55 protein-coding genes and 1 pseudogene (1 of these 56 only partly in view) are annotated in these 54981 nt (G+C 71.0%); 27 read left to right on the top strand and 29 right to left on the bottom strand.

Annotated features, from left to right (window positions below; all coding sequences use genetic code 11):
- Nucleotides 1-292: 292 nt before the first annotated feature.
- Nucleotides 293-1024, top strand: a complete 732-nt coding sequence (locus AC3AGO_RS33790) for a dienelactone hydrolase family protein (RefSeq protein WP_487824102.1) — start codon at nt 293-295, stop codon at nt 1022-1024.
- A gap of 247 nt (nt 1025-1271) precedes the next feature.
- Nucleotides 1272-1916, top strand: coding sequence for a dihydrofolate reductase family protein (locus tag AC3AGO_RS33785; protein WP_487824101.1), 645 nt, complete (start codon nt 1272-1274; stop codon nt 1914-1916).
- A 30-nt stretch (nt 1917-1946) separates the two neighbouring features.
- Here the strand turns inward: AC3AGO_RS33785 and AC3AGO_RS33780 are convergent, their stop codons facing one another.
- The 4 genes from AC3AGO_RS33780 to AC3AGO_RS33765 form a co-directional block, all read right to left on the bottom strand.
- Nucleotides 1947-2084 (bottom strand): hypothetical protein, encoded by a 138-nt coding sequence (locus tag AC3AGO_RS33780; protein WP_487824100.1) that lies wholly within the window; start codon nt 2082-2084, stop codon nt 1947-1949.
- A gap of 205 nt (nt 2085-2289) precedes the next feature.
- Nucleotides 2290-2433, bottom strand: a complete 144-nt coding sequence (locus AC3AGO_RS33775; RefSeq protein ID WP_487824099.1) for a hypothetical protein — start codon at nt 2431-2433, stop codon at nt 2290-2292.
- A gap of 117 nt (nt 2434-2550) precedes the next feature.
- A complete protein-coding gene (locus AC3AGO_RS33770; RefSeq protein ID WP_487824098.1) occupies nt 2551-3741 on the bottom strand; it encodes a Gfo/Idh/MocA family protein in 1191 nt (396 codons plus the stop codon).
- A gap of 317 nt (nt 3742-4058) precedes the next feature.
- Complete coding sequence (locus AC3AGO_RS33765) at nt 4059-5126, bottom strand: LacI family DNA-binding transcriptional regulator (RefSeq protein ID WP_487824097.1); 1068 nt, start codon at nt 5124-5126, stop codon at nt 4059-4061.
- Between the two features lie 618 nt (nt 5127-5744).
- Between AC3AGO_RS33765 and AC3AGO_RS33760 the strand changes: the two genes are divergently transcribed.
- The 4 genes from AC3AGO_RS33760 to AC3AGO_RS33745 are packed head-to-tail and all read left to right on the top strand — an operon-like array spanning nt 5745 to nt 10420.
- The gene (locus tag AC3AGO_RS33760) at nt 5745-6689 is read left to right on the top strand and encodes a carbohydrate ABC transporter permease (RefSeq protein WP_487824096.1); all 945 of its coding nucleotides are present in this window, start codon (nt 5745-5747) and stop codon (nt 6687-6689) included.
- Nucleotides 6679-7596: a carbohydrate ABC transporter permease gene (locus AC3AGO_RS33755; protein ID WP_487824095.1), complete on the top strand. Its 918-nt coding sequence runs from the start codon at nt 6679-6681 to the stop codon at nt 7594-7596. Before AC3AGO_RS33760 ends, AC3AGO_RS33755 begins: the two co-directional genes overlap by 11 nt.
- Nucleotides 7597-7649: 53 nt before the next feature.
- Entirely contained in the window at nt 7650-8975 is a 1326-nt protein-coding gene (locus AC3AGO_RS33750) for an ABC transporter substrate-binding protein (RefSeq protein ID WP_487824094.1), read from the top strand.
- Nucleotides 8976-9019: 44 nt separating this feature from the next.
- Nucleotides 9020-10420 (top strand): Gfo/Idh/MocA family protein, encoded by a 1401-nt coding sequence (locus tag AC3AGO_RS33745; RefSeq protein ID WP_487824093.1) that lies wholly within the window; start codon nt 9020-9022, stop codon nt 10418-10420.
- Between the two features lie 51 nt (nt 10421-10471).
- Here AC3AGO_RS33745 and AC3AGO_RS33740 read toward each other — a convergent pair whose 3' ends face one another.
- Nucleotides 10472-10645, bottom strand: a complete 174-nt coding sequence (locus AC3AGO_RS33740) for a hypothetical protein (protein WP_487824092.1) — start codon at nt 10643-10645, stop codon at nt 10472-10474.
- Between AC3AGO_RS33740 and AC3AGO_RS33735 the strand changes: the two are divergent.
- The 3 genes and pseudogenes from AC3AGO_RS33735 to AC3AGO_RS33725 all read left to right on the top strand — a co-directional run bounded on the left by AC3AGO_RS33735 (nt 10589) and on the right by AC3AGO_RS33725 (nt 12917).
- Nucleotides 10589-10823: pseudogene (locus AC3AGO_RS33735) on the top strand (hypothetical protein). The gene AC3AGO_RS33740 and the pseudogene AC3AGO_RS33735 sit on opposite strands and share 57 nt — an antisense overlap.
- 373 nt (nt 10824-11196) lie before the next feature.
- Entirely contained in the window at nt 11197-12354 is a 1158-nt protein-coding gene (rho, locus tag AC3AGO_RS33730; RefSeq protein ID WP_487824091.1) for a transcription termination factor Rho, read from the top strand.
- 143 nt (nt 12355-12497) lie between these two features.
- On the top strand, nt 12498-12917 hold the full coding sequence (locus AC3AGO_RS33725) for a PLAT/LH2 domain-containing protein (protein ID WP_487824090.1): 420 nt from the start codon (nt 12498-12500) through the stop codon (nt 12915-12917).
- 59 nt (nt 12918-12976) lie between these two features.
- On the opposite strand, the gene AC3AGO_RS33720 is transcribed toward AC3AGO_RS33725, so the two are convergent.
- The gene (locus AC3AGO_RS33720) at nt 12977-14683 is read right to left on the bottom strand and encodes an NAD-dependent malic enzyme (protein ID WP_487824089.1); all 1707 of its coding nucleotides are present in this window, start codon (nt 14681-14683) and stop codon (nt 12977-12979) included.
- A 131-nt stretch (nt 14684-14814) separates the two neighbouring features.
- Here AC3AGO_RS33720 and AC3AGO_RS33715 point away from each other — a divergent pair, with 131 nt between their 5' ends.
- Together AC3AGO_RS33715 and AC3AGO_RS33710 are read left to right on the top strand one after the other, a co-directional pair.
- Nucleotides 14815-15702, top strand: a complete 888-nt coding sequence (locus AC3AGO_RS33715; RefSeq protein ID WP_487824088.1) for a LysR substrate-binding domain-containing protein — start codon at nt 14815-14817, stop codon at nt 15700-15702.
- Between the two features lie 110 nt (nt 15703-15812).
- The gene (locus AC3AGO_RS33710; protein WP_487824087.1) at nt 15813-16001 is read left to right on the top strand and encodes a hypothetical protein; all 189 of its coding nucleotides are present in this window, start codon (nt 15813-15815) and stop codon (nt 15999-16001) included.
- A 68-nt stretch (nt 16002-16069) separates the two neighbouring features.
- Here AC3AGO_RS33710 and AC3AGO_RS33705 read toward each other — a convergent pair whose 3' ends face one another.
- The gene (locus AC3AGO_RS33705; protein WP_487824086.1) at nt 16070-17446 is read right to left on the bottom strand and encodes a sodium/glutamate symporter; all 1377 of its coding nucleotides are present in this window, start codon (nt 17444-17446) and stop codon (nt 16070-16072) included.
- A gap of 257 nt (nt 17447-17703) precedes the next feature.
- Between AC3AGO_RS33705 and AC3AGO_RS33700 the strand changes: the two genes are divergently transcribed.
- Nucleotides 17704-18006, top strand: coding sequence for a hypothetical protein (locus AC3AGO_RS33700; RefSeq protein ID WP_487824085.1), 303 nt, complete (start codon nt 17704-17706; stop codon nt 18004-18006).
- A 37-nt stretch (nt 18007-18043) separates the two neighbouring features.
- On the opposite strand, the gene AC3AGO_RS33695 is transcribed toward AC3AGO_RS33700, so the two are convergent.
- The 4 genes from AC3AGO_RS33695 to AC3AGO_RS33680 form a co-directional block, all read right to left on the bottom strand.
- The gene (locus tag AC3AGO_RS33695) at nt 18044-19315 is read right to left on the bottom strand and encodes an RNA-guided endonuclease InsQ/TnpB family protein (protein WP_487824084.1); all 1272 of its coding nucleotides are present in this window, start codon (nt 19313-19315) and stop codon (nt 18044-18046) included.
- A gap of 221 nt (nt 19316-19536) precedes the next feature.
- The gene (locus tag AC3AGO_RS33690; RefSeq protein ID WP_487824083.1) at nt 19537-20484 is read right to left on the bottom strand and encodes a cytochrome c oxidase assembly protein; all 948 of its coding nucleotides are present in this window, start codon (nt 20482-20484) and stop codon (nt 19537-19539) included.
- A gap of 101 nt (nt 20485-20585) precedes the next feature.
- Nucleotides 20586-21314: a type 1 glutamine amidotransferase gene (locus AC3AGO_RS33685; RefSeq protein ID WP_487824082.1), complete on the bottom strand. Its 729-nt coding sequence runs from the start codon at nt 21312-21314 to the stop codon at nt 20586-20588.
- A gap of 26 nt (nt 21315-21340) precedes the next feature.
- Nucleotides 21341-22579, bottom strand: a complete 1239-nt coding sequence (locus AC3AGO_RS33680) for a DUF1727 domain-containing protein (protein WP_487824081.1) — start codon at nt 22577-22579, stop codon at nt 21341-21343.
- A gap of 109 nt (nt 22580-22688) precedes the next feature.
- Between AC3AGO_RS33680 and def the strand changes: the two genes are divergently transcribed.
- A complete protein-coding gene (gene def / locus AC3AGO_RS33675) occupies nt 22689-23240 on the top strand; it encodes a peptide deformylase (protein ID WP_487824080.1) in 552 nt (183 codons plus the stop codon).
- 53 nt (nt 23241-23293) lie between these two features.
- Here def and AC3AGO_RS33670 read toward each other — a convergent pair whose 3' ends face one another.
- On the bottom strand, nt 23294-23956 hold the full coding sequence (locus tag AC3AGO_RS33670; protein ID WP_487824079.1) for a TetR/AcrR family transcriptional regulator: 663 nt from the start codon (nt 23954-23956) through the stop codon (nt 23294-23296).
- Between the two features lie 185 nt (nt 23957-24141).
- Here AC3AGO_RS33670 and AC3AGO_RS33665 point away from each other — a divergent pair, with 185 nt between their 5' ends.
- Nucleotides 24142-25374: an acyl-CoA dehydrogenase family protein gene (locus AC3AGO_RS33665; RefSeq protein ID WP_487824078.1), complete on the top strand. Its 1233-nt coding sequence runs from the start codon at nt 24142-24144 to the stop codon at nt 25372-25374.
- Nucleotides 25375-25474: 100 nt separating this feature from the next.
- Nucleotides 25475-25636 (top strand): hypothetical protein, encoded by a 162-nt coding sequence (locus tag AC3AGO_RS33660; protein WP_487824077.1) that lies wholly within the window; start codon nt 25475-25477, stop codon nt 25634-25636.
- A 111-nt stretch (nt 25637-25747) separates the two neighbouring features.
- On the opposite strand, the gene AC3AGO_RS33655 is transcribed toward AC3AGO_RS33660, so the two are convergent.
- A complete protein-coding gene (locus AC3AGO_RS33655) occupies nt 25748-28066 on the bottom strand; it encodes an ATP-binding protein (protein ID WP_487824076.1) in 2319 nt (772 codons plus the stop codon).
- A gap of 230 nt (nt 28067-28296) precedes the next feature.
- Between AC3AGO_RS33655 and AC3AGO_RS33650 the strand changes: the two genes are divergently transcribed.
- The 4 genes from AC3AGO_RS33650 to AC3AGO_RS33635 all read left to right on the top strand — a co-directional run bounded on the left by AC3AGO_RS33650 (nt 28297) and on the right by AC3AGO_RS33635 (nt 32778).
- Complete coding sequence (locus AC3AGO_RS33650; protein WP_487824075.1) at nt 28297-28845, top strand: TetR/AcrR family transcriptional regulator; 549 nt, start codon at nt 28297-28299, stop codon at nt 28843-28845.
- A 25-nt stretch (nt 28846-28870) separates the two neighbouring features.
- Complete coding sequence (locus AC3AGO_RS33645) at nt 28871-31027, top strand: MMPL family transporter (RefSeq protein ID WP_487824074.1); 2157 nt, start codon at nt 28871-28873, stop codon at nt 31025-31027.
- Between the two features lie 227 nt (nt 31028-31254).
- The gene (locus tag AC3AGO_RS33640; RefSeq protein WP_487824073.1) at nt 31255-32376 is read left to right on the top strand and encodes an amidinotransferase; all 1122 of its coding nucleotides are present in this window, start codon (nt 31255-31257) and stop codon (nt 32374-32376) included.
- A gap of 96 nt (nt 32377-32472) precedes the next feature.
- Complete coding sequence (locus tag AC3AGO_RS33635; protein ID WP_487824072.1) at nt 32473-32778, top strand: Rv3488 family transcriptional regulator; 306 nt, start codon at nt 32473-32475, stop codon at nt 32776-32778.
- A 70-nt stretch (nt 32779-32848) separates the two neighbouring features.
- Here the strand turns inward: AC3AGO_RS33635 and AC3AGO_RS33630 are convergent, their stop codons facing one another.
- The 3 genes from AC3AGO_RS33630 to AC3AGO_RS33620 all read right to left on the bottom strand — a co-directional run bounded on the left by AC3AGO_RS33630 (nt 32849) and on the right by AC3AGO_RS33620 (nt 35674).
- Nucleotides 32849-33232, bottom strand: coding sequence for a VOC family protein (locus tag AC3AGO_RS33630; protein WP_487824071.1), 384 nt, complete (start codon nt 33230-33232; stop codon nt 32849-32851).
- Nucleotides 33233-33243: 11 nt separating this feature from the next.
- The gene (locus tag AC3AGO_RS33625; protein WP_487824070.1) at nt 33244-34575 is read right to left on the bottom strand and encodes an APC family permease; all 1332 of its coding nucleotides are present in this window, start codon (nt 34573-34575) and stop codon (nt 33244-33246) included.
- A 157-nt stretch (nt 34576-34732) separates the two neighbouring features.
- Nucleotides 34733-35674, bottom strand: coding sequence for an amidohydrolase family protein (locus AC3AGO_RS33620; RefSeq protein WP_487824069.1), 942 nt, complete (start codon nt 35672-35674; stop codon nt 34733-34735).
- 59 nt (nt 35675-35733) lie between these two features.
- On the opposite strand from AC3AGO_RS33620, the gene AC3AGO_RS33615 reads away from it, so the two are divergent.
- Both AC3AGO_RS33615 and AC3AGO_RS33610 read left to right on the top strand, forming a co-directional pair.
- Complete coding sequence (locus AC3AGO_RS33615) at nt 35734-36243, top strand: MarR family winged helix-turn-helix transcriptional regulator (protein ID WP_487824068.1); 510 nt, start codon at nt 35734-35736, stop codon at nt 36241-36243.
- Between the two features lie 173 nt (nt 36244-36416).
- Nucleotides 36417-36767 carry an ANTAR domain-containing protein gene (locus AC3AGO_RS33610; RefSeq protein WP_487824067.1) on the top strand — a complete coding sequence of 117 codons (351 nt, stop codon included), beginning with the start codon at nt 36417-36419 and terminating at the stop codon, nt 36765-36767.
- A 123-nt stretch (nt 36768-36890) separates the two neighbouring features.
- Here the strand turns inward: AC3AGO_RS33610 and AC3AGO_RS33605 are convergent, their stop codons facing one another.
- Nucleotides 36891-37817 carry an alpha/beta fold hydrolase gene (locus AC3AGO_RS33605; protein ID WP_487824066.1) on the bottom strand — a complete coding sequence of 309 codons (927 nt, stop codon included), beginning with the start codon at nt 37815-37817 and terminating at the stop codon, nt 36891-36893.
- 438 nt (nt 37818-38255) lie between these two features.
- Between AC3AGO_RS33605 and AC3AGO_RS33600 the strand changes: the two genes are divergently transcribed.
- On the top strand, nt 38256-39134 hold the full coding sequence (locus tag AC3AGO_RS33600; protein ID WP_487824065.1) for an SAM-dependent methyltransferase: 879 nt from the start codon (nt 38256-38258) through the stop codon (nt 39132-39134).
- 54 nt (nt 39135-39188) lie between these two features.
- On the opposite strand, the gene AC3AGO_RS33595 is transcribed toward AC3AGO_RS33600, so the two are convergent.
- From AC3AGO_RS33595 to AC3AGO_RS33585, 3 genes are all read right to left on the bottom strand, one after another.
- On the bottom strand, nt 39189-39929 hold the full coding sequence (locus tag AC3AGO_RS33595; RefSeq protein WP_487824064.1) for a YoaK family protein: 741 nt from the start codon (nt 39927-39929) through the stop codon (nt 39189-39191).
- Between the two features lie 314 nt (nt 39930-40243).
- The gene (locus AC3AGO_RS33590) at nt 40244-40645 is read right to left on the bottom strand and encodes a hypothetical protein (RefSeq protein ID WP_487824063.1); all 402 of its coding nucleotides are present in this window, start codon (nt 40643-40645) and stop codon (nt 40244-40246) included.
- A 229-nt stretch (nt 40646-40874) separates the two neighbouring features.
- Nucleotides 40875-41594 (bottom strand): methyltransferase domain-containing protein, encoded by a 720-nt coding sequence (locus tag AC3AGO_RS33585; protein WP_487824062.1) that lies wholly within the window; start codon nt 41592-41594, stop codon nt 40875-40877.
- A gap of 126 nt (nt 41595-41720) precedes the next feature.
- Here AC3AGO_RS33585 and AC3AGO_RS33580 point away from each other — a divergent pair, with 126 nt between their 5' ends.
- The 4 genes from AC3AGO_RS33580 (at nt 41721) to AC3AGO_RS33565 (ending at nt 45778) form a co-directional block, all read left to right on the top strand.
- Nucleotides 41721-42635 carry a lysophospholipid acyltransferase family protein gene (locus AC3AGO_RS33580; protein ID WP_487824061.1) on the top strand — a complete coding sequence of 305 codons (915 nt, stop codon included), beginning with the start codon at nt 41721-41723 and terminating at the stop codon, nt 42633-42635.
- Nucleotides 42636-42937: 302 nt separating this feature from the next.
- Nucleotides 42938-43750: a lysophospholipid acyltransferase family protein gene (locus tag AC3AGO_RS33575; RefSeq protein WP_487824060.1), complete on the top strand. Its 813-nt coding sequence runs from the start codon at nt 42938-42940 to the stop codon at nt 43748-43750.
- A 133-nt stretch (nt 43751-43883) separates the two neighbouring features.
- The gene (locus tag AC3AGO_RS33570) at nt 43884-44945 is read left to right on the top strand and encodes an NAD-dependent epimerase/dehydratase family protein (RefSeq protein WP_487824059.1); all 1062 of its coding nucleotides are present in this window, start codon (nt 43884-43886) and stop codon (nt 44943-44945) included.
- Complete coding sequence (locus AC3AGO_RS33565; RefSeq protein ID WP_487824058.1) at nt 44942-45778, top strand: TIGR02452 family protein; 837 nt, start codon at nt 44942-44944, stop codon at nt 45776-45778. Before AC3AGO_RS33570 ends, AC3AGO_RS33565 begins: the two co-directional genes overlap by 4 nt.
- 69 nt (nt 45779-45847) lie before the next feature.
- On the opposite strand, the gene AC3AGO_RS33560 is transcribed toward AC3AGO_RS33565, so the two are convergent.
- The 8 genes from AC3AGO_RS33560 to AC3AGO_RS33525 form a co-directional block, all read right to left on the bottom strand.
- Nucleotides 45848-47503, bottom strand: a complete 1656-nt coding sequence (locus AC3AGO_RS33560) for an alpha/beta hydrolase (protein ID WP_487824907.1) — start codon at nt 47501-47503, stop codon at nt 45848-45850.
- Between the two features lie 194 nt (nt 47504-47697).
- Nucleotides 47698-48525 carry an urease accessory protein UreD gene (locus tag AC3AGO_RS33555; protein ID WP_487824057.1) on the bottom strand — a complete coding sequence of 276 codons (828 nt, stop codon included), beginning with the start codon at nt 48523-48525 and terminating at the stop codon, nt 47698-47700.
- A complete protein-coding gene (gene ureG / locus AC3AGO_RS33550) occupies nt 48522-49223 on the bottom strand; it encodes an urease accessory protein UreG (RefSeq protein WP_487824056.1) in 702 nt (233 codons plus the stop codon). The genes AC3AGO_RS33555 and ureG overlap by 4 nt, the downstream gene beginning before the upstream one ends.
- A gap of 38 nt (nt 49224-49261) precedes the next feature.
- Nucleotides 49262-49930 (bottom strand): urease accessory protein UreF, encoded by a 669-nt coding sequence (locus AC3AGO_RS33545; protein WP_487824055.1) that lies wholly within the window; start codon nt 49928-49930, stop codon nt 49262-49264.
- 94 nt (nt 49931-50024) lie between these two features.
- Nucleotides 50025-51746: an urease subunit alpha gene (locus tag AC3AGO_RS33540; protein ID WP_487824054.1), complete on the bottom strand. Its 1722-nt coding sequence runs from the start codon at nt 51744-51746 to the stop codon at nt 50025-50027.
- Nucleotides 51739-52050, bottom strand: coding sequence for an urease subunit beta (locus AC3AGO_RS33535; protein WP_487824053.1), 312 nt, complete (start codon nt 52048-52050; stop codon nt 51739-51741). The genes AC3AGO_RS33540 and AC3AGO_RS33535 overlap by 8 nt, the downstream gene beginning before the upstream one ends.
- Nucleotides 52051-52078: 28 nt before the next feature.
- Nucleotides 52079-52381, bottom strand: coding sequence for an urease subunit gamma (locus AC3AGO_RS33530; protein WP_487824052.1), 303 nt, complete (start codon nt 52379-52381; stop codon nt 52079-52081).
- A 178-nt stretch (nt 52382-52559) separates the two neighbouring features.
- A complete protein-coding gene (locus AC3AGO_RS33525; protein WP_487824051.1) occupies nt 52560-53180 on the bottom strand; it encodes a TetR/AcrR family transcriptional regulator in 621 nt (206 codons plus the stop codon).
- Nucleotides 53181-53400: 220 nt separating this feature from the next.
- Here AC3AGO_RS33525 and AC3AGO_RS33520 point away from each other — a divergent pair, with 220 nt between their 5' ends.
- Complete coding sequence (locus AC3AGO_RS33520; protein ID WP_487824050.1) at nt 53401-54369, top strand: ABC transporter permease; 969 nt, start codon at nt 53401-53403, stop codon at nt 54367-54369.
- Between the two features lie 94 nt (nt 54370-54463).
- On the opposite strand, the gene AC3AGO_RS33515 is transcribed toward AC3AGO_RS33520, so the two are convergent.
- On the bottom strand, nt 54464-54981 hold the 3' portion of the coding sequence (locus AC3AGO_RS33515; protein WP_487824049.1) for a haloacid dehalogenase type II. The gene runs 169 nt beyond the window's last position; the window shows 518 of its 687 coding nt (coding positions 170-687); its start codon lies off the right edge, out of view; it ends in the stop codon at nt 54464-54466.

Genomic DNA, 54981 nt, shown 5'->3' with positions numbered 1-54981 from the left:
GGTGCGCACCCCGTAACCCCTCCCCCGCGGCCGGGCGCGCCCACACCCCTCACCCCACGAATGGCCGCAAGGACGGCCCCCGCCGGGAAGCCGCGCGTCCCGCAACAGAGCCTCCGCACAAACCTGTTGGCGGACCGCTGCGGCCACTGCTACTTTCCGGGAGGCCGTGCGAGAGAACGAGGAGGTGGGACCCGTGAACGCAGTATCGACATGGGTGCTCCCCTCCGGGGTCACGGTCGGGCGATAGGTCGTCCGGGAGCGCCGTCTCCGGTCTCTCCCGAAAGGCACGACCATGCAATTCACTTCCGAACAGCGCCTCGACGACGGCGTCCTCGAACGCGACTTCGTCCTGGGCGAGATCCCCGGCACCCTGTGGACACCCGAGTCCGCATCCGCGCCTGCGCCACTGATCCTGCTCGGCCATCCCGGCGGACTGCACAAGATGTACCCCCGGCTCGTGGCCCGGGCCCGGCACTCCGCGGCAGAGGGTTTCGCCGCGGCCACCATCGAGCTCCCCGGAAGCGGTGACCGGCCCCGTTCCGCCGCTGCCGAGCAGGCCCGCACCGACCTGCGCCGGGCGCTGGAGGCGGGCGAGGCGGTCGACGGGGAGACCGTGGACCGGCTCGTCCTCCCGCTGGTCGAGAAGGCCGTCCCGGAATGGCAGGCCGTCCTGGACGCCCTCCTCGCGCTGCCCGGGATCAGCGGCCCGGTCGGGTACTCGGGAGGAGTGATCGCCATCGGGGTCCGGCTGGCGGTGGTCGAGCCGCGCATCTCGGCCGCAGTTCTGTTCGCCGGGAGTTTCGTGCCTCGCGCCCTGTTCGAGGAGGCACGGCAGGTGACCATTCCGCTGCACGTCCTGCTGCAGTGGGACGACGAAGGGAACGACCGCCAGTCGGCCCTGGACCTGTTCGACGCCTTCGGCTCCGAGGAGAAGACGCTGCACGCCAATATGGGCGGGCACACCGGCGTCCCGCAGTTCGCGGGGGACGCCGCGCTCCAGTTCTTCACCCGGCATCTGAGCTAGCCCGGTATTCCGCGGGTCGCCGACTCGGCTGGAGAACGGGGCCGGGCACCGGAAGGCCTGCCGCTCCCGCCGGACGCCCGTCCGGTGAGGGGTGCGCAGCCGCGCCGGGCGACGTCCCCCGGTGGTCGTCGCCCGGCGCGCGACTGCGGGAGCCCGATGAGAACCGCACGATGCGGCGATGAGTTTTCCCGGCCCGGCCGGTCTACCGTTCGCCAGTGATCAGAAAGCGCGAAGCAGGGGGAGCCACATGAGCCAGTTGCTGCGGGTCCAGAACTTCACCGTCTCGAGCGACGGGTTCGGCGCCGGCGAAGGCCAGAGCTTCGAGAGGCCGTTCGGGCATGCCGATCCGGGGAACTTGCTCGCCTGGGCCTTCGCCACCGACCACCCGCCCGTCAAGCGCTCCGGATCTGGTAGCCGAGGTCTGGACGACTACTTCACGCGGGACTACGCCCGCAACATCGGCGCCGAGATCATGGGCCGCAACAAGTTCGGGCCGCAGCGCGGGCCCTGGCAGGACCACGAGTGGCAGGGGTGGTGGGGTGACGAGCCCCCGTTCCACACACCGGTGTTCGTCATGACGCACCACAAGCGCCCGTCGTTCACGCTTTCCGACACCACGTTCCACTTCGTCGGCGGGGACCCGGCCACGGTGCTCGACCGGGCGAAGGAAGCGGCTCAGGGCCAGGACGTCCGGCTCGGCGGTGGGGCCACGACCATCCGGCAGTTCCTCGAGGCCGGCCTCGTCGACACCCTGCATGTGGCGGTCGCCCCGACGAAGCTCGGCTCCGGGGCCCGGCTGTGGGAGTCCCCCGAGGAGCTGCTCGACCGATTCCACCAGGACGTCGTGCCCAGCCCGAGCGGCGTGACGCACCACCTGTTCTGGCGGAAGTGAGCCCGTGCCGGCCGGCCGGCACGGGCTCCGTCACCGGCGCCCGCCGCCGCCCGGCTGGTCGTCCTCGACGCCAAAGGCCTCCTCCACCGCCCAACTACGGGCCCAGTCCCCGCCCCTGAACAGCGGCGCCGGAGCGGTCAGCCGGTTGGCCACCAGCACCTCGATCACCTGGCCGTGCGTCAGCTCCGCCCGGGGATCGGGCCCGGAGCAGCGTCGACGGGTCCGTGTGGACACCGCCCGGCCCTGCTCTCCAGCCGAATCAACGACCCGCGAAATACGGGACTGGCCGCCGACAGGTGGGTGAGCACGCTGTCCGCCGGCCACGGCACGGCCGGCGGAACACCGGGACTGCGGAGCGTCGGCTCGGCAGAGGTCACATGGCCACGGTGGTGGTGACGGCTGCGACGGCGACGGTGAGGACGGCGAGGCCCACCATCACCTCACGGGTGGGGAAGTTCTTCATGCTCTCGCCCACAGTGCGTACCGGCTGAGGAAAACGGTCGGAGAAACGGTTCATGTCCGGTTCAACACCGTCGCTCTCCGGGGGTATTGCACAACTCAGCGTTCGCAACCGAATCGTCACCTGACCGGGCAGCGGGCCCCGTAACCCTGATGCGCTCGTCCGGTGCGCTCGTCACTTCCGGGTGGCGCGGGACCCTGGCTCCGCCGGGGCGGACTGCGGCGCGGTGGCCCACCACACGTTCAGGGCGTGGAAGCCGCGCAGCTGCTCGGCGCTGGCCGCGACGAGCGCGTCGATGCCGGTCACCACACGGCGCTCACCGCCCGGCGTCGGCACGGCGGCGTACGCGCCCGGGGGCAGGGCGGCCGGCTCGGGCGCGGTACGTATCGCTTCCACGACGCGCATGAACGCACCGGTCGCGGCGGGCGGCACGAGCAGCTCGGTGCCGTGGTCGAGGTGGTCCAGCAGGTTCTCCAACAGGCCCGTACGGCCGTGAAGTTGCTCCTCGTCGGGGAAGCCGTCGCGACGCAGCGTCACCTTGTCCTGCTTGTAGTGGAACGTGACGCTGCCGGTGCTGCCGTGCACGGTCACGTACGGCTCGCCGGGCTCCTCCGCGCAGAGGGTGGCGGCGGCCGTGACGGGTCCGTTCTCCGTCGCGACGGAGACGAAGGAGGTGTCGTCGGACTCGATGGGATGGGCCCGGTACAACTCGGTCTGTACGCCGCGTACTTGCGGGGCGTACGGAGTGCCGTTCAGGGCGAGGGCGGTGGCGACGGCGTGCGCGAGGGGGTTGGTCAGTACGCCGTCCGTGACGGGCGTACCGTCGTCCAACTGTCGTCGGCCGGCCCACGGTGCGCGGCGGAAGTACGTGTCCTCGCGCGTCCAGGCGCCGGCGGCGCCGACACCGCGTACCGTGCCGATCGCGCCCTCCTCCACCAGACGTCGCACCGCGGGCAGGGCGTGCGAGCCAAGCGACTGGAAGCCGATCTGGCAGGCGACACCGGCCTCTTCGACGGTCCGCGACAGCTGCGCGAACGCGTCCCAGGACGGGGTCGGGGGCTTCTCCAGCAGCAGGTGGACGCCGTGCGCGGCGGCGACGCGGGTCAGTTCGAGATGGGTGGCGATGGGGGTGCACACGATGGCCACGCGGGCACCGGTACGCCGCAGCAGCGCGTCCAGGTCGGCGGACTGCTCGGGGCGGCCCAGACCCGCCAGCTCCTCGTCACTCAGGGGCGTCAGCTCGCATACGCCGGCCAGCCGTACACGTCCGGCCTGCTGCAACTCCCGTACGCGCTCCAGGTGTTGACGGCCGTGGCCACGAGCCCCGACGAGCACCACAGGCCAGGGCGGAGGTGAGGCGGTCACAGGAGCCTCCCGCCGGACACGGCGGCCCGCCTGACAGCACAGCGCGGCATGAGACCCCTCGCTCCGTAGTACGGCGCCCCTCGTCACGGCGACGCGCGGCGATCTTCCCAGCGGAAAGTAGGTCGCCCCCACACAGTACGTCAACCCCGTTCACAAATAGGCCTGGCCGCCAGGCGTCAGCGCCACACTGCTCACGGCGACGGCCCCAGGACGCAGGGAGGGCCGAGCGAAGTCGCCGACGGCCCAACCGCCTTGCACACGCGCCCCGTTCTCGGCGCCGACCCACGACACAGCCCGGGAGGCAACCGCAGCCCGCCTTACGTATGCCGGTTGCCCCCGCGCCCGCGGCGCGCAGGCGGCGCCGTGCTGTCGCGTACGACGAGGCGGGGAGCCACACCCGTGTACGCGGCCGGGGGGCCGCCCTCGATGTCCTGGAGCAGGGCCTGGACGGCGGTCCGGCCGATGACGTCGAAGTCCTGGTGGACCGTGGTCAGGGAGGGGAGGAAGTTGCGTGCTTCCTCCATGTCGTCGAACCCGACGACGCTCACATCCCGCGGCACGCGCCGGCCGGCCTCCGCGAGCGCGCGCAGCGCCCCCAGTGCCATCTGGTCGTTCGCGGTGAACACCGCTGTCACGCCGGGCCGTTGGGCCAGCACCTCCCCCGCCGCGTGGCCGGAGTCGGCGTTCCAGTCACCCCGGAGCGGCTCGGGTACCGGGCGGCCGTGCGCCGTGAGTGTCTCGCGCCAGCCGCGCAGGCGCAGGGCGGCCGAGGAGGAGTCCGCGGGGCCTGCCACATGCCAGACCGTGTCGTGGCCGAGCGCGAGGAGATGTTCCGTGGCCAGGCGGGCCCCCTGGAACTGGTCGGTGTCGACCACGGGCAGCCGGTCGGCGACCCGGGAGTCGACGACCACGAGGGGAATCCCGTGGGGCAGTTTCGCGCCCACGGCGTCCAGCAGATGGGACTCGATGAGGACGATGACGCCGTCCACGGCCTGTTCGCCGAGCCGGTCCAGCGCCGCCAGAACGTCCGAGTGCGTCGGCCGGGTCAGCGGCATGAGCGTGACGGTGTGGCGCTGTTCGGCCGCGGCGACCGTGATCGCCTCCAGGGTGCGCCGGTTGCCGAAGGAGCTCAGCGTGAAGACGATGACGCCGAGACTGCGGAACCGGCCCGATCTCAGCGCGCGTGCCGCGCTGTTCGGCCGGTAGTCCAACTCCCGCATGACGGCGAGCACTTTCTCCCGCGTCGCCGCCCGGACGCTGCTGTGCCCGTTGGCCACGCGGGACACGGTCTGCCCGGACACACCCGCCACCCGTGCGACATCGGCCATCGAGGTCTCGCGCCTGCGGGCGGTCAACTCCCCTGCCCCGTACGGCTGTCCGCTCATGGCCTCCCACCACCCCTTCTCCGGTCGCGTTCAGCCTACGGAACGGATCCAGCGGCAGTGCTGGTACGGGCCCCGGTCCGGCGTACGACACGTGGCGCGCCACCCGGCGCAGCGCAGCACGCGGTACAGCCCGGCGATGAGCGCGGCCCGGGCACCGGAGCGGAATCCGTACCCCCGCTACACGCCCGGCGCGGCCGCGCCAACAATCCGCCACTGCACGGATGTTGACGTGAACATTTTGCCGCTCCTACTGTTCCCGCACCGAGCCCGCCACTCTCCGGGGCACTGAACGCTCCACGAGTAAGCGCTTTCTGTCTTCCGTACGGCGACCGAAGCACGCACGCACCGAAGTACGCACGCACCGCAGCCCGTTGCATCACGACCTGCGGCCGCTCCCGGCCGCGGCCGACTCCGTACGACGCCCGATTGAAACGTTGCAGTCCTGCTCGGCAGGCGCCTGCAGCACAACAGCACACACGCGAAGGAGGTGGTGTCCGTGGATTCCGCAGCCACTGCGGCCTGTCCCAGGGGCACGCCCAGGACGGCAGGCCGACGCCTGCGCCGGACCGGTCCACCGGCCCGGTCCGCCCGGCCGGCCCGCCAACGGAGAGTGCTGCCATGAGCATTGCCGAGCTGCAGCGCATCGCTGCCTCCCGGACGGGGAAGCTCACCAAGGCCGAGAAGAAGTCCGCCAACCGCGACAACAAGGCCGCCGCCGTCTTTCTCCTGCCGTGGCTGATCGGGCTCGTCGGCCTCACCGCGGGCCCGATGCTGATCTCGCTCTATCTCGCTTTCACCGACTACAACCTGCTGCAGGACGCCAACTTCACGGGCCTCGACAACTTCACCAGGATGCTGGACGACGAGCGCCTGCACTCCTCGCTCGGGGTGACCTTCGCGTACGTCGGGATCGGCGTGCCCTGCCAGTTGGCGGTGGCTCTCGCGCTGGCCATCGTGCTGGACCGCGGCATGCGCGGGCTGTCGTTCTACCGCTCGGCGCTCTATCTGCCGTCGCTGCTGGGCGGCAGCGTGGCGATCGCCGTGCTGTGGCGGGTGGTCTTCGGCGAGGATGGTCTCTTCAACGGTCTGCTGAGCAACTTCGGTATCGAGGGCCAGAATTGGATCGCCAGCCCGGACTCCGCGCTCGGCACGATCATCCTGCTGCACGTCTGGACGTTCGGCTCCCCCATGGTGATCTTCCTCGCCGGACTGCGGCAGATCCCGCGGCAGTACTACGAGGCCGCGGCCACCGACGGCGCGGGACCCTGGCGCCGCTTCCGTGCCATCACACTGCCGCTGCTGACACCGATGATCTTCTTCAATCTGGTGCTCGGGATCATCAACGCCTTCCAGTCCTTCACCCAGGCGTTCATCGTCTCCGGCGGCACCGGCGGGCCCGCGGACTCCACCCTCTTCTTCACGCTGTACCTCTACCAGGAGGGCTTCGGATCCTTCCTGATGGGCTACGCCTCCGCGCTCGCCTGGCTCCTGCTCGTCATCATCGGCGCGTTCACCGCCATCAACTTCTGGGCCGCGAAGTACTGGGTGTTCTATGACGACTGAGAATCTGACCACACAGACCCCGGCACGCGCGGTGAACCCGCCGGCCGCTCCCCCGCCGGCTCCGCCCCGCGAACCCCGCAAGATCGTGGCGCGCAGAGTCCTCAAACATGTGCTGATCATCGCCATGGTGGTGGTCGCGCTCTACCCCGTGCTGTGGATGCTCGTCAGCTCGCTGCGGCCGGACGGGCGCATCTTCTCCGACACCGGGCTGTTCCTCGACACCTTCGCCAAGGAGAACTACACCGACGGCTGGAACGCGCTGAGCAAGCCGTTCAGCACCTACCTGATCAACTCGGCGATCGTCGTGCTCGGCGCGATCATCGGCAACCTGATCAGCTGCTCGATGGCGGCGTACGCCTTCGCCCGGCTGTCCTTCCGGTTCCGGAAGACCGCCTTCGCGATCATGCTGATGTCCATCATGCTGCCGATCCACGTGGTGATCGTGCCGCAGTACGTGATCTTCGCCCAACTCGGCTGGATCAACAGCTTCCTGCCGCTGATCGTGCCCAAGTTCCTTGCCACGGACGGCTTCTTCATCTTCCTCATGGTGCAGTTCATCCGCGGACTGCCCCGCGATCTGGACAACGCGGCGCGGCTCGACGGCGCGGGCCACCCCCGGATCTTCCTGCAGATCATCCTGCCGCTGATGAAACCGGCCCTGGCCACCGCCGCGATCTTCACCTTCATCTGGACCTGGGGCGACTTCTTCACCCAACTGGTCTTCGTCACCGACCCCGAGCTGTACACGGTCCCGGTCGCGCTGCGGTCCTTCATCGACGCGCAGACCCAGTCCTCCTACGGCTCGATGTTCGCCATGAGCACGATCTCGATCCTCCCCGTGCTGCTGGCCTTCGCCATCGGCCAGCGCTTCCTGATCCGCGGCATCGCCACCACGGGCGTGAAATGAACGGGCGTCAAGTGACAGGCACACCACGCAATTCGCCACCGAGGGGAAAGCCCATGCTCCGCTACCGCCCGGGCCGCAGGGAGACGTGCCTGGCCATGGCAGGCCTGCTGACCGGCGCACTCACCGGGTGCGCCGTGGGCGGCGAGCCGGGGGCCGACCGGCTCAGCAAGGAACGGGTCACACTCCGGCTGACCTGGTGGGGCGGGGACGCCCGGCACCAGGCAACCATCAAGGCCGTCCGGCAGTTCGAGAAGAAGTACCCGAACATCACGGTGAAGACGGAGTTCGCCGACTGGACCGGCTACTGGGACCGCCTCGCCACCTCCGCCGCCGGCGGCAACGCCCCCGACGTGATCCAGATGGACCAGCTCTACCTCGCCTCGTACGCGGACCGGGGAGGCCTCCTGGACCTGGAGAAGTCCCGCTACTTCCGGGGGGACCTCTACGAGAAGGACGTCCTCGACACCGGCCGGTACAACGGCAGGCTCTACGCGGCGCCGGCCACGGTGACCGCGCTCGGCTTCCTGGTGAACACCACCGTCCTCGAGGAGCTCGGGCTGCGGCTGCCCGACACCGCTTCCTGGGACTGGGACGACATGGAACGCCTCGGCGCGCAGGCCTACAAGGCCTCCGACGGGAAGGTGTCGGGCGCCATCCCGCTCGGCGGCTCCGGCACCCCGCAGCTGTACGCCCGCCAGTACGGCGAGAACCTCTTCACCGCGGACGGCAAGATGGACGTCAGCCCCGACACGCTCGCCGCGTACTGGCAGCAGGCGCGGGACTGGTCGCGGTCCGGAGTGGCACCCAGCGCGGGCACCCTCGTGGAGAGCGAGGTGCTGCCGCTCGACCAGACCCCGCTGCCCAACGGGAAGATCATCACGGCGCCGGGCTGGTGCAACCAGCTCGTCGCCTACACCGCCGCCGCCGGGGGCAAGATGAAGTTCACCCTCGTCGACCCGCCCGTACGCAAGGGCAGTCCGCGCGGCTACCAGTACCTCAAGTCCGGCATGTACTGGTCGGTCTCCTCGCAGTGCCAACACCCCGCCGAGGCGGCCCTGTTGGTCAACTTCCTGGTCGGCGACGGCGGCCAGGGCGCCAAGACGCTGGGAGCCGAACGCGGCATTCCCGCCACGACCCGCTCCCGCGAGGCCATCCGGGACATCCTGACCCCCGAGGACAGCCTGGCCATGAAGTACGTCGAGAAGCTGGAGAAGGGCAAGGCGGGCGAGCCTCCACCGCTGGCCCCCAACGGCGCGAGCAGCGTCGAGGACGTCATCTCCCGGTACGCCGAGGAGGTCCTCTTCGGCCGGCTGCAACCCCGTGCCGCCGCGGACCGGTTCATCGACGAGATGGAAGGGCTCATCAAGTCCGCCCAGTAGTCCGGCCGTTCACCGGCCGCAGCATCTGAACCACGGAGGTATCCATGTCCCGGACGCCCGCCCCCGCAGGCGCCCCGCACGCCCCGGAACGCACCGGACTGCCGCGCCGGTACGCCGTCTACGGCACCGGCCACCGCGCCGCCATGTATGTCAACGCCATGCTCTCGACGTACCAGGAGGAGGCGGCGCCGGTCGCCTGGTGCGACACCAACGAGAACCGCATGCGCCACTACGACGACAAGGTGCGCGCGGCCGGACACCAGCCCCGCCACTACCGGCCCGAGCAGCTGGAGCGGATGCTCGACGAGGAACAGGTCGACGTCCTCGTCGTCTGCTCCCCCGACCACACTCACGCGCACGCCGTGTGCACCGCGCTGCGCGCCGGGGTCGACGTGGTGTGCGAGAAGCCGCTGACCACCGACGCGGAGGGCCTGCGCACCATCCAGGAAGCCACCGAGGCCTCCTCGGCGCGGCTGACCCTCACCTTCAACTACCGTTATTCGCCCCGGAATTCGGCGCTGCGGGAAGTGATCGCGGACGGCACCGTCGGCAAGGTCCTGTCGGTGCACTTCGAATGGCTGCTGGACACCGTGCACGGGGCCGACTACTTCCGCCGCTGGCACCGCGACAAGGCCTCCTCCGGCGGACTGCCCGTACACAAGGCGACCCACCACTTCGACCTGGTCAACTGGTGGCTCGACGACACCCCTTCGGTCGTACACGCCCTGGGCGGACTGCGCTTCTACGGCGACCACGGCGCCGGCCGCCCCGAAGGAGAGCGTCCCCGACTGGGCCGCGAGGCCGCCCCCGACGACCCGTTCGGCTTCGACATGTCCGCCGACGCCGACCTCAACTCCCTCTACCTGCAGGGCGAAGGGGAGGACGGGTATCTGCGGGACCGGGACGTCTTCGACCCGGACATCACCATCGAGGACACCCTCAGCGTCCTTGTCGGGTACCGGGGCGGTGCCTCCATGTCCTACTCGCTGACCGCGCACAGCCCCTGGGAGGGGTACCGGGTCGCCGTCAACGGCAGCCGCGGGCGGGCCGAGTTGGAGGTCGTCGAACGCGCCCACGTACCGTCCGGCGCCGCCTCCAAAGTGCTGCGGTGGAAGAAGGACACGCGCCCGGCGGTCGACCCCAGCGTCACCCGTGACACCGACAGCGCGGACGCCGGTGTCCGTACGAACGGCAGCCGTTTGATCGTCCAGCAGCACTGGGACGAGGCCAGGGAAGTCCCCATCCACGAGGGCGAGGGCGGCCACGGCGGCGGCGACGCGCTGCTCCTTCGGGACATCTTCCAGGGCCCTGGCGAGGACCCGCTGCGCCGTCAGGCCGGCTACGTCGACGGCCTGCACAGCGTGGCGGTCGGCGTCGGCATCAACCAGAGCCTCGCCACAGGGCAGCCCGTCACCATGGACTCCCTCGGCCTGCGCTGGAAGTGACCGCCAGCCCCCGACCCGCCCCGGCCCGCCCCGAAGAGCGGGCCGGGGCTGTCACGTGACCAGGCGTTCCACGAGGAGGAACGCGCCGATGACGATCATCATGGCGCCGCTGCCCCGGGTGACGGCCCGGGCGGCCACCGCCGGCAGCGTGCAGCCCACGTATCCGACATCAGCCCGCCGACCGACCTGGCCGCGCGCGTACAGCTGAGCGTCTCGCCCTGCCACCGGCGCGCGCGTGAGCCGGAGCGGTCCGGCGCCATCCGCGGCTACCGCGCCGTCGTCGACCCTGGAGGCCTCCCAGCAGCTCTACGACCGGGAGTTGGCCACCCTGCCCGGCGTGCAGCGCCTGACGTCGACCCTGGTCATGAAGCATGCCGTCGCCGAGCGCCCGCTGCCCGAGTAGAGCTTTCCCGCCCCGACTCCTGCCGTCCCCGCGAACGACGGTGGTACGGTGTGTGTGGCACGCGTAAGAGCCCCCTTCTTCGAGGCTCCGGTGCCGGATTCCTTTTCACCGCGCGGTCACTGCCGCGTCCGCCTCGCAGCGGCGTCCCAGTGGCCCGTCGCACGGTTCCACTTCATTCCCGGGGCACTTCCGGGCCTCACCGGCGGCTTTCAGCGGCCGGGCCCTCAGGCGGTCAGAGCTTTTCGGCAGCCGGACTCTTCCGACTGCGTGCCGTGCTCACCGCCCGCCCGCGGGGCGTGACAACGCCGCCCTCGCGCAGCCCCTCCCCTTCCGTACTCCTGCGCCTCGGCGCCGCTCAACCGAAAGGTCACCGATGACCATGACCACACTCACTCAACCTCCCTCTCCCGACGCGCCGGAACGGCCGGAAGCCCCGGTCCACGCGGCAGGCGTCCTCGCCCCCGCGCGGAACGGGCAGGGGCTTCTGCGCACCGGCAACGGCCTGCCCACTCCCGAGGATGTCCAGCTCCCGGCGGCGCTGATCCGCCAACACGACCTGCGGCAGGGCGACTTGGTGGTGGGCACCTGCTCACGCCCCGGTACGCTCGCGACAGTCGAACGCGTCAACGGCCGTCCGGTACCTGATCTGCGCGGCCGGCCGCACTTCCGAGACGTCACCCCCGTACACCCCCATGACCGGCTCCACCTGGACGGCCCCGCCGGCGGGCTGACGACACGCGTCCTCGACCTGTTCACCCCGGTCGGCAAGGGACAGCGCGGACTGATCGTGGCACCGCCGAAGACCGGCAAGACGATGCTGCTCCAGCAGGTCGCCGCCGCGGTGGCCCGCAACCACCCCGAGTGCCACCTCATGGTGCTCCTCCTCGACGAACGCCCCGAGGAGGTCACCGACATGCGCCGTACGGTACGGGGCGAGCTGCTGGCCTCCACCTTCGACCGGACGGCGAAGGAGCACACCGCGCTCGCCGAGCTGGCCGTCGAACGCGCCAAACGGCTCGTCGAGCAGGGCCAGGACGTCGTCCTCCTGATGGACTCCCTCACCCGGCTGTGCCGCGCCCACAACAACTCGGCGCCCGCGGGCGGGAAGACGCTCACCGGCGGCGTCGACGTCGGCGCGCTGCAGGGCCCCAAGAAGTTCTTCGGCGCCGCACGGCAGGCCGAGGAGGGCGGTTCGCTGACGATTCTGGCGACCGCTCTGGTCGAGACCGGATCCCGCGCCGACGACTTCTACTTCGAGGAGCTGAAGAGCACCGGCAACATGGAGCTGCGCCTGGACCGCACGCTGGCGGGCAAGCGCGTCTTCCCCGCCGTCGACCTCACCGTCTCCAGCACCCGCCGCGACGAACTCCTCGTCCCCGCCCCCGAATTGAGTGCCGTACGCGCACTGCGCCGGGCCCTCGACAGCCACAGCGGCGAGACGGGCACCGAGGCGCTGCTGGAGAGGATGCGGCACACCCCGGACAACGCGGCCTTCTTGCAGCAGGTACGGCAGACCGTCCCCGGCGCATGACAATCGCCGCTCGCGTGCGTCCCCCAACTGGTCCCACATGCGCCGTATTTGGGGCAATTCGGGAACCGCGTCATGGGTGCGGGGCGTTTCAACCCTGACAGGCGGCACCGCAACCGGCGGGACCGCGACCAAGGGGGAAACACATGAACATCACCACGATCCAGGTGACCGTGCAGACGGCGGACACCGAAGGCGCGGGGACCGACGGGAAAGTCAGCATCGGCATCTGCGGACGCGAGTTCGTCCTCGACACCGGCGTCAACGACTTCGAGCGCGGCATGACACAGACCTTCGTCCTCGGCGCCGGGTCGAACGTCTTCAACCCGCCCGGCAACGACCCGCGCAAGCCCCAGCTCGACACCGAAGAGCTCCAGCACTTCCCGGCCTACGTGCACCTGAGCCCCGTGGACGCCAAGGACAACTGGGCCCTGGAGAACGTGACCGTGACCGTCAACCCCGGCGCGCAGCAGATCACTTACGGCAACAGGCCGGTGCTGGACGGCGACAAGCGCCTGTGGATGGCCCTCGACGGCGGCCGCACCCTGTACCTCAAGCGCCAGTGACCCACCGTACGCGGTGACCCGCGGGCCGGGACCGGTCCCGGCCCGCTTCCCGTACAGCCTCAGACCGCCTTGATCGGCGGGTAGTCGGGCTGCCACATGGCGGCGTGGACCCGTTCGTCGATCGTGTCGTTGTCGACGGGTTCGCGTGCGACCCCCTCATCGGCTGCCGCACGTGCCACCGCGGAGGCCACCGCGGCGGAGGCGCCGCGGAGTTCGCCGGTGAGGGGGAGGATCGCGGCACCCGGCGTGGTCGGGTCGATGTGCCCGGCCACGGCGTGGGCAGCGGCGGAGAGCATGCCGTCGGTGATCCGCGTGGCCCGCGCCAGGGTCGCGCCCAGGCCGAGGCCCGGGAAGATCAGCGCGTTGTTGGCCTGGCCGATCTGGTGGGTGGTGCCCTTGTACGTCACGGGCTCGAAGGGGCTGCCGGTGGCGACGAGGGCCTTGCCGTCGGTCCAGCGCAGCAGGTCCTCGGGTTTCGCCTCGGCCAGCGGCGTGGGGTTGGACATCGGCAGGATGATCGGGCGTTCGGTGTGCGAGGCCATCTCCCGCACCACCTCTTCGGTGAAGGACCCGCCCTGGCCGGAGGTGCCGATCAGGACGGTCGGCCGGACACGGCGTACGACCTCGGCCAGCGGGATGCCGCCCAGCTTCTCGTCCTGCTCCCAGTCGGCCACTTCGGAGGCGGGGCGGGCGTAGCGGGTCTGGGAGTCGGTCAGGCTGGTCTGGTCGTCGGTGAGCAGCCCGTACCGGTCCACGCCCCACAGCCGTCCGACGGCGTCCTCGGCGCTGAGTCCTTCGGCGACGAGGGCGTCGCGGAGCTGGTCGGCGATGCCGACGCCGGCGGTTCCGGCGCCGAAGACGACGATGCGGTGGTCGGACAGCGCGGTCCCGGCGGCCTTGACGCCGGAGAGGACGGCGGCGAGATTCACGGCGCCGGTGCCCTGGATGTCGTCGTTGAACGTGAACTCGTGCTCGCGGTAACGGTCCAGGATCCGGCTCGCGTTGGCGGAGCCGAAGTCCTCCCAGTGCAGCAGGGCCTCGGGGAAGAGGCGCCGGGCCGTGGTCACGTAGGCGTCGATGAAGGCGTCGTACGTCTCGCGGTCGGCGCGGGAGTGCCGGTTGCCCAGGTAGAGCGGATCGTCGCGCAGTTCCTCGCGGTTGGTGCCGACGTCGAGCATGACGCCGAGGGTGCGGGCCGGGTCGACGCCGCCCGCCGCGGTGTAGACGGCGAGCTTGCCCACGGCGATGTCGATGCCGCCGACGCCCCAGTCGCCGATGCCGAGGATGCCCTCGCCGTCGGTGGCCACGATCAGGTCGATGTCGCCCGCGCCGAGGCCCGAGGCGCGCAGTGAGCGCTCGATGTCGTCGGGCGCGTCCACCGACAGGTAGACGCCGCGCGGCCGGCGGTATTCGTAGCTGTAGCGTTCGATGGCGCTGCCGACGGTCGGCGTGTAGACGATCGGCAGCATCTCGGAGAGATGGTCGGCCAGCAGCCGGTAGAACAGCACTTCGTTCCGGTCGTGCAAGGCGGTCAGATAGACGTTCTTCGCCAGGTCGTCGGGCTGCGTCGCGTACTGCTTGTACGCGCGTTCCGCCTGCTGGTCCTGGGTGAGGACCTGCGGCGGCATGAGGCCGACCAGACCGAGGTCGCGGCGTTCCTCGCGGGTGAAGGCGGTGCCGCGGTTGAGCCGGGGGTCGGCGAGTACGGCGCGGCCCCGGGAGCGGGTCTCGTACCGGCCTTCGGCGGCGTTCCAGTGCGTGTTCATGCGGGGTGTTTCCTGCCTTCCGGCGTTCCGCCGGGCCGCTGCCCGGCGTGCGGATTCCAGCCTCGCTGCGCTCGTCGCATGCGTCCAATGCCTTGAACTTCTGGCACCCATGACGTGACAGCATGCATGCCATGGACCTGCAGGTACTGCGATATTTCCAGGCCGTCGCGGACGGCGCGACCGTGACCGACACCGCCGCCGAGGCCCGCCTCACGCAGCCCGCGCTCTCCAGAGCACTGGGCCGCCTCGAACAGGAGGTGGGCGCCGAGCTGTTCCAGCGGGTGGGCCGCGCGCTGCGCCTGACTCCCGCCGGGCGCGCGTTCCGCGGGTACGTGGACGGCGTACTGGACCAGTACGACCAGGGGCGGCGGGTGGCGGCCGAGGTGGTCGACCCCGAGCGGGGGCTGATCCCGTTCGCGTTCCTGCACACACTCGGCACGTGGCTGGTGCCGCCGCTGCTGGGCAGCTACCGGGAGCGGTTCCCCGCGGCCCGGTTCGAACTGCACCAGGACGGCGAGGACGGCCTCGTGAGCGATCTCCTGGACGGCACCGTGGACTTCGCGATCACCGGCCGCGACCCGGGACATCCCCTCATCGCGTGGCAGCGGCTGCTCGCTCAGCCGCTGCTGCTGGCCGTACCGCCCGGTCACCGGCTGGCCCGGCGGCGCCGGGTACGGCTGGCGGACGCGGCGGACGAGTCCTTCGTCCTGCTGCGCCCCGGGTACGGACTGCGCGGCATCACCGAAACGCTGTGCCGGGAGGCCGGATTCACGCCACATGCCGGCTTCGAGGGCGAGGAGGTGGAGACGCTGCGCGGGCTCGTCGCGGCCGGGCTGGGAGTGTCTCTGCTGCCCGCTCCGCTGGCCGCCGCGGAGCCCGCCGTCCCCTATCTTCCGGTGACAGATGTGCTGTGCGCACGGGATCTCGGCGTCGCGCAGGTGTCCGCCCGTACGCTGCCGCCCTCCTCGCAGTGCTTCGTCGCGCACGTACGGGAGCGGGCACCGCTCCTCCTCCCCTGAGTGTGAGCGTGTTCACGCTGCTCAGGCCGCCTTCCGGACAGGCGCCCGGCTGTGCATATCCTGTGCTGCCCGCCCGGCACGTGGCGGGGAGGAGTGCAGAGAGGATCACCATGACGAGCACCGTCGACGCCGAGGCCGAACACCCGCCGATCTACCAGCAGATGCTGGACGAGCAGGGCAACGTGCCGGCGGATGTGGCGGCCACGGCGGACCGCGTCCTGCGCGAGGCCGAGCAGGCGGTAGGGGGCACGGGCATCGGCAGAGGCGCGAGTACGAGCGCCGGCTCGCAGGAGCAGTAGCCGGCGCCACGACGCACGGCCGGGCCGGCCCTCCACCCACGGGTGACGGAGGGCACGGCCCGGACGCGTCAGGCGCTCGTGGTCTCCTCGACTGCCGGTTTCCCGGCGGAGCCGCCGCCGCGGCGGGGCACCCAGCCGCAGATCCAGGGCAGCGCGAGAGCCAGCAGTCCCGCCGTCACCCACAGCCCGCCGACGGCCCACACGGCGCCCGCGGTGATCATCACGGGGACGAACGTCACGGTGACGGTCTCCATGGGGGCGACCGGGATGTAGGCGACGCCGAACTCCTCCAGGGTGCCGCTCTTCAGCTTCGGGTCGACCATGCGCAGCAGGGCGATGGCCGTGGCGGCGGCGCCGGTGGTCCAGCCCCAGGTGACGACGGCCTTCTCGAACCAGTTGCCCTCGAAGGCGCGCGGGGCGACCCAGAGGAACAGTACGAGGCACAGCGCGAGTCCGACGGCGAAGAGCAGCAGCAGCGGCAGCCAGAAGTCGGCGACGAGGCTGGGCACGATCGACGCGATGCCGCAGGTGATGAGGACGTCGGTGGCGGTGCCGGAGATGGACTTCAGCGACTGCCCGTCCACGTAGCGCCAGGCCGGGGTGCGGGCGAAGACGGCACGCAGCAGCAGGCCGACGATGAAGGCCAGCGCGAACACGGGGACCATCAGCGAGGGGAAGGCGCCGGTCACGAGCTCGGAGAGGCCGTAGGCCGCGGCGGCGATCACGGCGACGACGCAGATCTGCAGACCGAGCGGTTCGATGGCGGCCGGCGAGGTGGTGGCGGTGCCGGTGGACTCGCGGTCCTTCTCGTCCCGTACGAGGCCGGAGCGCAGGTCCTCGGGGAGCGTCTCGAAGCGGCCGACGCCCTGGGTGTGGCCGCGGCGGGCGCCCCAGTTGTTGAGGATGATGCCGCCGATGACACCGGTGAGCATGCCGACGGTCGCGGAGGTGAAGCCCAGCGATCCCGCGCCGGCCCAGCCCGCGGACTCGAAGGCCGTACCGAGGGCCGCCGCGGTGCCGAAGCCGCCGGCCCAGCCGGCGAAGAGCAGCGCGCCGAAGCCGTCGGGCACGTTCCACAGGGGCTGCAGGACGAGCAGCGCGAGGATCACGCCGAGGCCGACCTGCAGGGCGTACGCGGCGACGTTGTACGAGCCGAAGGTGCCGGCGGCCTTGCCGAAGCCCTTGAGGCTGAGGCCGTCGGTCAGGGCGAGGCAGGCGAAGACGACCACGATGAGCACGGACGCGTACGTCTCGAGCTGGTCGGAGAAGGGCAGCAGGCCCACACCCTGGGGGCCGAGCAGCAGGCCGAGGAAGCCGGCGATGACGCTGGCGGGCAGCATCAGGCGCTGAACGAAGCCGACGCGGGCGCGGATGACGGTGCCGGTCATCAGCAGGGCGGCTATCAGTCCGGCGTCGCACAGGAGCGACCAGGGCGTGTATGTCATCGTGTCTCCGGGCTGGGTTCTGGTATGGGGTTTCGATACCGGGGTTTTACTGGCGCTTTACGGTCCGGAGATTTTTATCAGCCCGGGAGCGCGAAACGGAAACCCGCCCCCTCACCCCTCGCGCGCGGCCCTGACCTGCGACGACACGCCGGCACTCAGAGTGGGATGACATTGCGGCATTTTGCGGCGAATAGGCACAATGGCCGCGACGAGTGGCACACGCCACATCCCTCTGCTCGGTAAAGGGTGACGTTCCCGTGAGTACCGCAACGCAGCACCGGACCCACTCCGGCCACGACCACACACACGGCGAGGGCTGCGGCCACGTCGCCGTCCCGCACGGCGACCACATCGACTACGCGCACGACGGGCATCTGCACCGCCCGCACGACGGCCACACCGACGAGTGCGAGCCCGACGGGCACGCCGCGCACGACGGCCACGACCACACGCACGGCGAGGGCTGCGGCCATGTCGCCGTCCCGCACGGCGACCACATGGACTACGTCCACGACGGACACCGGCACGCCGCACACGACGGCCACTGGGACGACCACTAGCCCGCCGAGAACAACGGTCACTGGGACGACCAGTCAACTACTCGGCCTTGAAGTACTGAGCTTGTTGGCTCAGTACTTCAAGGCTCCGCTTATGCTCCCGACTGCCCCCTACGACAGGGCGGTCACGGGTCACATCCACCGGTCCCCGCTGTGCGGGGACCGGATCGGGCATGTTGACGAATACCCACGCCGAGCGTGCGCGGTCACGCACGTTGACCCCGGCGACGTGGTCGGCGGGCCCAGCGAGGCCGCACCGACGACAGCAAAAGTGATCCCGAGTCGGCCGGTTGGCCCGCTCGGTGTGACCGCAGCGCGGGCACCGCTGCGAGGTGTAGGCCGCATCCACCACGATGAACGGCACACCGACACGCTGGGCCTTGTAGGCAAGAAACACACCGAGCTGGTGGAAAGGCCAGGAGGACTGTCGTGCTCGCTGGTCGCGTCGAACCGTGACCCGCTCGCGAATACCGCCCAGTTCCTCCAGGGCGATACCGCGCTCGGTGCGTTGGGCGACAGCAATAACAGCCTTCGCAACCTTGTGATTGACGTGCCGGGCGTGCCGCGCCTCGCGGCGAGCACGCTTCTTCAGCAACTGCTTCGCGCTCCTGGTACGCCTGGCCTGCAGCTCGGCCCTCTTACGGGCCTGCCACCTGCGGTAGCGATCCAGGCGGCGCCCGGAGTGGTTGTCACCGTCGGACGTGGTGGCGAGATTGTTGATGCCCCGGTCCACCCCGATGAAGTCCCGCGGCTCGAATACCTCCGGTTCAGCGATGTCGACGGTGGCGACGAGGAGCCATTTGCCGTCCCGGTGGATCAAGTCGGATTCACCCTGGCGGTGTCCGGCCAACTGCTTGAGTGCGCCCGGGGAGCAGACGAAGGACAGGTCCTTCATCCGGCCGTTCACCGTCCAGATGCTCACCGTGCACCTGTCGTAATCCCACGAAAGGCACCGGTCGTCGAACGTGTGGGCCGCGTCAGAGCGGAAAACGATCGGTTTCGACTCAGCCTTGCGGCGCCGCTTGGACTGCCCGCCGCCGAGGTTCCCGGCACGGAGGTTCGCCCGCAGCGTCGCATAGGCGTCCGCCACCCGCTTGATGACATGCTGCGCGGCCTGCGCACCCAGCCCACAGGACTTCAGCTCCCCGTAGGCCAGCGACCGCAGATCCTTCACAGAACCCTTGAGGCCGTACTGCGCAAACGCCCCCTCAGAGACCTGATTCGCACACGCATTGACCCTGTGCAGGGTCGACTCAAGCGCCGTCGCCTGCACCGACGTTGGCATCAGCTTGACCTGCACCACCAGCTTCACAATCACCGAACGTACACACCCGTACGACACCCCACTCTCCGTTCCCCCCTTCCCACCCGAACGAGCGACACGCAACCCAGCCACCTCTGGACCGCGAGCAGCTTGACCGCCCGGGATTCCTCACAGGAACAGGCTGAGGTACCCGGGCAAGCGGAAAGTCCGTACATACGGAAGAGGGGCCGGGATGGCCCGGCCCCTCTTCCGTGTGCTGACGCCTGTGCCTACTGGCCCTTTTGCAGGGACGCCAAGTAGGCGTTGTAGGCGACGAGTTCCTGGTCGCCGTCACGGTCCGCGGCGCGGTCGCGGCGGCGGGCCTGCCGCTGGTCCGAGACGTACCACTGGAAGATCAGCGCGACCAGCACCAGCACCGAGGGGATCTCGCTGAACGCCCAGGCGATCCCGCCCGCGGCGGTCTGGTCGGACAGCGCCGACACGCCCAGCGAGGCCGGCGGGTGCGCGTACGTCTTGATCATCGGCTCGGTGGCCATCATCAGCGCGATGCCGAAGAACGCGTGGAAGGGCATGCCGGCGAACAGCTCCAGCATCCGCATCACGTAGCCCGGCCGGTGCGGGCCCGGGTCGACGCCCATGATCGGCCAGAAGAAGACCAGGCCGACGGCGAGGAAATGCACCATCATCGCGATGTGCCCCGTCTTCGACTCCATCAGGAAGTCGAACAGCGGCGTGAAGTAGAGCGCGTAGAGGCTCGCGATGAACAGCGGGATGGTGAACGCCGGGTGCGAGATGATCCGCATGTACCGGCTGTGCAACAGGGCGACGAGAAGCTCCCGCGGCCCCTTGTGGCCGCGTCCCGCCGTCGGCAGAGCGCGCAGGGTGAGCGTCACCGGCGCACCCAGCAGCAGGAGGATCGGCGACAGCATGCTGATCACCATGTGCTGCACCATGTGGACGCTGAAGAGCAGCATGCCGTACTCGTTCAGCGCGGTGCACATGACCAGCGCGACGGTGAGGACACCGGCCACCCAGAACACGCTGCGGCTGACGGGCCACTTGTCGCCGCGCCGGCGCAGCCTGAGCACGGCGTACCCGTACAGACCCAGGGCCAGCAGGCAGCCGACGAGGAAGAACGGGTCTCCCGTGAACTCCAGGCCCCGCGCCAGCGTGAACGGCGGCAGGTCCATCGTCATGCCGTGCCCGCCGTGATCCATCCCAACACTCCCGATTCGCACCGATCCGCCCGCACCAGACTAGAACCGCCCCCGCGGCGCCGGGCGCGCGGGGGCGGCCGTGGCGCCCGGCGGGCGGTGTGTCAGGCCGGCTGGGTGGCCGCCTCGATCCGCTCCTGGCGAAGCGCCTCGTACCAGCGGTCGTTGACCGGCGGCAGCGCGTTGACGTCCAGCGCCAGCTTGATCAGAAGGTCGGCGATCTGCGGATTGCGGGCGAGGACGGGACCGTGCATGTAGGTGCCGAACACCGTGTCGTTCCAGGCGCCTTCGGTGCCGTCGCCGACGCCGTTGCCCTGGCCCAGCCGCGTGTGGGCGAGCGGGCGGGCGCCCGGTCCCACGCGGGTGACGCCCTGGTGGTTCTCGAATCCGGTCAGCGGGGGCAGGCCCAACTGGCTGTCGATGTCGCCCAGTACGTCGCCCACGCAGCGGTCCGCCTCGCCGCGCATGCTGACCACGTCGAGCAGCCCGAGGCCCTGCTCGCGCTCCCCCAGGTCGTTGATGAACTCGTGGCCGACGATCTGGTAGCCCGCGCAGACGGAGAAGACGATCGCGCCGTTGTCCACGGCGCGGTTCAGCCCGCCGTCACGGCGCAGCCGTTCGGCCGCGAGCCGCTGCGGGCGGTCCTCACCGCCGCCGATCAGATAGATGTCGGCGGAAGTGGGGATGGGCTGGTCGGAACGGACGTCGGTCCGCTCGACGTTGAGGCCGCGCTGCTGTGCGCGGCGCTGGACGACGAGGGCGTTGCCCTGGTCGCCGTAGGTGCTGAGCAGGTCGGGGTAGACCCACACCACACGGAGGCCCGTGTCACTCATGTCTCGAAGCTCCTTCGGCAGGCGGGTCAGTTGCCGACGACGCGGCGCAGGTCCTGGAACGCGGTGTAGTTCGCGATCGCCTCGATGCGTCCGGGCGGGCAGCTGCGGATGGCCTGGTCGGCGGTGTCGCACACCTGGAAGTCGACGCCCGCGACTTCGAGCCGGACGGCCAGGTCGAGCCGCCGGTCGCCGATCACCCGGATCGGGTGCCCGGCCAGCCGGGAGTAGTCGACGTCCCACAGCCAGGAGGTGTCCGTGCCGTCGGCGCCGCGGGCGTTGACGGAAAGGATCACCGGCGCCGGCTGCGGGTCGATGAGGGAGAACGTCTCCAGCCAGCCCGCCGGGTTCTTGGCGAGCAGCAGCCGTACGTCCCGGTCCCCGTAGCTGACGACGTCGTACCGGCCGGCGACGGCCTGCACCGAGTACATCCGCTCCAGCGCCGTCTGCGGCGGCACGCCGAAGGCGGCGGCGACGGCGGCCGAGGTGGTGGCGTTGGCCTTGTTGGCGCGGCCCGGCAGCTGGAGGTGGATAGGCCAGGCGGAGCCGTGCGGGTCCAGCACGTGGTCGCCGGAGAGCGCCCAGCTGGGGGTGGGGCGGCGGAAGCCGCACTCGCCGCAGAACCAGTCGTCGCCGGGGCGCTGCATCACGCCGCCGCACGCCGGGCAGGACCAGGCGTCGTCCTTCCACTCCTGGCCCGCGGCGACCCACACCACGTTCGGGGAGGAGGAGGCGGCCCACACGACGAGCGGGTCGTCGGCGTTGGCGATGATGACGGCCTTCTGCCCCGCCAGGCCCTCGCGCCAGTGCTCGGCGAGCATCCGGGTCTCCGCGGCGCGGTCCAGCTGGTCGCGGGAGAGGTTGAGCAGCGCGATGGCCTTCGGCGTGGTGTCGCGCGCGACGGCGGACAGATACTTCTCGTCCACCTCGATCACGCCGTACTGCGCGGTCGAACCGCCCGCGAGCGCCGAGGTGATGCCGGCCGGCATGTTGGCGCCGAGCGCGTTGGAGACCACCTCGCCGTGCGCGCGCAGCGCCTCGGCGATCAGCCGGGTGGTCGTGGTCTTGCCGTTGGTCGCCGAAACCAGGACGACGTCCAGGTGCTGGGCGACCCGCGCCAGCAGTTCGGGGTCGAGCCTGAGCGCGACCTTCCCGCCGATCACCGATCCGCTGCCGCGGCCGGCGGCGCGTGACACCGCCGCCGCCGCCCTGCCCGCCGTGACGGCCAGCCTCGATCGTGGCGAGAGCGGGTCCGTGTTGCCTGCCATCGTCCTTGCTCCTCCTTGCCCCTCGGTCTTGGAGAAGCCTACCGAGCCGTGGGCAGCCACCCGAACCGCGGCACCGTCGAAGATCCTCCGGCCGCGTATCGTTGCCGCCATGAGACGGCCTTCCATACCCGGCACTTCAGGCAGCGTACGCCCGCTGCGGATGTACGGGGACCCGCTGCTGCACGCTCCCTCGCGGGAGGTGCCGGCGGCGTACGGGCCGCTGGAGCAGCTGGTGGAGGACCTGTTCGCGACGATGTACGCGCACCGCGGTGTGGGCCTGGCGGCCCCTCAGATCGGTGTGCCGCTGCGGGTGTTCGTCTACGACTGCCCCGACGACGAGGACGTGCGGCACCGCGGTCACCTCGTGGACCCCGTGCTGACGGGGACCGACGGCGTGCGGCTGCGCGGCCCCGAGGGCTGCCTGTCGCTGCCCGGCCTGGAGGCCGGGACGGTCCGCTACGACGAGGCGGCCGCCGAGGGGCGGACCGTTGACGGAACTCCGGTACGGGTGACGGGCACCGGGTTCTTCGCCCGGTGCCTCCAGCACGAACTCGACCATCTCGACGGCACCGTCTATCCGGACCGGGTGACGGGGCTGCGCCGCCGCAGGGTGCTGCGCGCGGCGCGGCGCGCCGACTGGTGCGTACGCGTGCCCGGTTAGGACCGTACGCTCCCCGCCGCGCGGTCCCGGCCGGCTTCCGCGTCCGGGCCCGGTCAGAAGCCGGGGGCTCCGGCGCGGTCGCCCGCCGCGGCGAGCCGGCCCCACAGCAGGTCGGCGAGGTGCTGCACCAACTGGGCGCGGGGGCAGGGGCGTTCGCGCAGCCACCAGTCCCCCGCCGCGTGCATCATGCCGACTATGCCGTGACCCCAGACCCGGGCGAGCTCGTCGCCGCCGGGGCCGAGGTCGACACGCGTACCGATCACTTCGGCGAGCTCCTCGCCGAGGCGGCGCAGCAACGGCGCGGAGTGCTGGCCGACGTCGAAGGAGTGCTCGCCGCCGGAGCTGTCCTCGGCCGGGTGCATCAGGAACCGGTAGACCTGCGGCCTGGCCTCGATGGCCGACAGGTAGGTGTCGAGGGTGGCTTCGACACGCTCACGGCGTTCGGTGGGTGCGTCCAGTGCCGCCCGCAGCGAGGCGAGCAGCGCGTCGGTGTGCCGTACGGCGAGTGCGCGGTAGAGGCCGCCCTTGTCGCCGAAGTGCCGGTACAGGATCGGTTTCGTGATGCCGGCCTCGGCCGCGATGGCGTTCATGGACGCACTGGGCCCCTCGCGCAGGACGACGCGGTCGGCCGCCTCCAGCAGCTCTCTTCGCCGCTTGTCGGCGGCGGCGCGCTGATCGTCCTGCTGAGTACCGCTGTGCTGTGTGGTTGTCCCCATGGAAATTTCTCCCCGCCCCTGTCCGTGCGTTGCCCCCGACGCAACGTAACACCCTGCTGACCGGCGACGAGGCGATGGCTGAGGGTTACGCGGGAGTTGACATTGCCTACTCGCGAGTAACAGACTGAGTATTACCGAAGGTAACAATCAGCCAGGGGTACCCAGTTGCCCGGGAGGGAACGGACATGGCCGACTCCGCATTCGCGCTCGACCTCAACGAGGAACAGAAGGAGGTGCGGGACTGGATCCACGGCTTCGCCGCCGACGTGATCCGCCCCGCCGCCGCCGAGTGGGACGAGCGCGAGGAGACTCCCTGGCCGATCATCCAGGAGGCCGCCAAGATCGGCCTGTACTCCCTCGACTTCTACGCGCAGCAGTACTTCGACCCCACCGGTCTCGGCATCGCGATGACCATGGAGGAGCTGTTCTGGGGCGACGCGGGCATCGGGCTGTCCATCGTCGGCACCGGCCTCGCCGCCGTCGGCGTGCTGGCCAACGGCACCGAGGAGCAGATCGGCACCTGGGTGCCGCAGATGTACGGCGACGCCAACGACGTGAAGGTGGCGGCCTTCTGCTCCTCCGAGCCCGACGCCGGCTCGGACGTCTCCGCGATGCGCACCCGTGCCGTCTACGACGAGGCCAAGGACGAGTGGGTGCTCAACGGCACCAAGACCTGGGCGACCAACGGCGGCATCGCCAACGTCCACGTCGTCGTCGCGGTCGTCGACCCGGAGCTGGGCTCCAAGGGCCACGCCTCGTTCATCGTCCCGCCGAACACGCCGGGGCTGTCCCAGGGGCAGAAGTTCAAGAAGCACGGCATCCGCGCCTCGCACACGGCCGAGGTCGTCCTGGAGGACGTCCGCATCCCCGGTCACTGCCTGCTGGGCGGCAAGGAGAAGCTCGACGAGCGCCTCGCGCGGGCGCGCGAGCGGGCCAGGAAGGGCGGCGAGCGTGTGAAGAACGCCGCCATGGCCACCTTCGAGGCCTCCCGCCCGGCCGTGGGCGCGCAGGCCGTGGGCATCGCCCGGGCTGCGTACGAGGTGGCGCTGGAGTACGCGAAGACGCGTATCCAGTTCGGCCGCCCGATCATCGACAACCAGGGGATCGCCTTCCAGCTCGCCGATATGCGTACGCAGATCGACGCGGCGCGTCTGCTCGTGTGGCGTGCCTCGTGGATGGGCGCGGCCGGCAAGAAGTTCGAGTCCGCGGAGGGCTCGATGTCCAAGCTGCACGCGGCCGAGACGGCGAAGTCGGTGACCGCGCAGGCCATGCAGATCCTCGGCGGCAACGGCTACACCCGCGAGTACCCGGTGGAGCGGATGCACCGGGACGCCGCGATCTACTCGATCTTCGAGGGCACCAGCGAGATCCAGCGCCTGGTCATCGCCCGCACGATCTCCGGCACCTCGATTCGCTGACCTCGCGCCCGTGGAGGGCGCAGCACCGTGGCGCGCGGGTCACGGCCGGGTGACGATGGATACCTGGCCGCGGCCCGGTCCGCGGTGGAAGGGGGTCGGGATGAACAGTGGACTGAAGTTCATGACGGTGTGCACCGTGATCGCGCTGATCGTGGCGACCGGTTACACGGTCACGGTGGGGGGCAACGGATGGATGTGGTTCGCATGGGTCGTGCTGGGTCTCGCCACGGGCGCAGCGGCCGTGACGACAAGTGAACGCTGACGGCTGACGGGAGCGGCGGCCGGACCGCCGCTCCCGCGTGACCGTGACAGGCCCCGGGGGCGGGAGAGTCCGCGCCCGGGGCCGCGTACACGCGGAGCCCTGATCCGGGGCTCAGGACCGCTTTCCCGCGAGGGCGGGCGCGATCTGCCCGCGGGATGAGCAGCCGAGCTTGCCCAGGATGTGCTCGACGTGCGCGTCGGCGGTGCGCTTGGAGATCACCAGCTGTTCGGCGATCTCCCGGTTGGACAGGCCGTGTCCGACCAGCTCCGCGACCTCGCGCTCGCGGCGGGTCAGGGCGTCGCACGGCTGCTGCTCGGCGTCGCCGTTCCTGTGGGTGTCGGGGCTGTCGCTGTCGGCCTGGGCGAGCTCGACGGCCGCGTGGACGGACAGCTTGGCTCCGCGGTGGCGCATCCGGTCGAATCGCCCCTCCCCCAGCGCCTCTTGGGCGGCGGCGCGCGCTCTGTCGTAGGTGTCGGCCAGGATCGCCGCGCCGAACAGACGGGCCGGCAGGTCCTCCCACAGTCGTTCGGCCGCGCCCATGAGCCAGGTGGCACGCGCGGGCCGGCCCTCGTCGACGGCCACCCAGGCGAGCATGGCGAGGCAGACAGCGACACCGTCCAGGTCGGCCATCCGGTACTTCTGCCGGACCGCCGCACGGGTGGCGGTTCCGGACGCGGCGAGGTCGCCGTCGTACCAGTGCGCGAGGCCTCTGGCCAGCAGAAGATAGCCGCGGGTCCAGCATTCGCCCGGCTCGTCCGCGAGGCAGGCCAGCGCTTCGTCCGCCGCGGCGAGCGCCTTCGGCCCGTTCCCGGCGACCGCCAGCGCCAGAGTGGCGTTCATCAGCGCCACGGCCAGGAACGACCGTTCGCCGAGGCTCCGGAGCCGGTTGCAGGCCGCCTCGAATCCGGCCATGGCGGCCGGTACGTCGCCGCACGCGAGGGCGCGCAGGGCGATGTACTGGTCGACGAGGGTCGACTTCAGCTCGTCGCCGAGGCGTTCGGCGATGGCGCGGGACTCCTGGAGGGCGGCCAGCGCCGCGGCGTGATCGCCTTGGCGCAGGGTGATCCGGCCCAGCTGACGCAGTGCTTCGGCCCGTTCCGAAACGGGCTCCGGGACCGGGCCCAGGCACCGGGTCAGCCAGTGCCGCCCCTCGGCGAACTGGGCGCCGAAGTACCAGTAGTGCCCGAGCGCGGCGGCGAGCGCCAGTGCTTCGCGCTCGCGCCCCGGTCGCGAGGCGAGGAAGTCGAGGGCGGCCCGTACGTTGGCGCGGTCGTGGTCCACCGCCAGCTGCAGGTCCAGCTGTTCGCTCGTGCACCAGTGGTCCTCGAGGCGTTCGGCGAGCGTCCGGTAGTGCGCCAAGTGCCGCTCCCGGCAGGCGGTTTCCTCGTCTTCCCCGGTGACATCGGCCTTCCCCAGCTCGGTGAGCCACTCGGCGCCGTACTCGCGGATGGTGTCGAGGAGCCGGTAGCGGTCGTCCTCGCCCTCGGGACCGTCGAGGCGGATGACGACGGACTTGTCGACGAGGCCGATGAGCGTCTCGACCACCTCGTACACGGGCAGCGCGCCGCCTCCGCACACTTGCTGCACGGCGGCCAGGTCGAAGGAGCCGGCGAAGACGGACAGCCGTGCCCACAGCAGCCGTTCGGTGTCCGTGCACAGCTCGTGGCTCCAGCCGATGGCCGTACGGAGAGTGTGGTGCCGTGGCAGGGCGGTGCGCCGGCCGCCGGTCAGTACCCGGAAGCGTTCCTCCAGCAGTGCGACCAACTGCTTGAGCCCGACGGCCCGCAGCCGTACGGTCGCCAGCTCGATCGCGAGCGGGATGCCGTCCAGGCGGCGGCACAGGGCCTCGACGTCGGGGCGGTTCCCGTCGTGGACGACGAAGCCGGGGACGACGACCGCGGCACGCTGCGCGAACAGTTCGACGGCGGTGTCCAGGGCCAGCGGCGGCACCGTGAAGACGTTCTCGCCCGGCACGTCGAGCGGCTGCCTGCTGGTGGCGAGCACGGTCACGCCGGGTGCCGCGCCGAGCAGCACATCGGTGAGCATCGCGCAGGCGTCGACGAGGTGCTCGCAGGTGTCCAGGATCAACAGGAGCCGCTTGTCCTGGAGATGGTCGACGAGCGCGTCCAGCGGTTCGTCGGCCGACTGCTGCGGAACGCGGAGCAGCGTGCACAGGACGCTCGGCAGCAGTTCGGGGTCGCGCAGGGAGGTCAGTTCGGCCACGCGGAGTCCGTCGGGGAAGTCCTCCTGGACGGCGGCTGCCGCGCGCAGGGCGATGCGTGTCTTGCCGACGCCGCCCGGACCCATGAGCGTCACCAGGCGTGCGTCGGCCAGCATGGCGCGCACCCGCGCGAGTTCGTCCGTACGGCCGACGAAGCCGGTCAGCTCCGCCGGAAGGCCGCCGCCACGCCGGCTGAACTCCACTGCCATGCCGCCCGCCCCACTCGCCGACTGTCAGGTCCCACACGGTACGCCGATCGCACCGGCCCGCACTGGAGAACGGAGGCCAACCACCCGATGGTGGCTGCCCTGTTGTCCCGCGCCGCTGCCCGCGCCGTGAGCCGTGGCCGGTGCGCGACGCGGGCCGGATGTGGCGCAGGACACGCGGCGAGACTGTCCGATCGGTCAGATCTGACCGATCGGACAGTTACTGTTGAGTCATGGGACGCACTCCTTCCGCGCTGCGCGGGAACATCCTGGAGGCGGCGCTGTCGCTCTTCGTCGTGCACGGCTACCGGGGCACTTCGCTGCACGACATCGCCTCCGAGGTGGGCTGCTCGAAGGCCTCGCTGCTGTACCACTTCGCGAGCAAGGACGCGATACTCACCGAGCTGCTGACGCCCGCGGGCGAGGGGCTGGCCGAACTCGACGCGCAGCTCGCCGGCCTGACGGGGGAACAGGCCGTCGAACCGGCCGTCACCGGCTACGTGGAGCTCGCGCTGCGGTTCCGCCGCGAGGTCAAGCTCCTCTTCGAGGACCTCCCCGAGATGCTCTGCAATCCCGCGCTCTCCAGCATTCCCGGCTTCACCGACCGGCTGCTGGCGTCACTCGCCGGCCACTCCGACGCACCCGAGAACAGGGTGGCCGCATGGATGGTGATCGGCGCCGTGTTCGTCACCAGCGCCGGTGACGTGGAGGTGGACGAGGAGACGCTGCGTACCCAGATGATCCGCAGCGCTCTGCGGACGCTCGACCACGATCCCCGCTGACTCCGACGGAGAGACACCTTCTGCCATGGCGATACTGCTGAACCGGCTCGGCCGGTTCTCCTTCCGCCGCCGCGGGCGCGTCGTCGCGCTCTGGCTCCTGCTGCTCGCCCTGCTGGGCGGTGCGGCAGCCGCCTTCAGCGGCCCGACCACCGACAAGTTCGAGATGCCGGGGACCGAGTCCCAACAGGCCATGGACTCCCTGAAGAAGGAGTTCCCCCAGGCCGGCGGCGCCACCGGCTCCATCGTGATCGCCGCACCGAAGAGTGAGCGGCTCACACCGGCCCAGGTGGCGCCCGTGGTCAAGGAGGCCGCGGGCGTGGACGGCGTCACCGCCGCCATGGACCCGTTCAAGGCCAAGTCCGTCTCCCCCGACGGCCGGTACGCCCTCGTCAACGTCCAGTTCGACAAGGGCGCCCAGGATCTGACGGACGCTCAGCGGAGCGACTTCGAGGACGCCGGCGCCGACGCGAAGGGCATCCAGGTCGAGCACGGCGGTGAGGTCATGACCGCCAAGGTGGAGGTCGGCTCCACTGAGGCCCTCGGCGTACTGGTGGCCGCCGTCGTCCTGGTCATCACCTTCGGCTCGCTCGTGGCCGCCGGCATGACGCTGCTCAACGCCCTGATCGGCGTCGGCGCGGGCATGGCCGGGCTGTACGCGCTGAGCAGTACGGTCGAACTCACCAGCACCGCGCCCATCCTGGCGCTCATGCTGGGCCTGGCCGTCGGCATCGACTACTCGCTCTTCATCACCTCCCGCTACCGGCAGTACATAGCCGACGGCATGGACGCCGACGAGGCCGCGGGACGCGCTGTCGGCACCGCCGGATCGGCCGTCGTCTTCGCCGGTGCCACCGTCGTGATCGCGCTGGCCGGACTCTCCGTCGTCGGCATCCCGTTCCTGACCGTCATGGGTCTGGCCGCGGCCGGCACCGTCGCCCTCGCCGTACTGGTGGCGCTCACCCTGCTGCCCGCGATCCTCGGATTCGCCGGGCGCCGCGTTCTGCCCCGCAAGCAGCGCAACGGCAAGCAGAGCGAGTCCTCCCGCGACGCGTTCGGCTTCCGCTGGGCCCGCGGCGTCCTGCGGATGCGCCTCCCCCTGCTGCTGGTCGGCGTCATCGGTCTGGGCGCGCTCGCCATGCCCGTGCAGGACATGCGGCTCGCGCTGCCCGACGCCGGTACCGCCGCCGCCGATTCACCGGCCCGCAAGGCGTACGACCTCACCAGCGAGGGCTTCGGGGAAGGCTTCAACGGCCGCCTCATGGCCGTGGTGCACGGCGACGACCCGCGGTCGACGGCCGCCGCGGCCAAGCAGACCGCGGCGCACATCAAGTCCACCGACGGCGTACTGGCCGTCGCCGCACCGCAGACCAACAAGCAGGGCACCACCACACTGCTGACGGTCATCCCCAAGGCGGGCCCCACCGCCGCCGCCACCGAGGACGCCGTCCACTCCATCCGCGACCACGTCGCGGACTCCAAGGGCGCGACGGTGTCCCTGACCGGCATGACCGCACTCGGCATCGACGTATCGGAACAGCTGGCCGACGCACTGCCCGTCTATCTGCTGCTGGTCGTCGGACTGTCGATCCTGCTGCTCATGCTGGTGTTCCGCTCCATCCTCGTGCCGCTCAAGGCGGCGCTGGGCTTCCTGCTCACCGTCGGCGCCACGTTCGGCATCACGGTCGCGGTGTTCCAACAGGGCCACCTCGCCGACCTGTTCGGCCTCGATACGTCCGGGCCGCTGGTCAGCTTCCTGCCGATCCTGCTCATCGGCATTCTCTTCGGCCTGGCCATGGACTACGAGGTCTTCCTCGTCTCCCGGATGCGGGAGGACTTCGTGCACGGCGCCGACGCCAAGCAGGCCACCATCAACGGCGTGGGGCACAACGGACGGGTGGTCACGGCCGCAGCCCTGATCATGACGTCCGTGTTCGGCGGCTTCGTGCTGATGGAGGACCCGATCATCAAGTCCATCGGGTTCGCACTCGCCGTGGGCGTGCTCGTAGACGCGTTCATCGTCCGCATGACGCTCGTCCCCGCGGTCATGTCCCTCCTCGGGCGCGCCGCCTGGTGGCTGCCTCGCCCCCTCGACCGGGCTCTCCCCGATCTCGACGTCGAGGGCGAGAAGCTGCGCGAGACCCCCGTTCCCGCGCAGCGCGAGAAGGAGGACGTCCGGGTCTGACGGCCTGACGACGTGACGCCCCGAGGGGCGCGGCACCGGCCCTACGGGGTCACCCCGGTGCCGCGCCCCTCTTCGTGTACGGCGGGGGCATCCTCAAAACCGTCGACGCACAGGCCGGCCCTTTCGCGGCGCTCTCCGTCGTACGCGATGAATCACCGCGCTGTGCCACTCTCCTGGACGGCCACAGCTCCTCGCGTCCGCCCCGGTCCGCTCATAAACTGCGGAAGATGTCGGAACTATCGGTCACGACCGGCAATTCTCCTGAAACACTTGTTTCTCCGGTCAATTCACACAACGAGTGGGATCCGCTGGAGGAGATCATCGTCGGGCGCCTCGACGGGGCGACGATCCCTTCCAGTCATCCTGTCGTGGCCTGCAATATCCCCCCGTGGGCGGCGCGCCTGCAGGGACTCGCTTCCGGATTCAAATATCCGCGGAAGATGATCGACCAGGCGCAGGAGGAACTCGACGCCTTCATCGCTCTCCTGCAGTCCCTCGGCGTCACGGTCCGGCGCCCGGACGCGGTCGAGCACGGGAAACGCTTCGGCACCCCGGACTGGTCCTCTCGCGGATTCTGCAACACCTGCCCGCGCGACAGCCTGCTCGTCATCGGCGACGAGGTCATCGAAACCCCGATGGCGTGGCCGTGCCGCTATTTCGAGACGCACTCCTACCGCGAAGTCCTCAAGGACTACTTCCGCCGCGGAGCCCGCTGGACGGCGGCACCGCGACCGCAGCTCACCGACGAACTCTTCGATCCGGATTTCCGGATCCCCGAGGACGGTGAGCCGATGCGCTACATCCTCACCGAGTTCGAGCCGGTATTCGACGCGGCGGATTTCGTCCGCGCGGGACGCGACCTGTTCGTGACGCGAAGCAACGTCACGAACGGGATGGGCATCGACTGGCTGCGCCGTCATCTCGGACCCGGCTACCGGATTCACGAGATCGAGAGCAGCTGCCGTACGCCGATGCACATCGACACCACGTTCCTCGTCCTCGCACCCGGCAAGGCGCTGGTCAATCCCGAATACGTCGACGTCGACCGGCTGCCCGACGTACTGAGTTCGTGGGACATCCTGGTCGCACCCGAACCCGACCCGATCGACGAGAACCTGCTGAAGCTCACTTCGATGTGCGGGAAATGGCTCAGCATGAACATCCTCATGGTCGACGAAAAGCGCGTCATCGCGGAACGGCACCACACCGGAATGCTGCGCGCTCTGGAGAGATGGGGATTCGAGCCCATCCCCTGCGATCTGCTGCACTACGCGCCGTTCGGCGGCTCGTTCCACTGCGCAACCCTCGACGTCCGCCGCCGCGGCACGCTCGAGTCCTACACGGACTGACGGGCCCTGCGACCGTCGGCCGTCGGCCGTTCCGCCCGCCCCGGCCCGTAGAATCGGGGGCCGATATCGGGTTCGTGACAGGTGGAGGTGTGCCGGATGCGGGAGTTCCAGCGGGGCGCGGTGCGGCTGCACATCCTGCACCACGCCGCCGAGGGTGAGATCCACGGCGCGTGGATGACCAGGGAACTGGCAGGCCACGGCTACGACATCAGTCCGGGCACGCTCTACCCGACGCTGCACCGGCTGGAGGAGGACGGGCTGCTGGTCTCCGGCCAGCAGGTCGTCGAGGGCCGGACACGCCGCGTCTACCGCGCGACCGAGGCCGGCCGGCAGGCCCTCGCCGAGGATCGCAAGGCGCTCGCCGAACTGGCCCGCGAAGTCCTCGGCGACGAGGCACCGTAGCGTCGCGCGTCGGCTTCGGCCGGCGCGGTCGGCTCACCCGCCGCGGCCACGCGGGCTCATCCCCGCGGGCTCATCCCTGCGGGGGTTCGAACAGCTCGACGGGGTTGCCCGACGGGTCGTCGAGGAGGATCTGGCGGCCGCCCCTGCCCTCCACGATGTCGTTGCGGAACGCCGCACCGGCGGCGCGCAGAGCGGCGACGGTGGTGTCCAGGTCGGTCACATGGAGCTGGATGCGGTTCCAGCCGCCGGGCTCCGGGCGGCGGCCGTCGGGCATCGGCTGGGCAGCGCCACCCGGGCCGGTGGGCGCGGAGAGCAGCAGCCCCAGTTCGCCCCGGGCGAGGACGGCGAACTGGGGCGCGGGCCGGCGTTCGAGGGTGAAGCCGAGGTGGGTGGTGTAGAAGGCGACTGCGGCGTCAACGTCGTCGACGATGTAGCGCACGGATACGGAACTCATGGTCGTGCTCCTCAAGTTGAGGGCTTGTCGGTATCCCCCGTGGTGGGACCGTCGGGAGTACGGCGGCCTGCCGTGGCCCGGCGCACTCCGTACGCCGCCGCCCCGAGCGCGAGGACCAGCGCGCCCCAGCTCACCGAGGCGGGCGGCAGGGTGAAGGCCAGGGCCAGGCAGCCGGCCAGGCCGAGGGCAGGTACGGCCGTGCGGTGTACGGTCCGGCGCGGCTGACTCTCGTCCGAAGTGAGCGTCAGCGCCGAGGCGTTGGCGATCGCGTAGTAGACCAGCACTCCGAAGGACGAGAAGCCGATGGCCCCGCGTACGTCCGCCGTCGCGGCGAGCACCGCCACCACGGCGCCCACGAGGAGCTCGGCCCGGTGGGGCACCTTGCGCGTCGGGTGGACCGCGGCGAGGGGGCGCGGCAGGTGCCGGTCGCGGGCCATCGCGAGGGTGGTGCGGGACACGCCGAGGATGAGCGCGAGCAGCGAGCCGAGGGCTGCGGCCGCCGCGCCGACGCGTACGACCGGAGCGAGCCAGCCGACGCCCGCGGCACGTACCGCGTCCGTCAACGGGGCGGTGGCGGCGGCCAGTTCGCCGGGGCCCAGCACCGACAGGACGGCGAGGGCGACGGCGGCGTAGACCACCAGGGTGATGCCGAGCGCGAGGGGAATGGCCCGCGGGATCGTACGGGCCGGATCGCGTACCTCCTCGCCGAGAGTGGCGATGCGCGCGTACCCGGCGAAGGCGAAGAACAGCAGGCCCGCGGCCTGGAACACCCCGCCGGCCGTCGCGTCGGCGCCGATGTCCAGACGGGCGGACCCGGCCGCTCCGGAGGTCAGCCCCGCGACCACCACCGCGGCGAGCACCGCCAGGACCACTGCCACGATCACGCGGGTCAGCCACGCGGACTTGTGCACTCCCGCGTAGTTCACGGCAGTCAGCGCCACGACCGCGGCAACGGCCACGGCATGCGCCTGACTTGGCCATGCGTACGCGCCGACGGTGAGGGCCATCGCCGCGCAGGACGCGGTCTTGCCGACGACGAAGGCCCATCCGGCGAGGTATCCCCAGAAGGGGCCGAGCCGCTCGCGGCCGTAGACGTACGTACCGCCGGAGGCCGGATAGCGGGCGGCGAGCCGGGCCGAGGAGCTGGCGTTGCAGTACGCCACCACCGCGGCGAGGGCCAGACCGAGCAGCAGCCCGGAGCCGGCCGCGCGGGCGGCGGGCGCCAGCGCGGCGAAGACCCCCGCGCCGATCATCGCTCCCAGGCCGATGACCACGGCATCCGGCAGCCCCAGGCGCCGTTGCAGCTCGTCCGGCAGCCCTGCTGTGGTCGACGGTTTGCTCATGGCCCGCTCCTTGGGTGGCACAGCACCAGTTTACGGCTCCCGATATCGGCTGTCGATACTCGTATGGGGAGCCGGGCCGGCGTGTACGTACGGATCAGGCTCAAGGGCGCGGGGCGGACTCGCAGTTGACCCACCGGGCGGTGGGCCGGCCGGCAGGTCAGCGGGCGAGCCGCGGGAAGAGCGCTTCGGCGTTGCCGCGGTCGATGGCGTGGGCCTGGCCGGGGGCGAAGTCCGGATAGGTCTCCAGGTAGTGGTTGTAGTAGCTGCCGGCCTCCTCGGGGGCGAACGGCCAGTCGCTGCCGTAGAGGACGTGGCCCGGCTCGGCGAAGGCCAGCAGGGCGGGCAGTGCGCTGGGGCTGGCGGACAGCGCGGTGTCGAAGTAGAAGCGCTTCAGGTCCCGCAGCACGTCGTCGGCCGTGCGGCCGGGGTCCACGGCGATGGAGGTGAGGCCGGAGAAGCGGTAGGCCGCGTACGGGAGGAAGCCGCCGCCGTGGGAGAGGATCACGCGTACGTTCGGGTACCGGGCCGGCACACCGTTGAGCACCATGTTCAGGGCGGTGCGGGTGGTGTCGAAGATGTAGTCGGCGAGCGGGGCCGGGGTGCCGGGGAGCAGCTCCATCGGGGGCTGGGCCGGGTGGACGAAGACGTTGGCGCCGCGGTGGTCGAGTTCGGCCCACAGCGGCTCGAAGGCGGGATCGCCGAGGTAGCGGCCGCGGGCGTTGGACATCAGCACCACACCGTCGGCGCCCAGGACGTCCAGCGCGTGGACGGCTTCCTCCAGGGCCGCGTCGACGTCGGGCAGCGGAACGCTCGCGAAGTGGCCGAAGCGGTCGGGCCGGTCCTTGACGATCTCCGCGCCGTACTCGTTGACCGCGCGGGCCAGGGTGCGGGCCTCTCTGTCGTCGCCGAGGTGGACGCCGGGTGCGGTGACCGAGAGGACGCCTGCGGCAATCTCCTGACGGTCCATCATCGCGAGGGCGCCGTCCGGGTTCCAGGCCGGGATGGCCCAGCCGCCGGAGTCGAGGCCCCGCGCGGCGAGGGTCTCGGCCCAGGCCGGCGGAACGATGTGCTGGTGGACGTCGATGCGTGCGGGTTCCATGGTGCTTTGCCTCCTAGTCGTTAGCTTGCTAACGAGATTCATTTAGTAAGCTAACAACCATGCGAGACACGAGCAAGCCCTCCCCCGGCAGGCGCTCGGCCGATGCGGGCGACGAGGGCGTCGAGGACCTGGCGCAGGCCGCCGACCGGCTCTTCTACGCGATGCGCCGCTCCCGGGCCGCGACCGTCGGCCAGACCGGCGGCGGACTCTCCCAGTCCCAACTGGCCCTGCTCGAACCGCTGTCGGGCGAGGACGAGGAGACCGGACTTGCCGTCGGCAAGCTCGCCGCGTCCGCCGAGGTGAGCGTGCCGACCGCCACCCGCATGCTCAAGCAGCTCGAAGCGAACGGCGTGGTCACCCGACGGCGCTCGTCCGAGGACGAACGCCAGGTGCTGATCCGGCTCACCCCCGACGGCGCGGAACGCCTCGCGGCCATGCGCGGCGAGCTGCGCCGGCGTCAGGTCCGTACGCTGGCGCAGTTCACGCCCCGTGAACGCCGGGACCTCACCGCGCAGTTGCAACGACTCACCGAGGCCATCGCCAACTCGGCGCAGGCGGACGAGGACTGAGCGACTCTTCCGCCGCGACCCCGCATAATGAGATGCACGCCCGATGGGCAAGGCCTTGCCTCCGTGAGCCCGGTACCACCGTGGCGTGGAATACCCGCGCAGCGGTGCGGGCAGCGTGGAAGGGCAGCTCTGGGCAGGCTGTACATGTCACTTCCACCGCCACCGAGGACCCGATGGCCTTCTTCGCACTCTCCGAACACCACCGTCTGAAGCTGCTGTCCGTCACCGAACTCGCCGGGGACCACGAGGAGCTTCACACCGAGAGGCTGCAACTGCAGCAAGCCGTCACCTCGCACGCCGTCATCGACCAGGCCATCGGCGTGGTCGTCGCCCTGGGACAGATCCCGCCCGAGGAGTCATGGCGCGTCCTCCAGGACGTCTCCCAGCGCACCAACACCAAGGTCCGCACCGTCGCGGAGAACATCCTCCTCTTCGCCCAGGGCGGCACCCTCCCCGAGCCCGAACGCATCGAACTCGACCGCGCCATCGCCCGCTACCGCGCCTGCACTTCGTGCCCGGAGTGAGCGGCCGTCAGACTGCGTGGTCCGGGATTCGCGCTTCGTGGTCTGGGTTTCGCGCTTCGTGGGCTGGGGTTCGCGCGGCCTTGGGTGGCGCGTCGGGCAGGTTCGACGGGTGTCAGTCGTTTGTCAGCCGTCGTCGGCGATGAAGTCCGTTATCGCGGCGGCGACAGCTTCGGGCTGCTCGTCGGGGATGAAGTGGCCGGCACCGGGCACGACGACTCGGGTGGTGTTCTCGGCCCATGGACCGAGGGAGGCGGCCATGTCCGGAACGGAGCCGTGGCTGCTGGAGATTCCGAGGACCGGCACGGTCAGGCGCCGCGAGTTGAGCGCCTCGCGGTTCTTGCGCGCCGACTCCGCGGCGTCCCGGTAGTACGCGAGGGAAGCACGCAGGCCGCCGTCGGCGGCGACGGCCGCCGCGTAGTGGTCGAGCTCGGCGTCGTCGAACGTGCCGGGAGACAGGGCCTTCACCTTCAGGAACCAGCCCACGTACTCGCGTTCGCGGCCGGCAAGCAGCGCCTCGGGCAGGTCGGGCACCATGTGGAACGCGAAATGCCAGGTTTTCCACGCTCGTTCCGGGTCGGTGGGAATCGCCTCCGGGAGAGTGACACCGGGAATTCCGGCGTCGAGCAGAGCGACCCCGCGCAGGTGGCTCTCGAAGTTGAGGGCGAGGGAGAAAGCGACCCAGGCGCCGATGTCGTGGGCGACCAGGGAGTAAGCCGACACTCCGAGAGCCTTCACGGCGGCGTGCACGTGCGCGGCGACCGTGTGCGTGTCGTAGCCGCGCTCCGGACGCTCGGAGTGGCCCTGACCCGGCAGGTCGATCGCGATGACGCGGAACCGGTGGGTGAGGCCGGGCATCACCTTCCGCCAGGCCCACCAGGTCTGCGGGAATCCGGCGAGCAGGACGACAGTCGGGCCGCCCGGCCGTCCGCCTTCGACGGCATGAAGGCGGACGCCGTCCGCGTCGACCCAGCGGTGGGTGAATCCGGCCAGATCCTGCAGCGGCAGGTCGCGGATGGGGTTGCTTTCGCAAGCATGCGGAGTGCTGATCACGCTCGAAGGCTACACATCTTGAACCGATCAGTCCAAGATGGAATCGGCTGACCGACCGGGAGCCGAGACCTTCGCCGCACACGCGGCGGCTGTGAACCAGCGCTCGCCGTCATGAGCAGGCAACGCACGACGGATCTTCAACCTCTGACCGCGGCGCGGAAATGAGAACACTGCCCGCCCCCACCGACCGGTAACGCCCTCGGGGCCGGCCGGTGAGGGCTTCGCTGTGCCTGCGGAACTGACGTGCCGGCGGGGCGGCGTACGCCGATGTGATGCCGGGGTACGCCGCCCTGGGGTGGGTCGTGGGCTTCAGCCGACCGGACCTGCTGCTTCGGATCGCGATTGAACTGCGCCATCGACCAGTAGCAGCCGAGCGCGATCAGGCCACGTACCCCTTCGCTGCCGGTGTCCCGGTTCTGCGCGGGGAAGAGAGATCCCATGGGAAGAAACGACATGCCGGACAATGATCCGCAGGGCGGGGCGGATTCGACCCGCCGCTACTACGACAGCGCGGACGTCGATGCCTTCTACGACGCGGTCTGGGGCGGCGAGGACATTCACATCGGCATCTACACCGAGCCCTGCGAAGACATCGCCGCAGCATCACAGCGCACCGTCACCCACACCTCCGACAAGGTCGCGGACCTGCTCGGCCCCCGGTCCAGGGTCCTGGACCTGGGCTCCGGGTACGGCGGGTCGGCCCGCGCCCTGGCCGGGCGCTTCGGCTGCCGCGTCGAGGCGCTGGACCTGAGCGAGGCCCACAACCAGCGCCACCGGGCGGCCAACGCCCGGCGCGGCCTCGACGCGCTCATCGACGTCACCACCGGCACCCTGGACGAACTGCCCTACCCGTCCGGCCACTTCGACGTCGTGTGGTCCCTGGAAGTGCTCTGCCACGCCCCGGACCGCAAACGCGCCCTGGAGGAGGCCCTGCGGGTGCTGCGGCCGGGCGGCGCGCTGGTCTTCTCCGACATCATGGCCGACGAAGACGCCCCGGTACCCGCAATCCAGCCCGCGATCCAACGCCTGGGCGTCGCGGACCTCGCCACCCCCTCCTACTACCGCGAACACCTGCGTACGCACGGGGGCGTCGCCTCTGTGGACTTCGAGGACCGCACCGCGGACATCGCCACCCACTACGCACGTCTGGAGGAGGACGTGCGGCAGCGTACGGCGGAGCTGCGCGGTGTGATCAGCCCGGCCTATGTGGAGGGCCTGCTGGCCAACCTGCCGCTGTGGAAGGACATCACCGCAAGGGGTCTGCTGCGCTGGGGAATCTTCCACGTACGCACCGCCTCGGCGCCGTCGCGGGACTGACTCGCCCGCGGCCTGGACGGGCGGGGGAAGAGGCACTGGCGCGGAGGGCGGCCACTACGGCGTCCTCTGCCCGGCGGAGGTCTTGAGGGGAGTGCGGACAGGCTGTTGACGGGCCTGTCGTGTGGCCTGCTGGCGGTGGCGGTAGAGGACGTACCAGCCGCCGAGCAGGGCGCAGCACAGCGCCGGGATCCACAGTGCGTGCAGGGCGGCCGCGCTGGCGCCGTGGGCGCCGGCGAGGCCGCCGGCGGCGAACGTCACCAAGGTGGTGGCCAGCAGTACGCCCTTCCACACCTGGCCGTTGCGGTAGCCGCGGCTTCCGAGCAGCACGCCGAGGTCGGTCAGGGTTCCGGTCATGTGGCTGGTGCGCAGCACCATGCCGCGGTAGTTGGAGAACATCCCGTTCTGCAGCCCGCACGCACCGGCGGCCAGGACCATCGCGACCATCAGGTTCTCCCTCTCGGTGGCCACCAGCGGGGACACGCACAGCAGGGCGGCCTCAATCAGCAGGGCGACTCCGTAGCGGCGGCCGATCGTCCGGGTGTGGCGGCCGAGCAGGGCGCCGGCCGCGATCGCACCGACGAAGAAGGCGAACAGGATCGTGCCCAGACTCGCCAGTCCACTGAGATCGCCGCCGGCCACGTCCATGCTGGCCTCGGACAGCGAGCCCGTCACATGGCTGACGGGGAGGGTCAAGGAGGTGAGGAACACCGAGTTCACAAATCCGGCGACCGCGGCCAGCAGTGCGGCGGCGATCACCACGAACCGCTTCAGGCGGGCATCGTCGGGTGTAGTCATGTAGCGCGTGGCTCCCTGTTGGCTTTCGGGGGGCGGATCATCAACAGGGCGACGGTGACCTGCGTACCTCCTCAGCCTTACCGAATGAGGTGAAACGCGGATGAATGCGCAGCAGCAGAGTCTTTAGAACTCCTGACCTGGCCGTGGCGGACTCACGCCGGACGCCGCCGCGGCGGGGCATGAGCGGGAAGGCGTGTCCCTGCACGTCGGTGCTGCCCTCGTGGCCGCTCCGCTGGTGATGGTCGCCACAGTCGCAGACGTAGGACGCAGATGCCCCCGGCTCCGCCGGAACACCGGACCCACGTGGTTCGGTACTATTCCGCGTTCCACTCAGGGAGACGCACAGAGAACTCCCGGCCCCGACGGTCCCCCATCTCCTGCATCTTCCCGCTGGGATACTCAATCGTGTAGCCGGCAGATGCGATTCGGTTCCGGTAGAGGACTTGGAAACGCTCCGTCGCCCTGCCGCTCCGCAAGGAGCCGAGCACCTCCACCAGAAGGTCGACGACCCCGTCTTCTTCTGGATCGAGAGCCACCTTGATGTCCACGCCCGTGCGGACACACAGGAAGTCCTCAAAGTCTTGAACGAGGATCGTGGAACCACGCTCCACGGGGATCAACACGCAGGTCGAGTCATCAACTTGAGAGAAGAGAACCTTGTCTTCTTCTTCGAAGGACTGGATGGCCTGCACGATGCCGGGTCGCATCTTCTGCACCTACCGCTCTGCTTGCATGGGTTCTTGACGGCCTTGCCGGCCTGCCAGTGCCGCGACTTCGAGGGACCTCCTGTCGCTTCATCCAGCGGCACGATCTTCTCGAACTCGCCCGGCGTCCGCTCCATCGCCCGCCGCAGGCCCACCGCCGTCCCCTCCCCTGGGACGACGACGGCCGTCACTCGCCGCTATGTCGAACGTGTTCGTCCGGGCGGCCGACCGTGAAGGCGTCCTACTCGGGCTTGTCGAGGACCAGTGCGGTGTACAGCGTGGCCTTTGGGAGCGTCCAGTGGGCGCGGAACACTTCCCGGATACGGCGCCACTCCTCTTCTCCGAACTCGCGCAGGCCGGGCCGGAACAGGCACAGCGCCGCTCTGCCTGCCCGCGTACCGGTGAGGCGGGCGATGACCAGGCCGAGGCCGATGCAGCGGCGCAGTGCGGGACCGGTCCAGTCCACCGTCCGCCGTACGGTGAAGCCGGTCGCGGTGGCGGAGGCCACGTAACGCTCCAGCGGCTCGTAGTCGTCGAACCGCCACGCCCGGCGCACGAGTCCCTGAGGGTCGAGTGCGTCGATGGCGTCCGGGCTGGTGCCTGCCGGCCAGGTCGTGTCGGCCAGGACCAGGCGCCCTCCTGGACGCAGCACCCGGTAGCTCTCGGCCAGGAAGGCGCGCCGCCCCTCGGCACCGAAGTGGAAGGCGGCTTCCAGGCAGTGCACACGGTCGAAGCTGCCCTCCTCCAGCGTGGTGCCGCCCGTCTGCGGGGGAAGTGCCGTGACGTCCGCGACGGCGAAGGTGGTGCCGGCCTGTTGTCCGAAGCGGTACGGGCCTGGTCGGCCTGTTCCGGGGAGAGGTCCACGCCGATGGCCGTGCAGCCCCGCCTCGGCGAGGCGGGCGGTGGTGTAGCCGCGGCCGCAGCAGGCGTCGAGAACCCGGTGCCCGGGGGCGGCGTTCAACAGTCCCAGGGAACGGTGGGCGAGGCGGCGTTGGAAGAATCCCAGCCCTCCCAGGAGTGCGGGCAGTGTCGGCCATGAGAAGTAACCGGTACTGACCAATTCACCCCAGCCCACGCGCCGCAGGAAATGCAGAAGAATATTCGAATCAGTGTATGCGTGGGCGAGTTCGGCGGCGCGGGGCGGATCTGGGGCGACGAGCGACATTTGATGTTCCCTCACATGTTTCCCAGCCGGGGGCCGTTTCCTGTGTACCCTGGCCAGCACCGTGGAAAGGAATTGCCAGCGACTCGGCTTTTGTGGGGGTGCGATCCGTTGTTGACTCTGGCCGCACGCGTATTCCGGCCCGCATTGGGCCGGTTGTGTTCCCGGTCCGGCGCTCACGAGGCGAGCACCAGCCCCGCCATCTACGTGACCAACCATCCTTCGCTCTCGGACATCGTCGTGCTGCTCGCGGCGATGCACCGAAGAGGACTGGAGCCGGTGGTCGTGGGGACGGAAACCTGGTGGCGCGTTCCCCTGTTGTCCACGATCCTGCGGCGTGAGGCGCACATTCCGGTGCCCCGGCGGGCTTTGCTGGGCGGAAGCGCACTCCGTCCGGCACTTCAGGCCCTGCGTGAGGGCCGCAGCGTGCTCCTGTACCCCGAGGGGCGCGTCAGTCGTGTGCCCGACGTTCGGGATGCCGAGCCTCCGCCAGCCTCAGTCAGGCCGGGAGCCGCGTGGCTGGCCCTCGCAGCCGATGTGCCCCTCGTACCCGTCGGCGTCGTCGGGGTGCCCCGCATCATTCCGGGGATGGGATTCGCACAGTGGGGAACGTGGGTGCGGGACAGCATGCGCCGCCCCCTGATGCATGTGCATATCGGTCAACCCCAGTGCACGTCGGGGCCGTTGCCCACCGCGCACCGTCACCTCCAGGAAGTCCTCACGGAATGGTGGGAGGAGACCGTGGCAGCAGCGCCGCAGTGCAGGTACCGCAAGCGTCCCGGCGGCGCCCGAATCCCCTGCCGCTCCGGCAGGAAGCCCCGGCCCCGCCGGAACTGGTGAACGCCGCGCTCCGGCCGCGCCGAGCCACAGCCCCGATGGCGCCCAACGACCGGACGGGCGTCGTCACGCCGGCTGATCGCGTCGCGTCGGTGGCAGCGCGGGCGACGACGGGGGGGCGAGGTCGCGCCGGCCCGTCTGGATCGCCTGGTGGGCAGGCGCTGCCGGTAGCGGAGACCGTATCTCTGTTGGCGTCCCACTCTTCACGAGGAGCCGAATGCACATACACTGAGCGCGCCTCGGTTACGGGGGTGGCCTGTGAAGCTGCAGGTCAGAGGCGGGCCGCGCACAGTGGATGGTTACCCATGTTCTATTACGTTCTCAAGTATGTACTGCTGGGGCCCTTGTTGAGGCTGGTGTTCCGGCCGCGTATCGAGGGCATAGAGCACATCCCCGACGAGGGTGCGGCGATCGTCGCGGGGAATCATCTCTCCTTCTCCGACCACTTCCTGATGCCCGCGATGCTGCACCGGCGCATCACCTTCCTCGCGAAGGCGGAGTACTTCACGGGGCCCGGGCTCAAGGGCCGGCTGACCGCGGCGTTCTTCCACAGCATCGGGCAGATCCCCGTCGACAGGTCCGGCAAGGGCGCGGGCCGGGCCGCGATCGACGAGGGGCTCGGCGTGCTGCGCAAGGACGAGCTGCTCGGCATCTATCCGGAGGGCACCCGCTCGCACGACGGGCGGCTCTACAAGGGCCGGGTCGGCGTGGCCGCGATGGCACTGAAGGCGGGGGTGCCCGTCATCCCGTGCGCGATGGTCGGCACCTTCGAACTCCAGCCGCCCGGGCGGAAGTTGCCCCGCTTCGGCCGGGTGGTGATCCGTTTCGGGAAGCCGCTGGACTTCTCCCGGCACACCGGCATGGACGAGGAGCGGGCCGTGCTGCGTGCCGTCACCGACGAGATCATGCACGAGATCCTGACGCTGTCGGACCAGGAGTACGTGGACATGTACGCGCCCGACGCCAAGGCGCTCCAGGCCGAGCAGGCCGAACGCGCCCAGCGCGCGGTCGGCGACGGGGAGGCGGCCGGGGACCCGTCCGGCGGTGACAAGGCTGTGGGCGGCGCGCCGGAGCAGAGCAAGGACTCCGACCCGGACGCCGGTGCCGGCGGACGCTGAACAGCCGTGATGGCGCCGGGCGTTGAGCCCTCACTGCGCTGACACGTTCCTGTCGCGCGGCCCGTCGGGCAAGCCGCTCCGCCGCGGGCGAAACCCCGGTGCGCGGGGTGGGCGGCGCCCGTAACGTGCGGGTATGGCTGATGGATCACGTGCGTTAGTACTCGGCGCCACCGGACAGATCGGGCGGGCCGCCGTACGGGCGCTCTGCGAGGACGGCTGGCACGTACAGGCGGCGTCGCGCGGCGGCGGGCGGGACGAGGAGTGGCCCGGGGAGGTCCGTTCCCTCGCGGTGGACCGTGACGAGGAGGGGGCGCTGGCCGGGGCCGTCGGTGACGGCTGCGATCTGCTGCTGGACTGTACGGCGTTGACGCCGGGTCACGGGCAGCAGGTGACGGCCCTCGCGGGCCGTGTCGGCTCGGCCGTGGTGATCTCCAGCGGTGCGGTGTACGAGGACGACAAGGGCCGCAGCTTCGCCACGCAGGGCGAGCCCGACGGGTTTCCGCACTACCCGGTGCCGATGGACGAGTCGCAGCGCACCGTCGCTCCGGGCGAGGGTGACTACGGCGCGCGCAAGGCCGCGCTGGAGGAGGAGCTGCTCGGCGCGGGCGAGCGGCTGCCGGTGACGGTGCTGCGGGCGGCGGCCGTGTACGGACCGCACTGCCGTACTCCGCGCGAACTGCACTTCGTGAAGCGGTGGTTGGACGGCCGCCGGGTGCGGGTGCTGGCGTACGGGGGCGGCAGCCGGTTCCATCCGGTGCATGTGACGAACGTGGCGGAGCTGGTCCGGCTGGCCGGCCGCCGGCCGGGTTCGCGGGTGCTGAACGCGGCGGACCCGGAGGCGCCGACGGTGGCGCGCATCGCGTCGGCGATGGACCAGGCGCTGGACTGGACGTGCGAGACGGTGCCGTTGGAGGGGCCGCCGCCAGCGGAGCAGCCGATGCTGGGCGTGACGCCGTGGTCGCTGCCGCATCCGCTGGTGCTCGATATGACGGCCGCGGAGCGGGAGTTGGGCTACCGGCCGCTGACGACGTACGAGGAGGCGCTGCCTGAGACGGCACAGTGGCTCGCGGACCGGCTGCGCGGCCGGGACTGGCGCACGGCGTTCCCCGAGATGGCCGCCGCCTACGACCCGATGGGCGACTTCTTCGACTACGCGGCCGAGGACCGCTGGCTGGACGAACGGGAGACGCGGTGAGCGCGCAGCTGCGAGGCATGGCGAAGGAGACCGAGGCGGCCGTGGCCGACGGCGGCTACACCGCGCCGGACGGGCGGACCGTACGTCTCGCGGAGCAGGTGGCGCGGGCCCGGGCGGGCACGCGGATGTACGGCCCGGATCCCATACAGGACCCGACGCCCCGTCAGGAGACCGGCCGCACACCTGAGTTCGAGGTGACCGGCGAGGGCAGCCTCGACGCGGCGCGGCGGCTCACCGCCGAGGTGCCCGGGGAGACGGTGGGGGTGCTCAACTTCGCCTCGGCCCGCAATCCGGGCGGCGGCTATCTCAACGGGGCGCAGGCGCAGGAGGAGGCGCTGTGCCGCGGTTCCGCCCTGTACACGTGTCTGCGGGAGGTGCCGGAGTTCTACGCGGCGCACCGCGCGGACCCGAGCCCGTTCTACAGCCACCGTGTCATCCACTCCCCCGCCGTGCCGGTGTTCCGCGACGACCGGGGGCAGCTGCTGGACGAGCCGTACACGGTGGACTTTCTGACGTCGCCCGCGCCCAACGCCGGTGTGATCGCCCGCCGTTCGCCGGAGGAGACCGGAAGGATCGGCGGTGTGCTGCGGGAGCGCGCGGAGCGGGTGACCGAGGTGGCGGCGGCCGCGGGCTGCCGTCATCTGGTGCTGGGTGCCTGGGGGTGCGGGGTGTTCCGGAACGATCCGGGCGAGGTGGCGCGGGCGTTCGCCCGTGCGGTGCGCGACGGGCCGTGGGCTTCGTCGTTCGGGCGGGTGGTGTTCGCGGTGCTGGACCGGCGCGATCCGTCGCCGGTACGGGCCGCGTTCTCGGAGGTGTTCGCCCCGGCGGCGTGAAAGCGCTCCGGCGTGCGCGGTGGGGGCGGCCGCATGCCGGCCGCCCCCACCGCGCGGTGAACTCGGGTGTTATGGCGTGGACTTGCCGGCCTGGGTCTCCTGCCCTGCGGGGCCGGTGAGGGTCTCGGCGAGGTCCGAGACGGCGTTGGTCGCCGACGAGGCGGGGAGCGCCTGCGGCTTGGGCGTGGCGTGCGGCGCGCAGGTCACGTCCTTGGCGTCGACGCTGCCCTTGAGGAGGTAGGCGTCGACGCGCTGGTTGATGCAGTCGTTCTTGACGTTGGTGATGCCGTGCGAGCCCGCGTCGCGTTCGGTGATGAGGCGGGAGCCCTTGAAGCGCTTGTGCAGTTCGACGCCGCCCTCGTAGGGGGTGGCGGCGTCACGCTCGGCCTGGGCGATGAGCACGGGCGGCAGGCCCTTGCCGGTGCCGACCTCGACGGGCCGCTGCTGCTTCTCGGGCCAGGTGGCGCACGGCAGGTTCATCCAGGCGTTGGACCAGGTCAGGAACGGGTGGTCCTCGTGCAGCCGGGTGTTGTCCCGGTTCCACTTCTGCCAACTGGTGGGCCACTTGGCGTCGTTGCACTCGACGGCCGTGTAGACGGCGTTGCCGTTCTCGGAGGCCTTGTTGCCCGCGGTGTCGGACATGTCGGGGCCCGCGGCGTCGACGAGGGCCTTCTCGTCACCCTTGTGGTAGGCGGACCAGACGGCGGCGACCTGCGCCCACATCTCGTCGTAGTAGGGGGCGTTCTGGAAGAAGCCGGTGAGTTCGGCGGGGCCGACGACGCCGCCGATGGGCTCCTTCTTGGCGGTGGCGCGGAGCTTCTCCCACTGCTGCTGGACCTCGGCGGGGGTGTCGCCGAGACCGTACGCGTCGTCGTGCTTGGCGACCCACTTCTTCCAGTCGCTCCAGCGGGTCTCGAAGGCCACGTCCTGGTCGAGGTTCGCCTGGTACCAGATCTTCTCGCGCGAGGGGTTGACCACGCTGTCGACGACCATTCGGCGCACGTGCCCGGGGAAGAGCGTGCCGTAGACGGCGCCGAGGTACGTACCGTAAGAGACGCCAAGGTAGTTGAGCTTCTTGTCGCCCAGGGCCGCGCGGATGACGTCGAGGTCGCGCGCGGTGTTCGGGGTCGTCATGTGCGGCAGGAGGGAGCCGGTGCGCTCCTTGCAGCCGTCCGCGTACTCCTTGGCGAGCTTGCGCTGGCCGAGCTTGTCGGCCTCGTCGTCGGGCACCGGGTCGGCCTTGGGTGCCTTCACGAACTCCTGCGGGTCCTGGCAGGAGATGGGCGCGGACTTGCCGACGCCGCGCGGGTCGAAGCCGACGAAGTCGTACGCCTTGGCGGTCTTCGTCCACAGCGGGTTCTTGCTGGTCACCCGGGACGGGAAGCGCAGTCCCGAACCGCCGGGGCCGCCGGGGTTGTAGACGAGGGAGCCCTGCCGCTCGTCCTTGCCGCCGGTGCTCTTGGCGCGGTCCACGGCCAGCTTGACGGTCTTGCCGTGCGGTTTGGCGTAGTCGACGGGGACGGTGACGAATCCGCACTGGACGGGGGCCTTCACGCCCCAGTCGGCGGGACATTCCTTCCAGTCGACGCCCTGCTTGGCGGCGCGTGCTGCGGCGGCGGCGACGCCCGCGGCCTCGGCGCCGCCGGTGTTGGTGCCCGAGGTTCTGTTCTGGCCGGCCGGGGCGCTGTCGGCGAAGGCGGGCGGGACGGATATGACGCCCGCCATGAGGGCTCCGGCCGCGAGGGCCGCGGCCGTCCCGGCCGCTGTCTTCCGCTTGTTCACGGTATCCCCCTGAGAGGTGGCGCCGCTCGTGGCGGCACGGACCGGTGGCCACCCGTCTCGTGATGGGTGATCACTTGGACTGTCAGGGGGATCCTGTCGTCTTACTCCGCGTCAGGGACAGACCGTACTGATGTTCTTTACCAACTCGTGAATAGGTCGGTCCCCGCGAAGGGACCGGCATTGTCGAGCAGTTGGCGCAGCTGCAGCGCGTCGGGGGCGACGGCGGTGACGAGGGCCGCGGGTCCGGCCAGCGGCGTGACCGCGGCGGTGGGCCCCAGCAGGCGTGCTTCCGGGGGCTGTTCGGCGAAGGCCGGGTCGACGATGAGGAGCTGGCCCACCGCGCGGTGTCCGGCGAGGACGGCGGGGCCGTTCCAGCCGGGGGTGCCGGGCCCGTACGCGAGTTCCTGGTCGAGGAGGGGGCGTCCGCCGCGGTGCACGGTGAGCCGGGTGCGGAGCCGTCCCGGGGCCTCGCCGGTACGGCCGAGGACCTGCTCGTCGCGGAGCACGAGCCGCGCGGTGGGGGCGAGTTCGGCCCGTACGGTCTGGCGCAGGTCACTGCCGGCGGCGGAGATGACGGGCTCGGGCAGCCAGTGGGCCTCGGCGTGCTCGCCGACGGCGATCCGGGTGTCGTACGTGGCCGCCGAGGCGCTGTCACGGGCGCCGGGCAGCGCGATGGTGGCGGCGGTGCCGTCGACACGCAGCCGCGCCCCCTCCTCGACGCGGGCCTCGATGGCGAGCCGGTCACCGTTGAGCGGCGCGCTCATGGCGCCGACGAGGGTGACACGGGCCCCGGGCCCGGAGGCGCGGGTGCGGCGCAGCGCGAACGGGCCCTCGCCGCTGAGCAGGGGCAGCCGGGTCCCGCCGCGGCCGTCGGACACTGCGGTGACGCGCGCGGTGGCACGTACCCCGGAGGGCGGGACCGCCGCGTCGGGGGCCTCTCGTACGGGGAGAGTCGGCGCGGTCATGCGGCGGCGGGGGTCTTGGCGGCCCAGTCGGCGAGCTTGCCGCGCACCCAGTCCGCGACGGGGCCGACGCCCTCTTCGCTGCGCAACGACTGGAAGGCGACGGGCAGTTCGGCACGCTGCGCGGCAGCGTCGCGGGCCATCGCGTCGAGGTCGGAGCCGACGTACGGGGCGAGGTCGGTCTTGTTGACGACGAGCAGGTCGGCGGTGGTGACGCCGGGGCCGCCCTTGCGGGGGATGTCGTCGCCGCCGGCGACGTCGATGACGAAGATCTGCTCGTCGACGAGACCCTTGGAGAAGGTCGCCGTCAGGTTGTCCCCGCCGGACTCGACCAGGATCAGGTCGAGCGGCCCTGTCGCCTCCTCCAGGTCCTCGACGGCTTCGAGGTTGGCGGAGATGTCGTCGCGGATGGCGGTGTGCGGGCAGGCGCCGGTCTCCACGGCCGCGATCCGCTCGGGCGGCAGCACGGCCTCGCGCAGCAGGTAGGCGGCGTCCTCGCGGGTGTAGATGTCGTTGGTGACGACGGCGAGGGAGTAGGTGTCGCGCAGGGCGCGGCACAGCGCGGCGACGGTGGCGGTCTTGCCGGTTCCGACGGGGCCGCCGAGGCCGACGCGCAGCGCGCGGCGGGTGCCGTCGGCGCGTACGGGCTCCGTGCTGTGGGTGTGCCGGTGCGGGAAGCCGTCGGCGTGGTCCAGGTGCATGGGGTCCTCCGGATGCTGCGAGGTGGGGCGGTGAGGCGTCAGGACGCGAAGAGGCGTACGGGCCAGGTCGCGTGGGCCTCGGCGGTGAGGTCGAGAAGCGGGGCGGAGGCGGCGGGCAAGTCGTCGGTGCTGCCGGTGTGCGCGGCGGCGGCCGCCTGGCGTGCCACGTCGTCGAGTTCGGGGGTGAGGCGGGCGAGAACGGCGGTGGCGTCGAAGGGATCGAGGGAGAGCAGCCGTACGGCGGCGGTGGCGGGCCCTGAGACGTTCTCGTACGCGGCGGCGTGTGCGGCGTCGAGCGGTTCGAGCCCTGCGGCACACGCGGCGAGGCCGAGGACGACGGGCTGGTGGGCGCCGCGCGGGCGGGCGGCGGCGAGCGCGTCGAGCTCCGGGGAGGGCCAGGTGGCGCGGGCGGCGCGCATCATCTGGCGGCCGAGCTTGCGGGCGGTGCGGCGCAGCGCGGGCGAGGGGGTGCGGGCGTCGGCGGCGTCGTCCAGTACGAGGGCGTCATGCGTGCCGGTGCAGGCGGCTGCGGCGAGGGCCGCGGCGGTGAGGCCCGCGGTGTGCAGCCGGCCGCGGCAGAAGTCGGCGAGGGTGGCCGCGTCGGTGATGCGGCCGGCGGCGACGGCGGCTTCGGCGCCGCCGGAGTGTGCGTGTCCTCCGGCGGGGAAGCGGCCGTCGGCGAGCACGAGCAGTGCGGCTCGGGTCATGGGGTCCTCGCGCTCGGGCTGGTGGATGGAGGGTCCCGGGGCCGGCTGGAGGGGGTAAGGGGGCCGGCCCCGGGGGTCTGTCGGAACGGGTCTGTCAGAACAGGAAGTAGCGCTGTGCCATGGGCAGTTCGGGCGCCGGGGCGGGCCGGACGGTTTCGCCGTCGATGGTGACAGTGAAGGTGTCGGGCTCGACCTTGACGTCCGGCATGGCGTCGTTCTGCCGCATGTCCCGCTTGGTGACGGCGCGGGTGTCGCGGATGGCGGCGAACTCCTTGCCGAGGCCGAGGCGTTCGGGCAGTCCGTCCTCCAGCGCCGCCCCGGTCACGAAGTTCAGCGAGTTGCGGCCCGGCGCGCTGCCGGTCGCGCCGAACATCGGGCGGGGCAGGACGGGTTGGGGCGTGGGGATGGAGGCGTTGGCGTCGCCGATCTGCGCGTAGGCGATCTGTCCGCCCTTGATGACGGTCTGCGGCTTGACGCCGAAGAACGCCGGGTCCCACAGCACGAGGTCGGCGAGCTTGCCGGGCTCGACGGAGCCGATCTCGTGGTCCATGCCCTGCGCGACGGCCGGGTTGATCGTGTACTTGGCGACGTAGCGGCGGGCCCGGAGGTTGTCGGCGCGGCTGTCGCCCTTCAGGAATCCGGACCGCTGCTTGTTCACGTGCGCGGTCTGCCAGGTGCGCATCACGACCTCGCCGATGCGGCCCATGGCCTGCGCGTCGGAGGAGAGGATGGAGATGGCGCCCAGGTCGTGCAGCACGTCCTCGGCGGCGATCGTCGAGGGCCGGATGCGGGACTCGGCGAAGGCCAGGTCCTCGGGCACGGCGGGGTTGAGGTGGTGGCAGACCATCAGCATGTCGAGGTGTTCCTCGATGGTGTTGACGGTGTGCGGCCGTGTCGGGTTGGTCGAGGAGGGCAGCACGTTCGGCTGGCCGACGACGGTGATGATGTCGGGCGCGTGCCCGCCGCCGGCACCCTCGGTGTGGTACGCGTGGATGCCGCGTCCCGCGATGGCGGCGAGGGTGTCGCCGACGAACCCGGCCTCGTTCAACGTGTCGGTGTGGATGGCCAGTTGGGCGCCGGTCTCGTCGCACACGCTGAGCGCGGCGTCGATGACGGCGGGGGTCGCGCCCCAGTCTTCGTGGATCTTGAAGCCTACCGCTCCGCCGCGCAGCTGGCTGTGCATGGCCTCGCGGGACATGGTGTTGCCCTTGCCCAGCAAGCCGATGTTGACGGGCAGTTGGTCCATCCCGGCGAGGGTGCGCGCCATGTGCCAGGGGCCGGGGGTGACGGTGGTGGCCTTGGAGCCCTCGGCCGGGCCCGTACCGCCGCCGACGAGGGTGGTGACGCCGGACGCCAGGGCCTCGTCGACCAGTTGGGGGCAGATGAAGTGCACGTGCGTGTCGACGCCGCCGGCGGTGAGGATCTTGCCGTTGCCGGCGATGATCTCGGTCTCCGGGCCGATGACGAGGTCCGGGTGGACGCCGTCCATGGTGTCGGGGTTGCCGGCCTTGCCGAGCGCGGCGACGCGCCCGTCGCGGATGCCGACGTCCGCCTTCACGATGCCCCAGTGGTCGAGGACGAGGGCGCCGGTGACAACGGTGTCCGGCGCGCCTTCGGCGCGGGTGGTGCGGGCCTGGCCCATGGACTCGCGGATGACCTTGCCGCCGCCGAACACGGCCTCGTCACCGGCGCGTCCGGGTCCGCCGGAGCGGTCCTCCTCGATCTCCACGACGAGGTCGGTGTCGGCGAGCCGCACGCGGTCGCCGGCGGTGGGGCCGAACAGGTCGGCGTACGCGGCACGGGACAGCTCAGTCATCGAGGGCTCCTGCGGTTTCGCCGCGGAATCCGGCGACGATGCGCTTGCCGCGGAAGGGGATGAGGGTGACATCGACGGGGATGCCGGGCTCGAAGCGCACCGCGGTTCCGGCGGCGACGGCCAGCCGCTTTCCGTAGGCCGCGGCGCGGTCGAAGTCGAGGCCCGGGTTGGCCTCGGCGAAGTGGTAGTGGGAGCCGACCTGAACGGGGCGGTCGGCGGCATTGAGCACGGTGAGCCGGATGGTCTCGGCGCCTTCGTTGAGGCGTACGGGATCGTCGGCGAAGAGGATCTCTCCGGGGATCATGAGGGGGCTCCTGGGGACGGCGGGCGTGTCAGGCGATGGGCTCGTGCACGGTGACGAGCTTGGTGCCGTCCGGGAAGGTGGCCTCCACCTGCACGTCGTGGATCATCTCGGGGATGCCGTCCATCACCTCGTCCCGGGTGAGGACGGTACGGCCGGACTCCATGAGCTCGGCGACGCTGCGGCCGTCGCGGGCTCCTTCGAGGACGTGCGAAGTGATCAGGGCGATCGCCTCGGGATGGTTCAGTGCCACGCCGCGCTCCCGGCGTTTCGCCGCCACATCCGCTGCGACGTGAATGAGCAGGCGTTCCTGCTCATGCGGTGTCAGTTGCATGGTCTCCCACTTCACGGTCGTCGCGCCGGGGCGGGGACGCCCGGTCGGTTACGGCGACGCACACGCGAAGTAGGTGTATCACACACGAGATTCGACCACGCCGCCCAGGGGTCCAGGACACTAGTTCCGCACCGTTTCACCGGCGTTACACGCCGTGGGGGCAGCCGTTTCCAGCGCGTTACCGCGCCTTCGGCGCCCTCATGTTCACCAGGGACCGCAGCCCGTCACGGAATACATCCGTGCTCATGCCGCCGAACAGCGCCTGCTGCACGAAGTAGCCCTGCACCGTGCCGATCAGCACACGCGCGAGCGCGTCGGGGTCGGCGCTCTCCTCGACCCAGCCCTGCTCCTGGTAGGCGCGCACGAGCGTCACCCACTGCTCGCGCAGCCCGTCGTACCCTTCCGAAAGGGCGCTCGCCAGCTGCGGGTTGCGCAGCGTCTCGCCCCACACCTGGAGCAGCAGCTGCGGCACCTCGCGCTCGTCGCCGCCCTCCCCCAGCGACGAACGCAGCTGCCGGATCACCGAGTCGAAGAGCTCGTCCGGCAGCGGAGGCGGGGCGGCCGCGACAGCCGCGGCGTACGACTCCCGGATCGTCCGCAGCACTTCGGCCGCGATGGCCGCGACGATCTCCTCCTTGCCGCGGAAGTACCGGTACACGGCCCCGGCCGAGAGGTCGGCCTCACGCAGGATGTCCTGCATCGACGTGGCGTGGAATCCGTTGCGGGTGAAGCAGCGGCGGGCGCCGTCGAGGATCTGCCGGCGGCGGGCATCGAGGTGCTCCTGGGATACGCGGGCCATGGCCACAACGTAAAACGAATATTCATTCTTGACAAGGAACGGGGTGCGCGGGACCGTGGCGGCACGGCAAAACGAACGATCCTTCTCTCAGAATCGAGGGGCCGTCATGTCCGCTTCGCCCGCTCCTTCCGCCGCTTCCCCGGGCTCCGCCGCGCCTCCCGCCGATGCGTCAGCGCCCGCCTCGGGCGGCCCGTCCGTCGCGCGTCGTACGGTCGCCGTCATGGTGCTCGTGCCGGTGATCGCCGCGCTGGCCCTGTGGGCCTTCGCCTGGCCCGCGGCCCGTACGGCGCCGCACGATCTGCCGGTCGGCGTCGCGGGACCGCCCGCCGCCGCGGCGCAGGCGGAACGGCAACTGGAGCGCCACGAGGCGGCGTTCGAGGTGCACCGGTACGCGGACGAGGCGGCGGCGCGCGACGCCATCCGCGAACGCGAGGTGTACGGCGCGGTCGTCGTCACCCCGCAGGGCCCCCGCACGCTCACCGCGAGCGCGGCGGGCCCGGTCGTCGCCCAACTGCTGCGGCAGGCCGGGGAGTCCGGCGGAGCCGGGGCAGGCGCCGCGTCCCGTACCGACGACGTGGTCGCGGCGCCCGAGGGTGACCCGCGCGGCGCCGCGCTCAGCGCGAGCGTGCTGCCCCTCGTCCTGAGCGGCGTGGCCGCCGGCTCCCTGGTGGTTCTCCTCCGGCTGCGCGGCAGCCCCGCGGTGTTCGCCCTGCTGGGTGCGGCGGCGCTGACCGGCGTGGTCGCGACCGCCCTCGCCGGCAGCTGGCTCGGCGTGCTGACCGGCAACTGGTGGGCGCAGGCAGGTTCCATCGCCCTCACCTCACTGGCCGTCAGCGCGACCGTGGCGGGCCTCGGCTCCGTGATCGGCCGGGCCGGCCTGGGTATCGGCGCCATGCTGGCGGTCCTGCTCGGCAACCCCTTCTCGGGGGTCGCCTCCGCGCCCGAACTGCTGCCGCAGCCCGTCGGGTTGCTCGGCCAGTGGATGCCGCCGGGCGCGGGCGGCACGCTCCTGCGGTCCGTGGCCTACTTCGACGGCCGCGCCGTGGACACCCCCGTGCTGGTCCTCACCATCTGGGCGGTCGCCGGCCTCCTCCTGGTCACCATTGGCGGCCTCCGCCGCGACCGCGCCGCGGCAACGCCGACCCCCGACTCCCAGCACCGGCACCGCGCTCCGGTGGGCGCGACCTGACCCGCTCCCCCACGACCGGCCGTACGCCGACTGCTGTAGCGGACAGCCGGCGTACGGCCTCTTCCTGCTGAGGGGTCCTGCCCGCGCGCCGGTTTCAGGCGCCCAGTTGGGCCGCCAGGTCGTTCAAGTCCTCCGCGTGCAGGTCGAAGTGGTCCGCGGTGGTGGGTGGGTCGCCGACGGGGCGGGGGACGTAGGCGGTGCGGAGGCCGAGGGATTGCGCTCCGCGCAGGTCCCAGGCGTGGGCCGCGACCATCAGGAGGCGCTCCGGCGGCCGTCCGGAGACGGCGAGGGCCAGCTCGTAGACCGCCGGGTCCGGCTTGTAGGTGCGGGCGTCCTCGGCGGAGAGCGCCTGGTGCCAGCGGAGTCCGGCGTAAGCGTTGAGTTCGAGCAGTGCCGTACGGCTCGCGTTGGAGAGTCCGATGAGCGGGAAACGTTCGGCGAGCCGGGCGAGCCCCGCCACGGTGTCGGGCCACGGCGGCAGCCGGCGGCCGGAGAGGGCCAGCGCCGCGACCGCGTCGGGGTCGTTCATCTTGGCGGTGTCGGCGACGAGTTGGGCGGCTTCCCGGTCGAGGACGCCGCTGGTGGCGTAGGACCGGTCGCCGTCGAGGACGC

This window comes from Streptomyces sp. BL1, assembly GCF_057628045.1.
The sequence above is the reverse complement of the archived record's forward strand: the minus strand, read 5'-3'. Positions and strand labels throughout refer to the sequence as shown.

Coding starts and splice junctions, on each gene's coding strand:
- AC3AGO_RS33660 (WP_487824077.1), top strand. CDS start 25,475: ATGAACAGTGGACTGAAGTTCATGACGGTGTGCACCGTGATCGCGCTG.
- AC3AGO_RS33685 (WP_487824082.1), bottom strand. CDS start 21,314: ATGAGTGACACGGGCCTCCGTGTGGTGTGGGTCTACCCCGACCTGCTC.
- AC3AGO_RS33790 (WP_487824102.1), top strand. CDS start 293: ATGCAATTCACTTCCGAACAGCGCCTCGACGACGGCGTCCTCGAACGC.
- rho (WP_487824091.1), top strand. CDS start 11,197: ATGACCATGACCACACTCACTCAACCTCCCTCTCCCGACGCGCCGGAA.
- AC3AGO_RS33560 (WP_487824907.1), bottom strand. CDS start 47,503: ATGGCGGGCGTCATATCCGTCCCGCCCGCCTTCGCCGACAGCGCCCCG.
- AC3AGO_RS33785 (WP_487824101.1), top strand. CDS start 1,272: ATGAGCCAGTTGCTGCGGGTCCAGAACTTCACCGTCTCGAGCGACGGG.
- AC3AGO_RS33520 (WP_487824050.1), top strand. CDS start 53,401: ATGGTGCTCGTGCCGGTGATCGCCGCGCTGGCCCTGTGGGCCTTCGCC.
- AC3AGO_RS33530 (WP_487824052.1), bottom strand. CDS start 52,381: ATGCAACTGACACCGCATGAGCAGGAACGCCTGCTCATTCACGTCGCA.
- AC3AGO_RS33580 (WP_487824061.1), top strand. CDS start 41,721: ATGCAGAAGAATATTCGAATCAGTGTATGCGTGGGCGAGTTCGGCGGC.
- AC3AGO_RS33665 (WP_487824078.1), top strand. CDS start 24,142: ATGGCCGACTCCGCATTCGCGCTCGACCTCAACGAGGAACAGAAGGAG.
- AC3AGO_RS33745 (WP_487824093.1), top strand. CDS start 9,020: ATGTCCCGGACGCCCGCCCCCGCAGGCGCCCCGCACGCCCCGGAACGC.
- AC3AGO_RS33705 (WP_487824086.1), bottom strand. CDS start 17,446: ATGACATACACGCCCTGGTCGCTCCTGTGCGACGCCGGACTGATAGCC.
- AC3AGO_RS33650 (WP_487824075.1), top strand. CDS start 28,297: ATGGGACGCACTCCTTCCGCGCTGCGCGGGAACATCCTGGAGGCGGCG.
- AC3AGO_RS33535 (WP_487824053.1), bottom strand. CDS start 52,050: ATGATCCCCGGAGAGATCCTCTTCGCCGACGATCCCGTACGCCTCAAC.
- AC3AGO_RS33615 (WP_487824068.1), top strand. CDS start 35,734: ATGCGAGACACGAGCAAGCCCTCCCCCGGCAGGCGCTCGGCCGATGCG.
- AC3AGO_RS33755 (WP_487824095.1), top strand. CDS start 6,679: ATGACGACTGAGAATCTGACCACACAGACCCCGGCACGCGCGGTGAAC.
- AC3AGO_RS33750 (WP_487824094.1), top strand. CDS start 7,650: ATGCTCCGCTACCGCCCGGGCCGCAGGGAGACGTGCCTGGCCATGGCA.
- AC3AGO_RS33525 (WP_487824051.1), bottom strand. CDS start 53,180: ATGGCCCGCGTATCCCAGGAGCACCTCGATGCCCGCCGCCGGCAGATC.
- AC3AGO_RS33645 (WP_487824074.1), top strand. CDS start 28,871: ATGGCGATACTGCTGAACCGGCTCGGCCGGTTCTCCTTCCGCCGCCGC.
- AC3AGO_RS33595 (WP_487824064.1), bottom strand. CDS start 39,929: ATGACTACACCCGACGATGCCCGCCTGAAGCGGTTCGTGGTGATCGCC.
- AC3AGO_RS33710 (WP_487824087.1), top strand. CDS start 15,813: ATGACGAGCACCGTCGACGCCGAGGCCGAACACCCGCCGATCTACCAG.
- AC3AGO_RS33720 (WP_487824089.1), bottom strand. CDS start 14,683: ATGAACACGCACTGGAACGCCGCCGAAGGCCGGTACGAGACCCGCTCC.
- AC3AGO_RS33715 (WP_487824088.1), top strand. CDS start 14,815: ATGGACCTGCAGGTACTGCGATATTTCCAGGCCGTCGCGGACGGCGCG.
- AC3AGO_RS33680 (WP_487824081.1), bottom strand. CDS start 22,579: ATGGCAGGCAACACGGACCCGCTCTCGCCACGATCGAGGCTGGCCGTC.
- AC3AGO_RS33620 (WP_487824069.1), bottom strand. CDS start 35,674: ATGGAACCCGCACGCATCGACGTCCACCAGCACATCGTTCCGCCGGCC.
- AC3AGO_RS33570 (WP_487824059.1), top strand. CDS start 43,884: ATGGCTGATGGATCACGTGCGTTAGTACTCGGCGCCACCGGACAGATC.
- AC3AGO_RS33540 (WP_487824054.1), bottom strand. CDS start 51,746: ATGACTGAGCTGTCCCGTGCCGCGTACGCCGACCTGTTCGGCCCCACC.
- AC3AGO_RS33760 (WP_487824096.1), top strand. CDS start 5,745: ATGAGCATTGCCGAGCTGCAGCGCATCGCTGCCTCCCGGACGGGGAAG.
- AC3AGO_RS33765 (WP_487824097.1), bottom strand. CDS start 5,126: ATGAGCGGACAGCCGTACGGGGCAGGGGAGTTGACCGCCCGCAGGCGC.
- ureG (WP_487824056.1), bottom strand. CDS start 49,223: ATGCACCTGGACCACGCCGACGGCTTCCCGCACCGGCACACCCACAGC.
- def (WP_487824080.1), top strand. CDS start 22,689: ATGAGACGGCCTTCCATACCCGGCACTTCAGGCAGCGTACGCCCGCTG.
- AC3AGO_RS33655 (WP_487824076.1), bottom strand. CDS start 28,066: ATGGCAGTGGAGTTCAGCCGGCGTGGCGGCGGCCTTCCGGCGGAGCTG.
- AC3AGO_RS33635 (WP_487824072.1), top strand. CDS start 32,473: ATGCGGGAGTTCCAGCGGGGCGCGGTGCGGCTGCACATCCTGCACCAC.
- AC3AGO_RS33610 (WP_487824067.1), top strand. CDS start 36,417: ATGGCCTTCTTCGCACTCTCCGAACACCACCGTCTGAAGCTGCTGTCC.
- AC3AGO_RS33725 (WP_487824090.1), top strand. CDS start 12,498: ATGAACATCACCACGATCCAGGTGACCGTGCAGACGGCGGACACCGAA.
- AC3AGO_RS33545 (WP_487824055.1), bottom strand. CDS start 49,930: ATGACCCGAGCCGCACTGCTCGTGCTCGCCGACGGCCGCTTCCCCGCC.
- AC3AGO_RS33670 (WP_487824079.1), bottom strand. CDS start 23,956: ATGGGGACAACCACACAGCACAGCGGTACTCAGCAGGACGATCAGCGC.
- AC3AGO_RS33600 (WP_487824065.1), top strand. CDS start 38,256: ATGGGAAGAAACGACATGCCGGACAATGATCCGCAGGGCGGGGCGGAT.
- AC3AGO_RS33575 (WP_487824060.1), top strand. CDS start 42,938: ATGTTCTATTACGTTCTCAAGTATGTACTGCTGGGGCCCTTGTTGAGG.
- AC3AGO_RS33555 (WP_487824057.1), bottom strand. CDS start 48,525: ATGACCGCGCCGACTCTCCCCGTACGAGAGGCCCCCGACGCGGCGGTC.
- AC3AGO_RS33690 (WP_487824083.1), bottom strand. CDS start 20,484: ATGGATCACGGCGGGCACGGCATGACGATGGACCTGCCGCCGTTCACG.
- AC3AGO_RS33630 (WP_487824071.1), bottom strand. CDS start 33,232: ATGAGTTCCGTATCCGTGCGCTACATCGTCGACGACGTTGACGCCGCA.
- AC3AGO_RS33775 (WP_487824099.1), bottom strand. CDS start 2,433: ATGAACCGTTTCTCCGACCGTTTTCCTCAGCCGGTACGCACTGTGGGC.
- AC3AGO_RS33640 (WP_487824073.1), top strand. CDS start 31,255: ATGTCGGAACTATCGGTCACGACCGGCAATTCTCCTGAAACACTTGTT.
- AC3AGO_RS33625 (WP_487824070.1), bottom strand. CDS start 34,575: ATGAGCAAACCGTCGACCACAGCAGGGCTGCCGGACGAGCTGCAACGG.